Here is a 56579-nt window from a genome sequence, read left to right as displayed (position 1 = left end):
GGCCCCCGCAAAGAGCGGCGCGGCAAGCGATCAGACGGCAGCGAGCCAGGCTGCGGCCAAGACAGGTTCTGCCGATCTTTCGACCGCCGGCGAATGGCAGACCTCGATGACACTGGCCGAGCCGTCGAAATACCCGCCGGATTTCAAGCACTATGACTACGTCAACCCGGATGCGCCGAAGGGCGGCACGCTGGATCAGGTCGCGATCGGCTCCTATGACAGCTTCAACCCCTTCGTCGTGCGCGGCACGCCGGCGGCGGGGCTCGCCAATTTCGGCGGCGGCCTCCTCTACGACACGCTGATGGAGCAATCGACGGACGAGCCGTCGGTGACCTACGCGATGATCGCGGAGGCCGTGCGCTTTCCCGAAGACGACTCCTTCGTCACTTTCCGGCTCAACCCGAATGCGCGCTTCCACGACGGCGAGCCGATCACTGTCGAGGACGTGATCTGGAGCTTCAAGACGCTGAAATCCCTGCATCCGCAGTGGGCGACCTACTACAAGAACGTGGTCAAGGCCGAGAAGACCGGCGAGCGCGAGGTGACCTTCACCTTCGACCAGACCGGCAACCGCGAATTGCCGCACATCATGGGCGATCTCACAGTCCTGCCGAAGCACTGGTGGGAAGGCACGGGCCCCGACGGCAAGAAGCGGGACATCTCGCAGCCGACCATGGAGCCGCCGCTCGGCTCCGGCCCCTACGAGATCGGCAAATTCGTCACCGGCCAGTCGATCGAATGGGACCGGGTGAAGGACTATTGGGCCGCCGACATCGCGCCTCACAAGGGCCGCTACAACTACGACAGAATCGACTACACCTATCTGCGCGACACCAATGCCGCCTGGGAGGCCTTCAAGAAAGGCGGCCTCGACGACTACCGGATCGAGAACAGCTCGCGCCGCTGGGCGCAGGAATACAACTTCCCCGCCTTCGAGAAGGGCGAAGTCAAGAAGGCGACGATCCCCGACCATCAGGTCGAGTCGATGCAGGCCTATGTCCTCAACAACCGGTTGCCGAAATTCCAGGACCGCCGGGTGCGCGAGGCGCTGACGCTGGCCTACAATTTCGAGGACATGAACAAGTCGCTGTTCTTCGGCCTTTACGAGCGCATGTCGAGCTATTTCGACAACAGCGAGCTTGCCTCGCGCGGCCTGCCGAGCGAGCGGGAGCTGAAGTTCCTCGAGCCGCTGAAGAATGAGATCCCGCCGGAGGTCTTCACCCAGGAATTCAAGCTGCCGGTCTATACCGACAACCGTTCGGTCCGCGACAATCTGAGAAAGGCGCTCGATCTGTTCAAGCAGGCAGGCTACGAACTGAAGGGCACGAAGCTCGTCGACGCCAAGTCCGGCCGGCAGTTCTCGATCGAGATGCTCGGCAACGATCCCACCGACGCCCGCACGCTCCAGCCCTATGCCGACAGTCTGAAACGCCTCGGCATCGATGCGACCATCCGGATCGTCGACACGAACCAGTATATCGAGCGGCTGACGAATTTCGACTTCGAGTTGGTCGGCATGAAATACTATCCGCAGTCGATGTCGCCCGGCAACGAACAGCGGGACTTCTGGTCGAGTGGGGCAGCCGATTCGCCCGGCAGCCGCAACTATGCCGGCATCAAGAACCCGGCGATCGACGCGCTGATCAACGACATCGTCTACGCCAAAGACCGCGACGATCTCGTCGCCGCGACGCGGGCGCTCGATCGGGTGATGCTGTGGGAGTATTACGTCGTCCCGCAATGGTACAAGCCGGAAATGTGGCTGGCCTATTGGGACAAGTTCGGCATGAGCGGCAAGCGCCCGGGCTACTCGACCATCGACCCCTTCGCCTGGTGGGTGAAGTCTGCCGAGACCACCCCGCAGAAGGACGCGGCGAACTGATGGGGACGACGTTCCGCTTCACCCGTCGCGGTTTCGGCCAGCTGACGCTCGGGGCGGTTGCGGCCGCCGCCCTGCCCCGTCGAGGCTTCGCCACGGTTGCCACCGAAACGCCGCTGCATGGCCTGTCGGCCTTCGGTGACCTGAAATACCCCACGGATTACAGCCATTTCGACTATGCAAGCCCGCAGGCACCGGCCGGTGGCCAATTCAACATGGCCGTCTCGTCCTGGATGCTGAATCAATCCCCGTTCACCTTCGACACGCTGAACACCTTCGTCCTGCGCGGCAACGCCCCGCCCCGGATCGAGAGCCTCTACGATGCGCTGGTGACGTCGTCTCTCGACGAGCCCGACTCGATCTACTGTGCGCTCGCCGAAACCGTCACCGTGTCCAGCGACAAGCGCAGCTTCACTTTCCGGCTTCGGCCGGAGGCGCGGTTTTCGACCGGCGCGCCGGTGACGGCCGAGGACGTCGCCTTCACCTATGAGGCGATCAAGGCCGACGGGCATCCAAGCCTGCAGGTGACGCTTCGCGAACTCGACGAAATCGTCACCGTCGATCCGGCGACCGTGCGCCTGACATTCTCCGAGCGGCAAAGCTATCAGGACGCGCTCTCGGCGCTCGGCATGCCGATCCTTCCAAAAGCCTTTTTCGGCGACAGGAAACTCACCGACGTCAGCAACGAGGTGATCCCGGGCAGCGGCGGGTTCCGCATCGGCCGCTTCGACTACGGCCGCTTCATCGAATACGAAAAGCGCGAGGACTACTGGGCGAAAGACATGCCCTTCAATCGGGGCCTCGACCATTTCCAGACGCTCAGGATCGACTTCTTCCGCGATCGCCAGCCGGCGCTGGAAGCCTTCAAGAAGGGCCTGATCACCTTTCGCGAGGAGTTCACCACCAAGGACTGGGCGACCGAATACGACTTTCCGGCGGTCCAGCGCGGCGCCGTGGTCAAGCACGAATTCCCGGACGAGAAGCTACCGAGCTTCCAGTGCTGGGCGCTCAACCAGCGGCGTGAGCAATTCACCGACAGCCGGGTTCGCCATGCCATCAACATGTGCTTCGATTTCGAATGGGCGAACGCCAATCTCCTGTTCGGATTGCGCATCCATTCCAATTCGCCGTTCCAGGGGTCGGAATTCGTTGCGACCGGAGCGCCATCGGATGCGGAACTTCAGCTTCTTAAGCCCCTGAAAGGCGCCATTCCCGACCAGGTGTTCGGCGAGGTCTGGACCCAGCCCGTGAGCGATGCGTCGGGTCTCGACCGCAAGATCCTGCGCGAGGCGACCCGCCTCTTCGGCGAGGCCGGCTGGAAGCAGAGCGGCGGCAAAATGACCAATGCCGACGGCGAGGTCTTCAGGATCGAGTACCTGACCACCGGCCAGGAGCAGGTCCGTGTCTATTCGCGGTTCTTCGATACCTTGCGCAAGATCGGCCTTAACGCCTCCATCCGCCTCGTCGACGCGGCGCAATATCAGGAACGGGTCAACCGCTTCGACTACGACATGATCCTCGCCGCCTTCTCGCTCGGCGCGACGCCGACGAAGGAGAGCCTGGCCTTGTTCTTCGGCTCGAACTCCAGGGACAGGCCGGGAAGCTACAACTTTCCGGGCATGGCCAGCGAAGCCGTCGATACACTGATCGACAAGGCTGGCGCGGCACAGAGCCGTGCTGACCTTGTCACGGCGATGCGCGCTCTCGATCGGGTTCTGCGCTGGCGGCTCGACTGGCTGCCCAACATCAACACCGACGTTCGCCGCGCCGCCTATTGGAACATGTTCGGCTTCAAGGAGCCAAAACCCGACTATGGCTGGCCGGTCGAACGGCTGTGGTGGTTCGAAGAGGCCAAGGCGAAAGCGATCGGCAAGGCCTGAGCAAGGCTCTCTCGAAAGGGTGTGCCGCAGACGGCCGCCGCAAGTCGTGGCCGCCCTGACGAAAGCCCTTTTGCGCCCCGCCGCGCTTTTGGTTAACAACGGCAAAGACTGGCGAATTTTGCGTCGCGGCCCTCGAAGGGCCGAACGACGCCAACCGGAGACGCAAAACCCCATATGGGCGCCTACATCATCCGCCGGCTGCTCCTGATGATCCCGACGATCCTCGGGATCATGGCCATCTCCTTCCTCGTCGTGCAGTTTGCGCCCGGCGGCCCGGTCGAACAGGTCGTCGCCGGCCTGCGCGGCGAAGCCGGCGGTGCCGCCGACCGCGTCTCCGGGACGAGCTCGGATTTCGGCTCTTCGTCCGGCGCCGAGGATTCCGGCTATCGCGGCGCTCAAGGCCTCGATCCGGAATTCATCAAGAAGCTCGAAAAACAGTTCGGCTTCGACAAGCCGCCGCTCGAACGCTTCGGCCTGATGATCTGGAACTATGCCCGCTTCGACTTCGGCGAGAGCTATTTCCGCTCGATCAGCGTCTGGGATCTGATCCTCGAAAAGATGCCGGTGTCGATCTCGCTCGGCCTGTGGATCACGCTGATCTCCTACGCCATCTCGATCCCGCTCGGCATCCGCAAGGCGCTGAAGGACGGCTCGACCTTCGATGTCTGGACCTCGGGCATCGTCATCGTCGCCTATGCGATCCCCGGCTTCATCTTCGCCATCCTTTTGATGGTGCTGTTTGCCGGCGGCTCGTTCCTCGACTGGTTCCCGCTGCGCGGCCTCCTGTCCGACGGCATCAGCGGCGCCTGGTGCGCGCCCTGGTCGGACAACTTCGCGCCGGCCGCCTGCGTCACGCGCACGATCCCGGACTATTTCTGGCACCTCACCCTGCCGCTCACGGCGCTCGTCCTCTCGGCCTTCGCCACGACGACGCTTTTGACCAAGAACTCCTTCCTCGACGAGATCGGCAAGCAATATGTGACCACCGCCCGGGCCAAGGGTCTGAACGAGCGGCAGGTGCTCTACGGCCATGTCTTCCGCAATGCGATGCTGATCATCATCGCCGGCTTTCCCGGCGCCTTCATCTCCGCCTTCTTCACCGGCTCGCTCCTGATCGAGACGATCTTCTCCCTCGACGGGCTCGGCTATCTCGGCTTCGATTCCATCTACAAGCGCGACTATCCCGTGGTCTTCGCCACCCTCTACATCTTCTCGCTGATCGGCCTCGTCACGACGCTGATCTCGGACCTCATGTACACCTGGGTCGATCCGCGCATCGACTTCGAAAAGCGGGAGGTGTGACGATGAGAGTTCACGGTCCCGACGGCTTTTCGTTTTCCGTCCGCAACCCGCGCTGCCACCGATCGGATTGGGCGCTCCCGGCCTTTCTCGATTGGCATTCGGGCGGCGCAGGACGATCCGCAAACGCCAAAACGGCGTCATTCTCGGGCCGCGTCCCGAGAATCCAGGGCAGCGTCCCGACGGTTGAAACCGGCCTTTCTCTGTCCACCGACCGCTCCTCGCTTCGACGCCGCAACTGGATCCTCGGGACGGAGCCCGAGGATGACGCCGCGCCGGTGCGTGGCGCCCCTCTTTCAGAGCGGCAAGGCCCCTCTGAGCCCTCCATGACGGGAGGCCGATGACCATGGACGACGCCCTGAGAGACCGGACGAAGGAACAGCGCGAGGGCGAACTGCCGGACGACCGCGCCGCCGACATCGCCCGCGAGCAGACGGCGGGCATCGCCCAGTCGGCCCCGGAGAGCGAGTTCACCAAACGGCCGAAGATCTCACCGATCAACCAGCGCCGCTGGCAGAACTTCAAGGCCAACAAGCGTGGCTACTGGTCGCTGTGGATCTTCGGCATCCTCTTCGTGATCACCCTGTTCGCCGAATTCGTCGCCAACGACCGGCCGATCCTCGTCGAATACAAGGGCGAGTTCTACTATCCGATCTTCGTCGACTATCCCGAAGAGGTGTTCGGCGGTTTCCTGCCGACGACCGACTATCGCGACCCGGTGAACCAGGAAGAGATCAACGCCCATGGCTGGATGATCTGGCCGCCAATCCGCTATTCCTACGACACCAAGAACCTCGAACCGCCGACGCCGGCCCCCTCGCCGCCTTTCTGGACGCTGACGAAAGAAGAGCGCTGCCAAGGTTATCCTCAGGGCGTCGACGATCCGGGTTGCACGATCGGCAACATGAACTGGCTCGGCACCGACGATCAGGTGCGCGACGTTCTCGCCCGAGTGATCTATGGTTTCAGAATATCGGTGCTGTTCGGCCTGATCCTGACGATCGGCTCGGCGCTCATCGGCGTCAGCGCCGGCGCGATTCAGGGCTATTTCGGCGGCTGGGTGGATCTGTTCTTCCAGCGCTTCATCGAGATCTGGTCGTCGATCCCGGTGCTGTATCTCCTGCTGATCATCGCGGCCATCCTGCCACCGGGCTTCTGGGTGCTGCTCGGAATCATGATGCTGTTCTCCTGGGTCGCCTTCGTCGGCGTGGTCCGGGCCGAGTTCCTGCGCGCCCGCAACTTCGAATATGTCAATGCGGCCAGGGCACTCGGCGTCGGCGACTGGACGATCATGCGCCGCCACCTCCTGCCCAACGCCATGGTCGCGACGCTGACCTTCTTGCCCTTTATCCTGTCCGGCTCGATCACCACCTTGACAGCGCTCGACTTTCTCGGTCTCGGCCTGCCTCCCGGCTCGCCGTCGCTCGGCGAACTGCTCGCCCAGGGCAAGAACAACCTGCAGGCGCCCTGGCTCGGATTTTCCGGCTTCCTCGTCCTCGCCCTGATGCTATCCTTGCTCGTGTTCATCGGCGAAGCGGTGCGCGACGCCTTCGACCCGAGGAAGAGCTTCGGGTGAGAGGAAGAAAGTTCAATGGGCAAGATCGATCGGACAGTCGAGCACTATCCCGCCAGCCGCCTGCCTGCCGACTTGAGGGGGAACACCAAGCCGGACGCGCTCGTCACGGTGACGCTCGTCGAGGAACCCGTCGATGCCGAGCCGGCCGAAGCCTTGCCCAAATATCTGCGCTATTGGGGCATCGCGGCGCACAAGGATACCGGCGTAGCTGAAGCCGTCACCCGCATACGCAAGCTGCGGGACGAATGGGACTTATGACGCGGCCGGCGATCTATCTGGACACCAACGTCGTCATCCGACTGATGGAATACCGCGATGACGAAGTCCGGTCGTTGCTGGCCGATCTGCATGAGCGACAAGGCGTCGTGGTCACAAGCGAACTTACTTTGGCTGAAGCACTCGTCTTCCCAATTAAGGATGACGATCAATCGATGATCTCGCACTACGAGTCGTTTTTGACCACAAGTGACGGCGTCGTCGTCGTTCCGGTCACACGTGCAATCTTGCGAAAGAGCGCGGAGATTCGTGCGGACTTCGGGAGCCGAACGCCCGACTCGATCCATGTCGCGACCGCGCTGGAGGCGGAATGCCATTTCTTCCTCACGTCCGATCGACGCATCCGGACGCCCGAACCGTTGACGATACTGGAAATCGGCCAGAGCTCGGATTGGACCGGACTCGAATGATTGCGCATCACCGCCACAAGCATCGCCAGATCTTGTCGGCTCAAATCGTGAGCCGGATGATCTCGATGCAGAACAGCCGAAGGATGACAACCTCTTGAGCAAACATAAGGCCGCCTCTGCCGCATTGTCGTCCTCGCCCCTCCTCTCCGTCGAAAATCTCTCCGTCGCCTTTCAGCAAGGCGGCAAGACGACGCTCGCCGTCGACGGCGTCTCCTTCTCGATCGCCAAGGGCGAGACGCTGGCTCTCGTCGGCGAATCCGGCTCGGGCAAGTCGGTCTCGGCCTTGTCGATCCTGAAGCTCTTGCCCTATCCGGCGGCGAGCCATCCGGGCGGCGCGGTCTATTTCGACGGCGAGAACCTCATCGACGACGACCAGCGAGACCTGCGCAAGGTGCGCGGCAACCGCATCTCGATGATCTTCCAGGAGCCGATGTCCTCCCTCAATCCGCTCCATACCATCGAGAAGCAGGTGGGCGAGGTTCTGAAGCTGCATCGCGGCTTCTCCGACAAGGCAGCCCGAGCGCGCACCCTCGAACTCCTGGCCAAGGTCGGCATCCGCAACGCCGAGGAGCGGCTCGGCGCCTATCCGCACCAGCTTTCGGGCGGCCAGCGCCAGCGCGTGATGATCGCCATGGCGCTCGCCAACGATCCCGACCTCCTGATCGCCGACGAACCGACGACCGCTCTCGACGTCACGGTCCAGGCGCAGATCCTCGAGCTCCTGAAGGCGCTGCAGGCCGAGCGCGGCATGGCGATGCTGTTCATCACCCATGATCTCGGCATCGTCCGGCGCATCGCCGATCGGGTCTGCGTGATGTATCGGGGCAAGATCGTCGAGGAAGGGCCGACCGGCCGGATCTTCGAGACCCCCCAGCACGACTATACGAAACACCTTTTGGCGGCCGAACCGAAGGGCAGGCCACCCGCCGCCAACGCCAATTCGCCCGTCGTCATGGAAGCCAAGGACATCAAGGTCTGGTTCCCGATCAAGACCGGCCTGATGCGCCGAACGACCGGCCACGTGAAGGCCGTCGACGGCATCGACCTGACGCTGCGCGCCGGCCAGACCGTCGGCGTCGTCGGAGAATCGGGTTCCGGCAAGACCACCCTCGGCCTGGCGCTCTCGCGGATGATCTCCTCCAGAGGCGAGATTTGCTTCGACGGCGAGCGGATCGACAATCGTTCCTTCAAGGCGATGCGGCCACTGCGCGAGAAGATGCAGGTCGTCTTTCAGGACCCCTATGGCTCGCTCTCACCGCGCATGTCGATCGCCGACATCATCGCCGAGGGGCTGTTGATCCACGAAAAACGGCTTTCCGCCGCCGAGCGCGACGAGCGGGTCGTCGGCGTCCTGCGCGAGGTCGGGCTCGATCCGGCCGCCCGCTTCCGGTTTCCGCACGAATTTTCCGGCGGTCAGCGCCAGCGCGTCGCCATCGCCCGGGCCATGGTGCTCAATCCGCGCTTCGTCATGCTGGACGAGCCCACCTCGGCGCTCGACATGAGCGTTCAGGCGCAGGTCGTCGACCTCCTGCGCGACCTCCAGAAGCGCCACGACCTCGCCTATCTGTTCATTTCCCACGATCTCAAGGTCGTGCGGGCTCTGGCCAACGAGGTGATCGTCATGCGAAACGGTCAGGTGGTCGAGCGGGGGCCTGCCGAGGACATCTTCGATCGGCCGCAGACCGACTACACCAAGGCACTGATGGCGGCGGCCTTCGACATTTCGGCCGCACCGACAGGAGTGGTTTCCGAATGAGCGGACATTACCGCGACCAGCTGCACGATCAGCCGCTCGGCTTCGAGATCGTTCAGGACAGCCTGATCCATCAAGGCTTCCGCGATCTCAGGAAGCTGACGATCGAGCATGAATCCCTCGATGGCAGCGGCCGCATCGGGCCGATGGAGCGCGAATATCTCGCCACCGGTCCCGTCGCCGTGATCGTTCCCTATGATCCCGCGCGCGACGCCATCGTCGTGATCCGGCAGTTCCGGCTGGCAGCGGCCCTCGACACGGCGAACGCCGCGGCGGTGGAGCTTCCCGCCGGCATGGTCGATCCGGGCGAGAACATCGCCGAGGCCGCAGCCCGGGAACTGGAGGAAGAGACCGGCCTTCCGGCCCTCGCCATCGAGCGCTGCTTCGCGATGCTGCCCTCTCCGGGCCTTTCCGACGAACACGCCCACATCTTCCTCGCCATCGTCGATGCCGGACAGCTCGGACAGAGCGCCGGCAAGGACGAGGAAGACGAGGACATTCGGCCGATCCTCGCCCCGGTCGACGAGCTGATCGCCGCGGTCGACGATGGCCGCGTCCAGAACGGCTATCTCATCACCTGCACCCATTGGTTCGCCCGCAAGGGACGCGCCCGTGCCAAGGCCCTTCAGGGCACATTGTTCGACAGTGAAGACAACGCATGACCATTCTCCTCTCCGTCACCGGATTCGATCCCTCGCGCTGGTGGCAGGCCCTGCATGACGCCGCGCCCGAGCGGCGGATCGTCCTCGATCCGGCCGATGCCGGCGACGAGGCGATCGACTACGCCGTCGTCTGGAAACAGCCGCCGGGGCTGCTGGCCACCCTGCCCCATCTCAAGGCGATCTTCTCCATCGGCGCCGGTGTCGACCACATCCTCGCCGATCGCCAGCTGCCCGACGTTCCGATCGCGCGGATCGTCGCCGACGACCTCAAGGAGCGGATGAGCGAATACGTCCTTTGGCGCGTGCTGGATCACTTCCGCCGTGGCAGCTCCTATCGCAAGCAGCAGGCGCAGAGGATCTGGCACGAGCGCATGCAGCCCGGCGCCCGCGAGATCACGGTCGGAATCATGGGCCTCGGCGCTCTCGGCATCGACGCGGCGAAAAAGCTTCGCGTCATGGGTTTCGACGTCGCCGGTTGGAGCCGGAGCGTCAAGACCGTCTCAGGTGTGAAGACCTATGCTGGCGCCGATGGCCTCGGCGATTTCCTCGCCGTGAGCGACATCATCGTCGTGCTCCTGCCGCTGACGGACGACACCCGCGGCATCATCGGAAGAGACCTGCTCGCCCGGCTGAAGCGCGACACCCCGCTCGGCGGTCCGGTGCTGATCAATGCCGGGCGCGGCGCCCTTCAGGACGAAGCCGCAATCCTCGCGGCCCTCGACGACGGGCGGCTGATGGAAGCCTCGCTCGACGTCTTCACGGTCGAGCCGCTGCCAGCCGAATCACGCCTGTGGTCGCATCCGAAGGTCTTCGTCACCCCGCACGCCGCGGCGCTCTCCGATCCGGACGCCCTGGCTCCGATCATCATCCGTCAGATCGGGGCCCATGAACGCGGCGAGACCTTGCAGAACGTCGTCGATCGGCAGGCGGGCTACTGAAAGCCATCGGCCCGTTCGCCGGAAACCTTCGCACTCCGCGTTCGTTAAGAGGATGATCGGGAAAGCTGAAAACCGGTTTTCCCGACGAGACCCTGCGAAGACGAAGAGCTGGAGCCGGTTGCGATCGAACATGATCTCATGCTGCTCTGGCGCGAACACAGAGACGACGAGGTGTGCCATGGCCGACGACAAACAGCGGGAAATCGAAAGAGACGAGAAACACCAGGACCAGGCCGAGATCGACCGGACGCGCCACGAGGAAGCTGAACTCGACGAGGCACTCGACGAGAGCTTTCCAGCGTCCGACCCAATCACGCCCTCGCGGATCGACGGGCCGAACAACTGACGCCGCAACGCCCGGTGCGCCTCGCGTTCAATCGATCACTTCCGGCTCTGCCGTCATATGGACCGCCAGAGCGGCGAGGTCGTCACGCAACCGGTGATGCGCATCCGGATCGAGCCCCGTTCGACAGAGGACGGCGTGCTGCGCTTTGCTGGCCGCCGCTTCCAGCGCACTGCCTTGCTCGGTCAGGGCAATATGGACGACCCGGCGGTCCCTGCGATCGCGGAGCCGCCTGATGAAACCCGCGTCTTCCAGGCGGTCTAGCAGCGGGCTGACGGCATTGGCCGAAAGCTGCAGCCGCTCTGCGATCGAGCGCGATGTCGACCGCCTGTCCTGCCACAGCACCATCATGACGAGATATTGCGGATAGGTGAGTTGGATCTCGGCAAGCAAGGGCCGATATGCGCGCGTCACCGCGTTGGTAGCGGCATAAAGAGCAAAACAGATTTGCTCATCGAGCCGCAGAGTCTTCTCGTAGGCCATCTCGTGCGTCCCTTCACGCGCGATCAATCTACAAACCGCGATATCATCACGTCATAGCGCTTCTGCCAAACGGGCAAAACAGCGCATATGACGTCCCTGGCACGATCATTCGTACAGCAACAGTCATGGAAACGGCAAACCCCCGGCAGGCCTGCGAGCCAGCCGGGGGTTACTCAAAAAAACATTGCGCCGTACGTCGTCATGGACGCACGCGCCGTCAAAGATCTCGACGACCTCGACCAGCCTGGTCAGGCGGCCTTGCGGCTCTTCTCGAAGCGCTTTCTCTCATGCGGATCGAGATAGAGCTTGCGCAGACGGATGGTCTTCGGCGTCACCTCGACGAGTTCGTCGTCCTGGATCCAGGACAGCGCCCGGTCGAGCGTCATGCGGATCGGCGGGGTCAGCTTGACTGCTTCGTCCTTGCCGGACGCGCGCATGTTGGTCAGCTTCTTGCCCTTCAGAACGTTGACCTCGAGATCGTTCTCGCGGGTGTGGATGCCGATGATCATGCCGGCATAGACCTTGACGCCGGCATCGATGACCATCGGGCCGCGATCTTCCAGGTTGAACATCGCATAGGCGACGCTCTCGCCGTCTTCCGAGGAGATGAGAACGCCGTTGTTGCGGCCCGCCAGCTCGCCCTTGAAGGGCTGATAGGAATGGAACAGGCGGTTCATGATCGCCGTGCCACGGGTGTCGGTCAAAAGCTCCGACTGATAGCCGATGAGGCCGCGGGTCGGCGCATGGAAGACGAGGCGCTGGCGATCGCCGCCGGAGGGGCGCAGCTCCTTCATCTCGGCCTTGCGCTCGGACATCTTCTGCACGACGACGCCGGCATGCTCCTCGTCGACGTCGATCACGACCTCTTCGATCGGCTCGAGCGTCTCGCCGTTCTCGCCTTCCTGCATGACGACGCGCGGGCGCGAAATGCCGAGCTCGAAGCCCTCGCGGCGCATGGTCTCGATGAGGACGGCGAGCTGCAACTCACCCCGGCCCGAAACGTAGAAGCTGTCCTTGTCGGCGGCTTCCTCGATCTTCAGGGCGACGTTGCCCTCGGCCTCCTTGAGGAGACGATCGCGGATGACGCGGCTCGTCACCTTGTCGCCCTCGGTGCCGGCGAGCGGCGAATCGTTGACGATGAAGGACATCGTCACCGTCGGCGGATCGATCGGCTGGGCGTGCAGCGGCTCGGACACCTGCGGGTCGCAGAAGGTGTCGGCGACGGTGCCCTTGGAAAGCCCGGCAATGGCGACGATGTCACCGGCTTCGGCATAGTCGAGCGGCACGCGTTCGAGACCGCGGAAGGCGAGAATCTTGGAGATGCGGCCCGATTCCAGCTGCTTGCCTTCTCGGTCGAGAACCTTGACCGCCTGGTTCGGCTTGATCGAGCCGGCCTGGATGCGCCCGGTGATCAGCCGGCCGAGGAACGGATTGGCCTCGAGGATGGTGCCGATCATCTTGAACGGCTCGTCCTTGCCGGCGGTGTCCGGCTCCGGCACGTGATCGAGGATGAGGTCGAACAGCGGGGTGAGGCCCTGATCCTGCGGGCCATCGGGCTCGGATGCCATCCAGCCGCCACGGCCCGAGCCGTAGAGAACCGGGAAGTCGAGCTGCTCTTCGGTCGCGTCGAGGGCGACGAAGAGATCGAAGATCTCGTCGAGCACTTCCAGATGGCGCTCGTCGTGGCGGTCGATCTTGTTGATCGCGACGATCGGCTTCAGTCCGACCTTCAGCGCCTTGCCGAGGACGAACTTGGTCTGCGGCATCGGACCTTCCGATGCATCGACGAGGATGACCGCGCCATCGACCATGTTGAGGATACGCTCCACCTCGCCGCCGAAATCGGCGTGGCCGGGCGTATCGACGATGTTGATGCGGGTGTCGTTCCACTCCACCGACGTCGCCTTGGCGAGAATGGTGATCCCGCGCTCTTTTTCGAGGTCGTTGGAATCCATCGCCCGTTCTTCCTGGCGCTGGTTGTCGCGGAAGGTGCCGGACTGGGCGAGCAGCTTATCGACGAGGGTGGTCTTGCCGTGGTCGACGTGGGCGATGATCGCAATGTTGCGAAGCTTCATGGGTCTATCCGGTTCAGGCGCGCCAAAAGCCCCCACCGGACGGGAGGGGGCGCGCAATTCGTAGCGATCGAGGTTGTAGCGATCGGGGCTCGCGCCAGTCATTACACGATTTTTCGCATCTGCGAAAGGTCACCCGCAATGACAGGGCGCGACGCGCTTACGCATGCGCGCAATTCAATCAATTGCGGAGGTTTTGCGGCCCGCAAAGATTATTTCTTGTTCATTTGCGCGAGTTTCAGCAGCGGCATAGCTTCCACCTCGAAGCCGGGAAACGCCGGCAGCACCCGCCAGACGGGGCTGCGACACGACGTGACCTGACGGCTTCTATCCGCCGGAACGGCGCGGTTTACTCTCCGCGCGTCCGCCATGACGAGGATGCGCAGATGCGTAGTCTCACCCTTCCCCTCACCCTCGCCACCAGCCTGCTGATCGGCACATCGGCTTTCGCCGCGTCGCCGACCATGTCGGGCAGCTCCACGGCGAACGACGCGATGTCGACGAGCGCAACGTCTCATAAAATGGCGACGAAACACGCCACGGTCGCCAAGACCCATGTGGCGTCGGGCAAGATCCGGTCGATCGATGCGAAGGCCAACACGCTGACGCTGACAAACGGCAAGAAGTTTCTGCTTCCCGCCGACTTCACGAAGTCTTCGGTCAAGACGGGCGAGCATGTGCGCATCAGCTATATGATGGCCGGCAAGCACATGTCGGCGACGGCCGTCAAAGCCGTCGACTGAAACCCTTCTGTCCGCGGCGGCTCGTGAGGGCAGCGGACAGGAAACGCGAAGCGGCAAGTCTCTCCTGCTTGCCGTCTTTTCGCCCCGCCGCGCAAGGATCTCCCCTCGCTCCTGCAGTGGCACACCGGACCGGAGCATCCAGCTCCGGTCCGTTTCTATCGTCTTCTATCGTCTCCCCGTCCTCAGCCGTTGCGAACCGGGTCGAGAGTCGTTTTCCAGAGCTCCCGGTCGTCGGTATCCATCAGCCGGACCGTCAGCTGTTCGGTGTCCCCATCGATGTCGACGAGGCCGAAGAACTGCAGCCCTGCCGACGGCGCCAGATTCGACTCTCCGTTTTCCGGAGCCTTCATGAAGCGGACTTCCGGACCGAAGGTCATATCGAGATCGTTGGGCCCGAAGGTTCCAGCATGGATCGGGCCGGAAACGAACTCCCAGAACGGCTCGAAATCCTGGAAAGCGGCCCGGTCGGGCGAGTAGTGGTGAGCCGCGGTGTAATGAACGTCGGCCGTCAGCCAGACCGTGTTGGTGATCTTGGCCGATTTGATGAAACGCAAGACCTCGGCGAATTCGATCTCGCGACCCTTCGGCACGCCGTTGTCACCGTTGGCGACCGCTTCCCACTTATCGCCATCCGGCACGAGGAGGCCGATCGGCATGTCGGAGGCAATCACCTTCCAAGTCGCATCGGAATCGGCCAAGGCCCGCTTAAGCCAGGCGATCTGCGCGGAGCCCATCATCTGCGCGCCCTCGGACATTTCCGTCTGGAGGTTGTCGCCGTTCGGGCCGCGGTAGCTTCTGAGATCGAGGAAGAAGATATCGAGCATCGGCCCGTAAGAGATCTTCCGATAGATCCGGCCCGGCTCTTCCGGCACGTAGCGGATCGGCGTCATCTCGTGGAATGCGCGGGCGGCCCGGGCGGCCAGAATGTGGATGTTCTTCTCGCTGTAGCGATCGTCGGCCGAAAGATCCTTCGAAGCCGACCAGTTGTTGACGACCTCGTGGTCGTCCCACTGATAGAAGGTCGGCACATTGGCGTAGAGCTCGCGCACATTCCTGTCGAGCATGTTGTATTTCCACTGACCGCGATATTCGTCCAGCGTCTCGGCGACCTTGGTCTTTTCGGGAATGACGAGGTTCTTCCAGACGGTGCCGTCGGGCAGATCGACGGTCTCCTTCAGCGGTCCGTCGGCGTAGATGGTGTCGCCCGAATGCAGGAAGAAGTCCGGCTGATGCTTCGCCATGGTGCCATAGGCCTTCATGCCGCCGCGGTCCTCGTCGATGCCCCACCCCTGGCCGACGGTGTCGCCCGACCAGGCGAACTTGACCGAACGGCGCGAGCCGGGAGCCGTGCGGAAATGGCCGACGATCGGATCGGACACGCCGTTGACGTCGGCAAGGTCGGTCGCCGTGGCGCGCCAGAAGATTTCCTGATCGGACGGCAGACCGTCGATCAGGCGCTTGACGGTGAAGTCCGAGGCGGGTGACGTCGTCAATGCGTGCAGTTTGCGAGCGTTCTTGAAGCTGTCGGTCGTCGCCCACTCGAAGTCGATGCGGGCCGGGCGATCGACCCGGGTCCAGACCATACCAGAGGATGCATCGACGTCGCCGGTCTGGACGCCATGGGTGAATTCGGGACGTGTCGCGGCACGGCTGATATGCGGCATGCCGAGGGACGAGCCGGCGGCCAGGGCGGCCACGCCGCTCTGCGCCAGGAAGCGGCGGCGGGTGAGGGAGAGTAGCATTTTTGAACCTTTCGAATCCGGTATGGACCGGGCGCACATTCGTAAGGTTCGGTGTCAGTCTGTTTTCCGCCGAGTGAAACTTTCAAGACGGCGCACAGGCCTGCGATCCAAGCGGAAATGCGGCTTCCGGGAACGCCCTTAGCAGCCGGTCGCCGCACCGCTCTTGGCGGGCGTGCAGCTTTCCACACAATCTGCGCGGTTTTCAGCGCCCTTGCAGCGGACGCCTTCCAAGCTCCTGCGCGACATTCTCTGAGGCTGCGGAAAGCTGTGCGTCGCGCGATCGGCCTCCCGGCTTCATGTTCGCCGGATCTGCTGGTGCTTCCGAGGCCGATGCAGCAAGGGAAGGCAGCGGGTCAGCGCTGTCGCCTCACTGGCAGCGGCCGCGAACCGGCACTTCCTCTTTCTTGTCGCCCCAGAAAATGGTCATCTTGCCGGAATATTCGGTGTGATCGTCGAGCTGATGCTTGCCGGAAAGGATCAGACCGACGCTGATCCGCGGCTCGCCAGCCGCCCGCCAGTTGGTGACCACCGTGCCTTGCTTGCCAGCCGAGGTCTTGCCTTTTTCCAGCTCACGCACGAGCCCGTTGGCCATGACATAGCCGCGCTCCAGCGGCTGACCGCCGCTTGAATCGTCAGCCACCATGGTCACGAAGACGAACCTGCCATAACCCTCTCTGGCTGCGTCCGGCTGGCCGGGAGCCGGCAGAACTTCGGCCTTTTCACCACCGGCCGCATCGGATCTAACGAAGGTACAGCGGCTGGCGATCGGAGCCCAGTCGAGCTCGCCGAGCGTCAGGCCGCGGGGGGTGAGGCCGGAGGGCGAATCCTGGCTCTGGCCCGGCTTGGCGGCAGCAAAGGGCGACGAATCGAGATTGATGCCGCCCGTACTCGCCTCCTGCGCGCCGGAATGCCCCGCGGCGAGCAGCGCGGCTGCGGCCACGATCGGCGCCCAACGAAATTCTGTTGTTCTCACCATCCTCGATGTCCCTCGAAAACATCGCCCCAACGCCTTTGCATGTCTCACAGAAAGCTCTGTGGGTCCATGTCGATTTGTAACTGGACGGAGCCGCGGGGGCGAGGAGCCTTCGCCAGCGTCTCGCGCAGATAGGCCTGGATGGGCGCGCGCCGGCTCGCCTCGACGAGCAGCCGGAACCGGTGTCGCCCCCTGACGACGGCGAGCGGCGCTTCCGCCGGGCCGAGCATTTCGATCTCCGGCGTCTCGGGCGCCGCGTTGCGGATCTCGCGGGCGTGGCTTTCGGCATCCTTGCGCGTATCCGCCGAGACGATGATCGCGGCAAGCCGGCCGAAGGGCGGCAGGGCGCTGCGTCTCCGCTCGTCGATCTCGCTGTCGTAGAAGCTCTCCGGGTCACTCGCCACCAGCGCCTGCATCACGGGATGCTGCGGCTGGAAGGTCTGGATCAGCCCGCGGCTGGCAAGCCCCGTCCGGCCGGCGCGGCCCGTCACCTGATGCAGCAGCTGGAACGTTCGCTCGGCGGCGCGCGGGTCGCCATTGGCAAGGCCGAGATCGGCGTCGATTGCCCCCACCAGCGTCATCTTGGGAAAGTGATGGCCCTTGGCCACCAGCTGCGTGCCGATGACGATGTCGGCCTCGCCGTCAGCGACGGCTTCGAGTTCCCGCCGCAGTCTTCGCGGCCCGCCGGCAATGTCGGAGGAGAGGACAATGGTGCGCGCCTCAGGAAAATCCTCGACGATCTCCTCGGCGATCCGTTCCACCCCGGGCCCGCAGGCGACGAGATGATCGAGCGTTCCGCATTCCGGACAGGCTTCCGGGCGCGGCGTCGAGAAGCCACAATGGTGACACTGGAGGATGCCGCGCAGCCGGTGATCCACCAGCCAGGTCGAGCAGTTGTGGCACTGGAACCGGTGGCCGCAGACCCGGCAGAGCGTCAGCGGCGCGTAGCCCCGTCGGTTGAGGAAGAGCAGCGCCTGTTCGCCCTTTGCCAGCGTCTTTTTGATCTCGGTCTGAAGCACCGGTGAGACGAAGCGGCCGCGTTGCGGCGGATGCCGGCGCATGTCGACGAGCGAGAGTTCGGGCAGCGCCGCATCGCCGTGCCGCGCCTTCAGCCGGACATGGCTGTAGCGACCGGTGACGGCGTTGACGCGGCTTTCGATCGAGGGCGTCGCCGAGGCGAGGATGACCGGAAAGCCGCCGAGCGACGCCCGGACCACCGCCATGTCGCGGGCATGGTAGAAGGTGCGATCCTCCTGCTTGTAGGCCGGGTCGTGCTCTTCGTCGACGATGACGAGGCCGAGCTCCTTGAAGGGCAGGAACAGCGAGGAACGCGCGCCGGCGACGATCCGCACCCTTCCCTCGGCCACCTGACGCCAGATCGCCTCGCGCTTCTTTGGTGGGACATCCGAATGCCACTCGGCCGGCGGCGCGCCGAAGCGGGCGTGAAACCGGTCGAGGAAGCTCTGGGTGAGCGCGATTTCGGGAAGCAGGATGAGCACCTGCTTGCCGGCGTCGAGCGCTGCCGCGACCGCCTCGAAATAAACCTCCGTCTTGCCGGAGCCGGTCGCCCCTTCGAGGAGCAGCGGCTGGAAGCCCCCCTTCCCGACGGCGGCGACGAGATCGCCCGCCGCTCGGGCCTGATCCTCGCTGAGTGTCGCCCGGCCATAGCTCGTATCGGGCTCCGCGACAGCCGGCGGCGGCGGAAAGCGCACGGTGCGAAACACGCCCTGCTTCAACAGCCCATCGACCACCGAGGTGCTGACACCAGCCGCGTGGGCAAGACCGCTCTTCGACCAGGCCGGCGCGTCCTCAGCGGTGGCGATCACCCGTGCCCTCGCCGAGGTGACGCGGTCCGGCTCCTCCCCCGTCGCCTCGATGCCCTCGATCCAGGCTTGCGGATCGAAGGCGGCCGGCGCGCGCAGCGCCATGCGCACCACGAGCCCCGGCGGCGACAGCGTATAGTCCGCCACCCAGTCGATGAAACGCCGCATCGTCTCGTCCAGCGGCGGGCAGTCGAAGACGTGGGTGATCGGCCGCAGCTTCTTCGCGTCGACGAGGTCCGTCGGCCCGTCCCACACGACGCCCGCGACCTGACGCGGCCCGAGCGGCACCTGGACGATCGCCCCCGGCCGCACGGCCATGCCGTCCGGCACCGTATATGAGTACGGCCTGTCGCTCGGCAGCGGCACGAGCACCGGCACGACGGTCTCGGGAAAGAGCTGGTCGGTGAGGTTCAACGGAACTCCGGCGAAAGCCATTTTCGTCTGCCGGCGACGCGAATCGCCAGCCCATCTTGCCTCAGCCTAACAGCCTGCGAGCGGTCGGGCGCCTTCGTCAGCTCTCTTCGGCCGCTTCCTGCCAGTCGAAGGCGAGCGGCGCCTCCCTGAAGGCGAAGCGATCGAGATGGCGCGAAACGACGCCCTTCAACTGCTCGAGCTGCTGCTCGGCGCCGGCCGTAATGGTGCAATCCAGATGATCGGCATGGGCCGTCAGAAAAAGATGCCCGTCGGCCGGCCAGTCAGCGCCTCTGGCGTCGCGCGGGAAGGTCACGGTCCCCTTTTCGGGCGAGAATTCGACGAAAAGATTGTGGCTCCAGTGCTTGCAGAGCTGCTGGAGATAGCGACTTCCGTTTTCGGTCGGAACGGTCGCGATGGTTCGAAAGGTCATGGCGAAAACACTGCCTTGCCGGGCACCCGCTGAAAGACACAGGGCCAGCCGTAACGACTTCATAGGGGGCGTAGATAAGCAGATGGTGCCGTCGTGCCAACCACCGCGAGGGCGCCAGAGCCGGCCATGCGTCACCGGATCGGCGTGTCCGCCTGCCGAACGCGGCGCAATGTCCTATATGTATGTCAGAACGACCATGCCGGCGACTCGATCCCCGCGATGCCTGTGGCGCCGGCCGCCGCGTTCCTGCTAAGGACGCGGCGAACGCAAACTTGAAGAGCGCGAAGGGAAACTCCCATGAAATTCTTCGTCGACACCGCCGACGTTTCCGAAATCCGCGAGTTGGCGAATGCCGGCCTCCTCGACGGCGTCACCACCAACCCATCGCTGATCAAGAAGGCCGATCGGCCGATGAAGGACATCATCGCCGAGATCTGCGACATCGTCGACGGACCGGTTTCGGCCGAGGTGACGGCCACCGAGGCGAGCGAGATGATCCGCGAGGGCAAGATCCTCGCCGACATCGCCGACAATGTCTGCATCAAGCTGCCCCTGACGATGGACGGCCTCAAGGCCTGCAACGAGCTGACCGGCGAAGGCTTCCTCGTCAACGTCACGCTCTGCTTCTCGGCGGTCCAGGCGCTGCTCGCGGCGAAAGCCGGCGCGACCTTCATCTCGCCCTTCATCGGCCGCCTCGATGACATCAATATCGACGGCATGGAGCTGATCGCCGACATCCGGCGGATCTACGACAATTACGGCTTCGACACCGAGATCCTCGCCGCCTCGATCCGCACGATGAACCACGTCCGTGAAGCCGCCCTCATCGGCGCCGACGTCGCCACCGTGCCGCCCGCGACCCTGAAGGGCCTCGTCAAGCATCCGCTGACCGACAAGGGCCTCGAGCAGTTCCTTGCCGACTGGAAGGCGACCGGCCAGACGATCGCCTGAGCTGGCGCCAAGCGTTCTACGAGAAAGCGCGCGGCGGCTCCACGCCCTCACTTTGAGCTGCTCAACCGGCCGGAATCTGGTTGAGCGTCGAAGGGCGGGGGTATGGCGCAAGACAATGCGGCCGCGCCCGTCCGCAGAACCCCCTCGCCCTTCGAGGCTCGCTCCGCGAGCACCTCAGGATGAGGGGCTTCTGCTTCGCCACCATTGCATCGGCTCATCGCTTATGCGGGCGCAACGCCTGCGTGCCCTCATCCTGAGGTGTTTCTGCTCGGCCACTATCGCATAGGCTTATCGCTCAATTCGGGCGCAACGCCCGAGTGCCCTCATCCTGAGGTGCTCGGCCGGCCAAAGGCCGGTCGAGCCTCGAAGGGCGAGGGCATGGCGCAACCCCAGACGCTCGGCATGGGGGTCCGCGCTTGCGTCGGCCTTCGTTGCGTCGGCACCCCCCTCTGCCTGCCGGCATCTCCCCCACACGGGGGGAGATCTAACCGTCACCCGCACCGCGCCATTCTTCAATACCGTTGAGCAGCTGAAACGTTGACGGAAAGGCGCCGAACCCCAACACCACCGATCTCCCCCTTGTGGGGGAGATGTCCGGCAGGACAGAGGGGGGTGCCTCGACACAGACGCGAACCGGCGGGCACCGATCACACCGCCTCCCCTCAGCCCTTTGAACTCGCCGTCTCACCAGAGGCTGCCGCCGCCACCTCCTCACGCGACGGATCGCCCTCCTCCGGCCGGACGACGCGTTTCACCAGCGTCTCCAGCGTCAGGCCCTGGACGAGCACCGAGAAGATCACCACCGCATAGGTCCCGGTCACGATCAGGTCGCGCTGCGGCCCTTCGGGCAAGGACAGCGCCAGCGCCACCGAGATGCCGCCGCGCACGCCGCCCCAGGTGAGCACCGCGACGATGCCGCGCGAGAAGCGCTCGCGCAGGCGCACGATCTGGAAGGGCAGATAGACGGCGAAGAACCGCGCAGTCAGCACCAGCGGGATCGCCAGCGCCGCAAGTGCTGCCGTCTGCCAGGTGAAATCGACGACGAGGAGTTCGAGCCCGATCAGCATGAACAGGACGGCGTTGAGGATGTCGTCGATCAGCGTCCAGAAGCCGTGCAGATAGCGCTGGGTGAGATCGCTCATCGCATAGGCGACGCCGCGATCGCCGATCAGGAGGCCGGCCACGACGACGGCGATCGGCCCGGACAGGCCCATCTGATGGGCGGCCGCATAGGTGCCCATGACGAGGGCGAGCGAGATCAGGACCTCGACCGGATAATCGTCGATCTTCAGCATCATGCGATAGGCGAGATAGCCGGTGATGCCGCCGAAGATCGCCCCGCCGAAAGCCTCGACGACGAAATGCTGGACCGCGAGGGACACCGTCAGATGCTCGCCCGACGAGCCCGTCGCCACGCCGACGAGGATGGTGAAGACGACGACGCCGACACCGTCGTTGAAGAGCGACTCGCCCGCCATGTCGATCTCGAGCCGCTTCGGCACGCCGGAGATCGTCTTCAGCGTCGCCAGAACGGCGACCGGATCGGTCGGCGAGATCAGCGCGCCGAAGACCAGCGCCCAGGCAAAGTCGACGGGCGCGCCGACTGAGGCCGCGAGGTAGTAGAAGCCGGTGCCGCAGATCGCCGTCGAGATCAGGACCCCGAAGGTCGCCATCAGCCCGACCGAAAGGGCGCGCGATTTCAACGCTTCCCAGTCGACATGCAGGGCGCCGGCAAACAGCAGGAAGCCGAGCATCCCCTCCATCAGCGTTTCGTTGAAGTCGATCCCGGCGACCGTGTCGCGGATCGTCGTCGGAAAGCCGAGGCCCGGAAACGCCCAGGAAAGAGCCATAAGAACGAGCGAGGAGATCAGCGCCAGGATCAACAGCCCGGCATTGCTCGGCAGGCCGAGATGCCGCTTGTTGAAATAGCCGAACAGCGCGGCCAGAACGAGCAGCAGGGCGGCCAGGTCGAACAGGGTCAGCAAGGGCGGCTCCGGTCGGATGATCGTTGGGAGAGAGGGCGCAACGAAAAGGGCGACGCCGCGCGCCGCCCCCGTTGAACATCATGAAATTGCCGGGAAGGCCAGACCGAGTCGGGCCTTCCTTGCACCCTCAGGCCTGAAAATGGCTCTCGAGGAAGTAGATCGACTTGTCGAGACCGCGGCCGACCTCGGTCAGAAGATCCTCGGTCAGGTCGTCGCCGGCCTCGCCGGCTTCCTCGATGCCCTCCTTCACGGCCTTGCTCCAGGTCGCGTAGGAATCGCAGAGCCGCTTCAGATGATCCTCGGACTTGACGAGATCGAGCGGATAGGGATCGAGCACCGAGTTGTCGACCGCCGCCTGCACGGTGCCGTGCGCCTGGCCGCCGAGAGCCGTCAGCCGCTCGGCGATGTCGTCGACATAGCCTTCGACCACTTCGTGCAGATCGTCGAACAGCTCGTGCACGGCAATGAAGTTCATCCCCTTGACGTTCCAATGCGCCTGCTTGGTCTGGTAGGTGATGTCCACCGATGTCGCCAGATGGGTCTGCAGCAGCTCGACCATCGATCCGCGGATGTTTTCGGAAATCGGGTTCTTGGTCGGATGCAGCTTGGTCTTGCCGGACTTGTTGGCCTTGGCCATGAAATACTCCCTTCGAACAATGAGATTGTGTCGAGTGGCCGCGATATGCGGTGCCTCGCGTTTCTGGCCGATAAACCAGCGGATCGATCCGAGGTTCCGAAACGCAGTGTCACCGCAAGGATGCGCCTCGAACCACGCTGGATGATCCCGCAGATGGTTGCGGGCCGGCCCGTCAGCACCAGATGGCCCTCCAACCAACACGGGAGAGACCCATGAAAACCCTGCTCATCACCGGGGCGTCGAGCGGCATCGGAGCTGCCAGCGCCAAACGCGCCGTCGAAGCCGGATACCGCGTCGGGCTCGCCGCGCGGCGCAAGGACAAGCTCGACGGGCTCGTCGCCGAACTCGGCGAGGACAAGGCGCTCGCCGTATCCTGCGACGTCACCGACTATGCCTCGCAGCGGGCGGCCGTGAAGGCGGTCACCGAGCGTTTCGGCGGGCTCGACGCCGTCTTCGCCAATGCCGGCATCGGCACGAAGGGTTCGGGCACGTCCGGCGGCGATCCCGAGCAGTGGCGGCAGATGGTGCTGACCAACGTTCTCGGCGTCATGTACACGGTGAAGGCCGCCCATGAGGCGATCATCGCGGCCAAGGGCCATATCCTAATCACCAGCTCGGGCGCCGGGCGAAAGGTTCTTTCCGGCTCGGTCTACGGCGCGACGAAATGGGCGATGTCCGGATACGGCGCCAATCTGCGCGAGGAAATGCGCGAAAAGGGCGTCAAGGTGACGCTGATCGAGCCGGGCATGGTCGAAACGCCATTCTTCGACGAACCGAAGCCTGGTGCGCTGGAGGCCGACGACATCGCGCGGGCCGTCGTCTACGCGCTGTCACAGCCGGCAAACGTCCTCGCTGGCGAGATCTGGGTGGAGCCGCTGCAGCGCTGAGCGGATCGACCTGCTCTCATTCAAACCTGCCCCATTTCTCCGGGGCGGCTCGGCGCGTGGGTGGATCAGCCCATATGGTCCTTGATGCCCATATAAGCCTTGTCGCCCCAGACGCTTTCGACGCGCGCATTGCGCCCGCAGCCGGTGCGATAGTAGCGATATTTCAGCGGGTTCTTCTTGTAATAGTCCTGGTGATAGCCTTCGGCGGGCCAGAATTTCGGCGCCATGGTGACTTCGGTCGTCACGGTGCCGAGATCCTTCTTCACCGCAGCCTCGGAGGCTTCGGCCTCCTTCAGCTGCTCCTTCGAGGTCGCGTAGATCGCCGTCGTGTAGGCATGGCCCCGGTCACAGAACTGGCCGCCGCCATCGGTCGGGTCGACGGAATGCCAGTAGACGTCGAGCAGCTTGTCGTAGCTGACCTTCGAAGGGTCGAAGGTGATGCGAACCGCCTCGCGAAACCCCTCGTGATCGTAATAGGTCGGGTTCTCTGCCTTGCCGCCGATATAGCCGGACGTCGTGTCGAGGACGCCGCTGACATGGTCGAAATCGCTCTCGACGCACCAGAAGCAGCCGCCGGCGAAGATCGCCGTCTCGGTCTTCTGAGCGCCCGCCGGGGCGGCAAAACCGGCAGTGCCGAGCGCCAGCGTCACAGCTGCGAGCGCGCCCGCCGGTGCGAAAAGAGATCTGCGCTTCATTCCCGTCTCCTCGATCAATGGCATCCGGCGGCACCGCGCGCTCCGACCGGCGGATTGCGCGAGGACCGGCGACCCCGCCGGCGACACTGAGGAGCGCTGAACACGCTCCGGCCGCCTGTCGCGAAAGATTTCGCACGAAACGGCGCAATTGTTTCAGGCGCACGCCATCAATTCGCGCGTGATCGCGGCCCGGGGGCAAATTTGCCGCCGTTTCGGCGGCGATCAGCCGCCGTCGGCCGCAAATCCCGCCGCCTCGATCCCCTTGATCGCAGCTGCCTCGTCATTGTCGGAGGTATCGCCGGTCACGCCGACGGCGCCGAGGATCGCGCCGCCCTCGCCCTTGATCAGCACGCCGCCCGGCACCGGCACCAGGACGCCCTTGGCCAGTGCGTTCATCGCCTGAACGAAATAGGCCTGCTGCTCAGCCCGCTTGCCGATCGCGCGCGAGCCCATGCCGAGGCCGATCGCGCCATTCGCCTTGCCGATGGCGATGTCCGGCCGCATGCGAGACGCGCCGTCGGAGCGTTCGAGAGCGATAAGCGCGCCGCCCTGATCGAGCACGGCGATGGTGAGCGGCTTCAGGCCCTGGGCGATGCCCGCCTTCAGGGTTTCGGCGATGATGATGCGGGCCTTGTCGAGCGTCAGCATGGTGTCTCCTTTTGTTGGAAGTCAGGAGATAGGCGATGAGGCGCGGCTGTCACCGTCCAGCCCTACTCAGCCGCCCGAACAGGCAGCCTGCGGCTCCCCATTCCTCATATCCTCATAGAGCCAGACCATGCGATCGCAGAACCAAAGCTTGCCGACCATGGTGAGCACGAGGCCGAAGAGCGTCGGCCAGACCTCAAGAACAGCCAGCCCGACGGCGAGAGGCAGGAGGCCTGCCACGGCGATCGCCGTGAGGATCAAGGCCGCGCGTTCGTGGTGACGTGGGACGGGGCGGTCTTTCCGGGCGAGAAACAGCCGCTCGCCATAGGTCGCGCGTGCCGCCCAGCTGTCGCGGCGCGTCGGCGGCGGAAACAGCCTTGGATTGACGCCAATGAAGATGGCGAGTGCGGCGATGGGCACAAGGCACCACCAGCCGAGCCAGAGCCGGCTCCAGACGGAAATGACGAGAAGCGGGAGCACCGCCACCCGGCTCCAGACGCTGAGCGGGTTGGCGTGGCGCTCCCACGCGTCGTCATCCATGCGCATCGACCGTTCGGCAAGGGCGAAGACGTCCATCTTTCGCATCCCTGCCGAAGGCGGGTCGTCAGGCGTCGCCGTCGAGGCCGTCGAACAGCGCCGTCGAGAGATAGCGCTCGGCGAAGGATGGAATGATGATGACGATGGTCTTGCCGGCCATCTCCTCGCGCTGACCCACCTTCACGCCCGCGAGAACCGCCGCGCCCGAAGAAATCCCGATCGGGATGCCCTCGAGCCGCGCCACCATGCGGGCATATTGGAAGGTTTCCTCGTTCGAGACCTGAATGACCTCGTCATAAACCTCGCGATCGAGGATGGCCGGAGCGAACCCGGCACCGATGCCCTGGATCTTGTGCGGCCCCGGATTGCCGCCGGACAGGACCGGCGAGGCCTCTGGCTCGACGGCGACGATCCGGATCGCCGGGTTGCGCTCCTTCAGCACCTGGCCGACGCCGGTGATCGTGCCCCCGGTGCCAATGCCGGCGACGAGGGCGTCGATCTCGCCGGCCGTGTCGTTCCAGATCTCCTCGGCGGTCGTGACACGATGGATCTGGGGATTTGCCGGGTTCTCGAACTGCTGCGGCATCACCGCGCCCTCAATCTGCGAGATCAGTTCCTCGGCCTTGGCAATCGCACCCTTCATGCCCTTGGCGCCCTCGGTGAGCACCAGATCGGCGCCCAGAAGTCGCAGCATCTTGCGGCGCTCAACCGACATCGTCTCGGGCATGGTCAACACCAGCTTGTAGCCCTTGGCGGCGGCGGCGAAGGCAAGGCCGATGCCGGTATTGCCCGAGGTCGGCTCGACCAGCGTCGTCTTGCCCGGCTCGATCTTGCCGTCAGCCTCGAGCTTTTCGATCATCGCGACGCCGATCCGATCCTTGACGCTGGCGATCGGATTGAAGAATTCGAGCTTGGCGAGGAGATTGGCCTTCACACCATATTCCTTCGCCACCTTGTCGAGACGCACCAGCGGCGTATCGCCGATCGTGTCGGCGATGGAATCGTAAATGCGCCCCCGGCCCTTCGTGCGCGGCTGCGTCTTGTTGACGGGCTTGTCCATGATATCCTCCGTGTTATCGCCCGGCTTCTGGCCGGTTCATGTGAAACGGGTGCCTCACCCGTTGAATGGTCTCGACCGCAGGGCGTCGCCATCGACGCCCGTCTCCCTGAGAGTCTCAGACCGGAAAGACGCCGGTTTGTCGCCAGCCAGGGCCGGTCCCGTCCGTTCTGCGTCGAAACGTCGCTTGGGATGAACATAGGTCTGAAAGGGTGCGCCTTGGAGACCGGTTTGTCCCAAAGGCCAGGGAATTGGCGGAAAAGCTTTGCGCCGAGCAGCTCTACCAGGGCACGACGTCGCTACAGTTTGAAGCAATTTTCCCTGTCACTGCACAGTCTTTCTTTAAATATTTCTCCGCAATATCATCGCAAGTTCAGATCTGTTGCAAGAACAGTAATTATGCGGGATCAATTGATGAACCAATCATCAGAACGTACAAGAACTGTTTGCGGAGAATTTATCCTCCTTACCATCATCGTGACCCTGGCTTCGACGGCATTGGCCCTCTGGTTCTTCAGGTCCTACGGCGAAGCGGTGATGATGCCGGCCGTCGGCTTCACATTGGCGATCTCCGCGGTCGGCGCTCTGCCATATCTCGCTTATCTCGCCTTCCGCGTCTCATCGCTTTACGCCGACAATGACGGCCTGATGCGTGCCGCGATGACCGATCGGCTGACCGGCGTTCTCAACCGGCAGGGCTTCGACCAGAAATTTCGCCGCCATCTGCGGGGCCTCGTCGGACAGACCGACAGGGGGCTGATGCTGCTGATCATCGACGCCGATCATTTCAAGCGCATCAACGACCGACTCGGCCATCCGGTGGGCGACATCGCGCTGAAGAAGATCGCCGGCACGGTGAAGAAACTCGTGCGTGACGGCGACGCCGTCGGCCGGCTCGGCGGCGAGGAATTCGTCGTCTCGCTGCCCTGCGGCACCTGCGAACAGGGGGAGATGGTCGCCGAGCGCCTGCGAACGGCAATCAACCGGCTCTATGTCGGCTCCGGCACCAAAGGCACCCAGCTCTCGGTGTCGATCGGCGGCGTCTTCATGCGCACGCCGCAGCCCTTCGAGCGGGTCTACGAGGCGGCCGACGCCAATCTCTACAGATCCAAGGAAGGCGGGCGAAACCGCTGCACCATCACCCCGGTGGCTGCCCAGGGCCGTGGCCGCCTGCGCGGTCTGGCCGATCAGCCCGCCCGAAGCGTGGTTGCGCCGGTCCCGCGCTGAGCATCTGCCATGGTCGTCGATGCGGGCAACGCCCCGCATTGACAGCCTTCTTGCCGCCGGTCGCTCTGCGCCGGCTCAATCGCGGCCGGTCGAGCCAAAGCCTCCCTCGCCGCGCTGCGTTCCCGACAGCGTATCGACAAAGACGAACGCTGCCTTCGTCACCGGTGCAATCACCGCCTGGGCGATGCGCTCGCCGGACGAGATCGTCACGGACTCGCTTCCCAGATTGATCAACAGCACCTTCACCTCGCCGCGATAGTCGCTGTCGATGGTGCCGGGACTGTTGAGGACGGTGACGCCGTGCTTGGCGGCAAGCCCCGATCGTGGGCGGATCTGCATCTCGTAGCCGGCCGGCAGTTCCACGGCGAGACCGGTCGGCACCAGCGCCCGCGCGCCGGGCGTCAGTACGAGCGGCTCATGAAGAGCCGCGCGCAGATCCGCTCCGGCCGCCCCGTCGCTGGCATAAGCGGGCAGCGCAGCGTCGCCCGCCTCGGCAAGCTGCTTGACCCGGACCCTCACGCTCTCTTCCATCGCCTGTCCCGTCATGTCCCTGCCCGGCCAGCAAGCTTTGCCGCGATCCAGGCCGTGAGCCTCTTTGCGGCGGCCTCCTTGGCAAGCTTCGGCCAGTCCTCGACGCCGTCTGCGGTGACGAGGCGAATGGTGTTTTCAGCCCCGCCCATAACGCCGCCGGACGGCGACACGTCATTGGCGAGGATCGCATCGGCGCCCTTGTTTGCCAGTTTCTTTCGGGCGTTCGCCAGAAGATCGTCGGTCTCGGCGGCAAATCCGACGACGAGGCCGGGGCGCTGGTCGTGGTGGCCGATGGTGGCGAGGATGTCCGGATTTTCGGCAAGGGCGAGCGGCGGCGGTCCGTCGCCGGTCTTCTTGATCTTGCGGTCGCTCTCTGCCGCAACGCGCCAGTCCGCGACGGCGGCGACGAAGACGGCGATGTCGGCCGGCAGCGCCGCCTCGACCGCCGCCAGCATGTCGGCGGCCGTCTCCACATGAACGACGAGGACGCCCTTCGGATCGGGCAGAGACACCGGGCCTGAAACCAGCGTCACCAACGCACCAGCTTCGGCGAGCGCCGCGGCGATCGCATGGCCCTGACGGCCGGAGGAGCGATTGGCGATGTAACGGACGGGATCGATCGGCTCATGGGTCGGGCCGGAGGTGACGATCGCCGTCAGCCCCTCGAGCGGCCGGCCGGAGGGCGCGAGAATGGCTTCGGCTTTCGCGACGATTTCTAAGGGCTCGGCCATGCGGCCCGTGCCCGCCTCGCCTTTTTCCGCCATCTCGCCCTTGGCCGGCCCGACGAAGTGCACGCCGTCCTCGATGAGCCGCAAGTGATTGCGCCGGGTGGCGGGATGATCCCACATGGCGGGGTTCATCGCGGGTGCCATCAGGATCGGGGTGCGCGCCGCGAGCAGGATCGCGCCCGCCAGATCGTCAGCGAGGCCGCCGGCAAGCCGCGCCATGCGATCGGCCGTCGCCGGCGCGACGATGATCAGATCGTGCTCGCGCGCCAGCCGGATGTGGCCGACATCCTGCTCGTCCTCGCGGTCGAAGAGATCGCAGAAGACCTTCGTCGCCGCGAGCGCGCCGACGGAAAGCGGCGTCACGAATTCGGCGGCGGCCCTCGTCATCACCGGTGTGACACTTGCGCCTCGCTCGCGCAACCGGCGGATCAGATCGAGGCACTTGTAGGCCGCGATCCCGCCGCCAATGATCAGGAGCAGCCGCTTTCCGGCAAGAGCGCTCATGGTAGAAGCGCCGCCGTCACGTCGGTTGCCGCGAAATCGTCGCCCTTGAACAGCAAAGGCGCGTCGAGCGAGCGGGCAAGCGCGTAGGAAAAGCAGTCGCCGAAATTCAGTTTCGCCGAACTGCCAGAGCCACGGCCATAGCGCCGCCAGGCCTCGGCGGCGATGTCGGACTGTCCTTCGGTGAAATCCATGATCCCGACGTTCGCGGCGCTCATGAATGCGTCGAGTTTCGCCTTGGCGGATGCGCCAATTCGTGCCCCTAGCACGATGCGGGATTCGAGGAGCGTTGGTGCCGATATCACCGAAACCTCACTCACCGAAAGAGCTCCCTTTATTTGTTCGGCATCGTCCTCTGAAAGAATGACTGAGACGACCGCCGACGTGTCGAGGACCATCACTCGACAAAACTCCACAGCTCGTCGGTGAAAGCCTTCTGGTCGAATGGCTCTCCTGAATGTTCCACGCTCAGGGCGGACAAGGCCTCATAGACGCGCTTCTGTTCGGTGGGTGTGCGCACAGGCAGCCCCACCAAGGCCGGCTCGCCTAAAGCTGTCCCGAGGTCCGAGATACCCTCGCCGGATTCGATCCTTTCGATCGCTCGCTTCAGTTTCACTTTTTTCTCGTCCGACATGACGGGTCGTGTAGGGGGCATCACGCGAGGTGCACGATCTGAAATCAGCGCCCGCGCCTCTTCCTCCGGCGAACGCCCGTGCTCGGCCGCGCGCGCTTCCAGTTGGCGCATCACGTCGTCGTCCAGATTTTCGATGGTGAGGCTCGCCATTGCTTCCTCCGCCGGGCTCGACCGTCTCTCGCCTTATGTAGCCGCAGCCACGCGGCCGGGCAACGCGGGCAGGCCCGCAGCCATTACCCGAAGACCAGCGCGCAGGCGATCGTCACCAGCGCCCCGGCGATGACCCAGCGTTCGACATGGCCGAGAATGATGCTCGCCTTGCCGTCCTGGACGAGGTCGTAGAGCGTGTCGTCGTTCAGCCGGATGCCGTTCTCGATCAGCTCGGGCAGTTCGCGGCTGAGAACTTCGAGGCCGATGGCGAGCTCCGGCGCCTTGCGCAGCAGCTTCAGCCCCGCCTCGATGCCTTCGCGCGCCTCCTCGAATTTCGCGGCCGGTCCGAGCTCGGCCATGATGTAGCCCGAAACGACCGGCTCGGCAGCGACCCACATGTTGAACTTCGGGTCGAAGGTCCGCGCGACCCCCTCGACGACGACCATGGTCTTCTGGAGGAGGACGAGTTCGGGCCGCGTCTGCATCTCGAACAGCTGGGTGACCTCGAAAAGCAGCGACAGGAGATGCCCCATCGAGATCGTCTCGGCCGGCTGGCCGTAGATCGGCTCGCCGATCGCCCGCAGCGCCTGGGCAAAGCTCGCCACGTCCTGGTTGCGCGGCACGTAGCCCGCTTCGAAATGCACCTCCGCCACCCGGAGGTAGTCGCGTTTGATGAAGCCGTAGAGAATTTCGGCCAGAAAGCGCTTTGAATCGCGGCTGAGCCGCCCGACGATGCCGAGATCGACGGCGACGATGGCGCCGTCCGGCGCGATGAACAGGTTTCCCTGATGCATGTCGGCGTGGAAGAAGCCGTCGCGCATCGCATGTTGCAGGAAGGACTGGACGACGGTGACGCCGATCTTCTTGATGTCGTGGCCCGCGGCGATCACCGCCGAGACGTCGGAGAGCTTGATCCCGTCGATCCACTCCATGGTGATGACGTCGCGGCCGGTGCGCTCCCAGTCGATCGACGGCACGCGGAAGCCTTTGTCGCGGGCGACGTTCTCGGCCATTTCCGAGGACGCGGCCGCCTCGAGCCGCAGATCCATCTCGATGCGGGTGGACTGGGCCAGCGTTTCGACGACGGCGACCGGCCGCAAGCGTCGCGAGGACGCGACGAAACGCTCCAGAAACTCGGCGATGAAGGCGAAGGTGGACAGTTCGCGGTTGAACCGCCCGCGGATGCCCGGCCGGATGACCTTGACGGCCGCCACCCGCTCGCTGCCGTCGGCGTTGCGGATGCGCGCCTTGTAGACCTGCGCGATCGATGCGGCGCCGACCACTTCGCCGAGATCGAGGAAAAGATCGTCGATCGGCCGGCCAAGGGTCGCTTCGATCTCCGCGACCGCCTGTTCGCGGGGAAAGGGTGGCACCTTGTCCTGCAGCGCACCGAGTTCGCTGGCGATGTCGGCGCCGACGATGTCGGGACGCGTTGCCAGGAACTGGCCGAGTTTCACATAGGACGGACCGAGCCGATGGAGCGCCTGTGACAGCCGGTCACGCCGCGCCCGGTCCTTGGCCGAGCGGCGTTCCATGAGCCGCGCCAGGCGATGCAGCATGAGCGCTGCCGGCGGCATGCCTTCGGTGGGAAACGCCCCGACAACGCCTTCGCGTGCCAACACGAAGGCAGCCCTCAACAGCGCAAAAGTCCCGGTTACTGGATTTGTCACGGATTTCTTTGCTCGGCCCGGAGGACGTGCGCTGCGTCCGCGACGTGTCGCGAGGCACCGCCCCTCCTGTTTTTATCGCATGATCGCATCGGGATAGCCGCTGCCGTGTTCCCGATCATGCCCTCAAAGCTTCCATCCCGAATGAATGGCCGCAATTCCACCTGACAGGTTGCGGTAATCGACCCGCTCGAAGCCAGCCTGCCGGATCGTTGCGGCAAAGTTCGCCTGGTTGGGGAAGCGGCGGATCGATTCGACCAGATACTCGTAGGACTCGCGATCCTTCGCCACGATTTCCCCGATTCGCGGAATGGCGCGGAACGACCACGCATCGTAGACCTTGTCGAGCCCCGGAATCTCGACCTCGGAAAATTCGAGGCACAGGAACCGCCCGCCGGGCTTGAGGACGCGCAACGCCTCCTCGAGCGCCTTGCCGATTCGCGGCACGTTGCGGATGCCGAATGCAATCGTGTAGGCGTCGAAGTGATTGTCGGGCAAAGGCAACGCCTCGGCATTACCCTCCAGAAATGTGAGGTTCTCGCCGAGCTTCCGCTTGATCGCCCGTTCGGCTCCAACGCCCAGCATGGACGCGTTGATATCGACGACGGTGCCTTGCGCGCGCTGCCGTGTGGCCTCGACGATCCGGAAGGCGACATCGCCGGTGCCGCCGGCAACGTCGACGAAGCGATATTCGAACCGGTGGGGCGGGCTCAGCCAGGCGACCATCGCCGCCTTCCACGCGCGGTGCATTCCGCCCGACATCAGATCGTTCATGACGTCGTAACGCTCGGCCACACGATGAAAAACGGCGTTCACCCGCTCCTGCTTCTCGGGCCCGCCTTCTACGGTCGAAAAGCCGTAGGCGGTCTCCATGGCTTCGGCTGCGGTGACGCGCGACTGCGACATGACTTCTGACCTTACATTGAAACGCACCGGTTCGATGCGGATATTGCGAAATGCCCCGTCATTCGACATCGACGAGCGAGGAATGCGGGAGGCCCGGCGGCTTCGACGCCCCGCGCAAGGCGGAACGGGCGAGTGTCGCCACTCGAGCGAAGGACTTAAGCGAAAATGCCGGAATTACCAGAGGTGGAGACCGTGAGACGCGGCCTCGAACCCGTCATGACGGGCGCACGCGTCGAGCGGCTGGTCGCCGCCCGGCCGGACCTTCGCTTCCCGCTGCCGGAAAATTTCGCCGAGCGCCTCGCCGGCCGCCGCATCGAGGGCCTCGGGCGGCGGGCGAAATATCTCATCGCCGACATCGAGGGCGGCACGCTTCTCGCCATGCATCTCGGCATGTCCGGATCGTTCCGGATCGAAAGCGAGAGCGGCGAGAGTACGCCGGGCGTCTTCGTCCATGCCCGCTCGACAGCCCGGCTGCACGATCATGTCCGCTTCGATCTCACGGCCGCCTCGGGGGCGCCGGTCTCGGTGATCTTCAACGATCCCAGACGCTTTGGCTATATGAGCCTGATCGAGCGGAGCGAATTCGAGACCCACCCGCATTTTCGCGGCCTCGGCATCGAACCGACCGGCAACGCCTTGTCGGCGGACGCGCTGGCGCCTCTCTTTGCCGGCCGTGCCGCGCCGCTGAAGGCTGTTCTCCTCGACCAGAAGATCATCGCGGGCCTCGGCAACATCTATGTCTGCGAGGCACTCTGGCGGGCGAAGCTCTCGCCGCGCCGGGCGGCCGGGACGCTGGTGACGGCGAAGGGCACACCGACGCGCCGCCTCGTCGACCTTGCTCATCACATCCGCGAGACCATCGCCGACGCCATTGCCGCCGGCGGCTCGTCGCTCAGGGATTACCGCCAGGCCGATGGCTCGCTTGGCTATTTCCAGCATTCCTTCTCCGTCTACGACCGGGAAGACGCGCCCTGCCCGCGTCCGAACTGCCGCGGGATCGTCAAGCGGCTCGTCCAGTCCGGACGTTCGACCTTCTTCTGCCCGGTCTGCCAGCGATAGGCGCGCGCGATGCGCCTCCTGGTCATATTGCGTTCATGGGTCCGATCGTCCAAGCATGACGAAAACCACGTCGGACACCCGACGTCGAACGATCCGGTGGAGCGCCCATGTCCTACGATACCATCAAGGTTGAAACCCGCGGCCGCGTCGGGCTCGTGACCTTCAACCGGCCCAAGGCGATGAACGCCTTGAACCAGCAGATGATGCGCGAGATCGTCGAGGCGCTGAAGGCCTTCCAGGCCGATGCCAAGATCGGCGCCGTGGTCCTGACCGGCTCGGAAAAGGCGTTCGCCGCCGGCGCCGACATCAAGGACATGCAGAGCATGGACTATCCCGCCGCGCTGATGGTGGATCTGTGGGGCGAATGGGAGGATCTCGGCAACTTCCGCAAACCGACGATCGCCGCCGTCGCCGGCTACGCGCTCGGCGGCGGATGCGAGGTCGCACTGATGTGCGATATCGTGATCGCCGCGGACAATGCGAAATTCGGCCAGCCCGAAATCACTCTCGGCGTCATTCCCGGCATGGGCGGCACACAGCGGCTCGCCCGGTCGATCGGCAAGGCCAAGACGATGGACCTCGTCCTCACCGGCCGGCTGATGGATGTTCAGGAGGCCGAGCGCTGCGGGCTCGTGGCAAGGATCGTGCCGGCGACCGATCTGCTCGAGGAGGCGCTGCGCACCGCCGACAAGATCGCCGAATTCTCCCTGCCGGCCGTGATGCTGGCCAAGGAGGCGGTGGGCCGTGCCTTCGAGGTCCCGCTGGCGGAAGGGCTGCGGTTCGAGCGCCGGGTGTTTCACTCCCTGTTTGCCACCGAGGATCAGAGCGAGGGAATGGAAGCCTTCGTCCAGAAACGCTCGCCGCAGTTCAAGAACCGCTGATTCTTTGGTGAGGCTCGCATTCTGCGACCGCGCCCAGATGCCCGGTGTCGCGTGCCGCCTGCGACTGCGCCTTGATGTGGACGCCTGAAAGCCGTGCCGATCATGACCACCGGATGTTGACGCCGCAGCCACCTCTGCTTATAAGTCGCGCCACTTGGCGGCGTCTTCGGGGCGCCGCCTGTTGTTTTGCGCTGCCGCAATCCTGTTGCGAAAGCCGGCGCGGCGTTGTCCGACTAGGAAAGAGAGACGAAAATGGCCAACACTCCTTCGGCCAAGAAGGCGACGCGCAAGATCGCTCGCCGCACGGCCATCAACGGTGCCCGCCGCTCGCGGGTTCGCACCTTCCTGCGAAAGGTCGAGGAAGCGATCGCCGTCGGCGACAAGGAAGCCGCGACCGCAGCCTTCCGCGTTGCAGAGCCGGAAATGCGTCGCGCAGCCTCCAAGGGCGTCTTCCACCGCAACACGGTCTCGCGGAAGATCTCGCGCCTCTCCCATCGCCTGAAGGCGATCGGCGAAGCCTGATTCCGGGTCTTCAAGACGCCTGAATTCGAGTCTCGCATTCTACATGTGGAAAGCCCGGCCATGCGCCGGGCTTTTTGCTTTTGTGACGGAAAATTACGATTCGATGCCAAAAGGCGGCAGATCGTCACAATTTCGCTCGACACTGGAAACCGCCACAGAAAATTTTGTAAAATCAGCATCTTACAAGAGGTCACTGAACTTGTTGAGATTGCCGGCTAACCAAATTCCCTCAAGTCATTGAGTCAAGTAGGCTGTCACAAAATTTGCAAAATTTATTCTTTTGCGACTGCGTCAGAATGATTGCTTTGGCGCAAACCGCACGACTCCAAGGGGTTGCGGAGAACTCGTCCGGTGCCGGTGATGACGGAGTCGCAACATTGCGCCAGGCTGACCTCGCGAATCCGTTCAACGCGGCTTGCTCCGACCGCCGCGGTTTCGTAACTTCTGGTCATGACAAGAGCGGAGACGGACGAAGTGCGGGGACAAGTGGACTTATCCAAAGCTTATGATCAAGCTTCGAGATGTCCGCGAGTCTCTTGCGCAGCGACAGTCTTCTAGAATCTGCGTCTCAATCAAAAAATAGAGACAGAGTGAGTGCCGGCTTCTTAGGCAGCCGGCTCGATACTTCTGTGTTATTGACTGTGGGGAAGTTCAATGGCCCAAGGCTATGAAGGCGACGTGACCGTCCGACAATGCTGGGCGAACCTGTCTGACGACCCTGCCGCAGTCCTCATCGACGTCAGAACGATCGCGGAGTGGACCTATGTCGGTCTCCCCGATCTCTCGCCCATCGGAAAGGCACCGATACTCGCCGAATGGCAGACATTTCCTTCGATGACCGTCGATCCGGGCTTTGCCGAGCGCGTGACGAAGGCCGTGACCGAGGCAAGCGGTGACCGCGCCAGTCCGCTCTTCCTGCTCTGCCGGTCGGGCGTCCGCTCGATCGCCGCGGCGAAAGCTTTGACGGCGGCGGGCTTCGAGCACTGCTTCAACGTCGTGGACGGATTTGAGGGCTCACCCGACGAAAATGGCCATCGGGGCCGTATTGCAGGGTGGAAAGCAGAGGACCTTCCATGGATCCAGAGATGATTCGAGCGAGTTTTCCGGCAAAAGACATGATGCGGACGACAAGAAGCGGCGCCATGAGGGCGCCGGGCGGGAATTGCGGCGAACACGGGGCTGACATGACAGGTGGCGACGGCAATTCGGCTGAGGTGATCGAGCGCGTGAAATCGCGTCTCAAGGCTCAGCTTGGCCAGGATATCTATATGAGCTGGTTTCAGCGCATGAAGCTGGACAGCCTCGGCAAGGGGGTCTGTCAGGTATCCGTGCCGACCGCCTTTCTGCGTTCCTGGATCCAGTCGCACTATCAAGAGCTCCTGACCGAGATCTTCGCCGCCGAAGTTCCCGGCAATCTGCGCGTCGACATCGCCGTCCGCTCGGCCGTACGCGGTGGCGGCGTCACCATCCGTTCGAGCCGAATCGGCGGGCGGGCGGAAAATGCCGCCGCCCTTTCCACCAATGAGGCGCGGATCGTCGAAAAGGCCGCCGCCGCGCAGTCCGATCCCGCGGACGCGCCGCTGGCCGTCTCCGGCTCGCCGGATTTCGGCTCGCCGCTCGATCCGCGCTACGTCTTCGACAGCTTCGTCGAAGGCTCGTCGAACCGGGTGGCGCTGGCCGCCGCCAAGGCGATCGCGGAGAACGGGCCCGGCTCGGTTCGCTTCAACCCGCTCTTCGTCCATGCCTCCGTCGGCCTCGGCAAGACTCACCTCCTCCAGGCGATTGCCAACGCCGCGGTGCGCCGCGCCGACCAGCCACGGGTCGTTTATCTGACGGCGGAATATTTCATGTGGCGCTTCGCCGCCGCCATCCGCGACAACCGGGCGCTCGATCTGAAGGAGACCCTGCGCGGCATCGACATCCTCATCATCGACGACACCCAGTTCCTGCAGGGCAAGTCGATCCAGCAGGAATTCTGCCACCTCCTCAATGCCCTGATCGATTCGGCCAAGCAGGTGATCTGCGCCGCCGACCGGCCGGCGACGGATCTGGAATCCCTCGATCCGAGGGTGCGCTCGCGCCTCGCCAACGGCATCACGCTGGAAATCGGCGTGCCGGATTATCCGATGCGCAAGCAGATCCTCGAAAGCCGGGCGGATGCGATGCGCGCCGAGGATCAGAGCTTCTCGATGCCAGATCACATGATCGACACCATCGCGCGGCGGGTTGCCGGTTCCGGCCGCGATCTCGAGGGGGCCTTCAACCAGATCGCCTTTCGCCATTCGCTCGGACAGCCGCTTTCGGACGAGCATCTTGAGGATCTCCTCAATCAGCTGACCCGTGCCAATGTCGAGCGGCGGGTGCGGATCGAAGACATCCTCAAGTTCGTCTCCCGCCACTATAACGTGACGCGGACCGACCTCCTGTCGGCACGGCGGACCAAGACGATCGTGCGGCCGAGGCAGATCGCCATGTATCTCGCCAAGACCATGACGCCCCGCTCCCTGCCGGAGATCGGCAGGCGGTTCGGCGGTCGTGATCACACGACGGTGCTGCACGCCGTGCGCAAGATCGAGGGCGAGCGATCCAAGGACGAGAACTTCTCCAACGAGCTCGACCTGATCCGCCGCATGATCGAGGAATAAGGGTCCGGCCGAAGAGCGGCCTGACCCCGACTGGCGCAAGGCGGCCGGCGCGATGCTCGACTTCGGGCCGCGTTCCGGCCGCTCCGGTCTTTTCAAGTCGGCAGCTTGCCTCTAAGAACGTTGGTCCCGGCCATGCCGTCAGTTGGCGCCGGGACCCTATGGAACGGCAGACCTCATGCGTATCATCATCGAGCGTTCGAATCTCCTGAAGTCGCTGTCGCACGTCCACCGCGTGGTCGAGCGGCGCAACACGATTCCGATCCTGTCCAACGTCCTGGTGCGAACCGAGGACCAGGGCATGCGGCTGAAGGCGACCGATCTCGACATCGAGATCACCGAAAACGTCGCGGCCATGGGTGAAGAGGCCGGCGCGACGACGGTCCCCGCCCATCTCCTCTACGACATCGTCCGGAAGCTTCCCGAGGGTTCGGAAGTCAAGCTTTCGACGAATGGCGAGGGGACTCAGATGACGGTCTCCTCCGGCCGTTCCAACTTCCGGCTGCAGTGCCTTCCCGAAGCCGATTTTCCCGACATCACCGCCGGCAGCCTCAGCCACAGCTTCTCGCTGACGGCCGCCGACCTTCTGCGGTTGATCGAGCGCACCCAGTTCGCGATCTCGACCGAGGAGACCCGCTATTATCTGAACGGCATCTACCTCCACACGATGGATGCCGATGGCGACCTGGCGCTGCGGGCCGTCGCCACCGACGGCCACCGTCTCGCCCGCGCCGAGGTGAAGGCGCCGGCCGGCTCTGAGGGCATGCCGGGCATCATCGTCCCGCGCAAGACCGTCGGCGAAGTCCAGAAGCTCCTCGGTGACTGCGACGACGACGCGACGATCGCGGTGGAGCTGTCGGATTCGAAGATCCGCTTCACCATCGGCGAGGTCGTGATGACCTCCAAGCTGATCGACGGGACCTTCCCGGACTACCAGCGCGTCATCCCGCAGAACAACGACAAGGCCCTGACGCTCGACCGGCAGACCTTTTCCAACGCCGTCGACCGCGTCTCGACCATTTCCTCCGAGCGCGGCCGGGCCGTGAAGCTGTCGCTGTCGCCCGACCAGTTGACGCTGACCGTCAATTCGCCGGACAGCGGAACCGCGACGGAGGAACTGGCCGTCGAATACGGGTCCGACGACATCGAGATCGGCTTCAACGCCCGTTATCTCCTCGACATCACCAGCCAGCTCTCCGGCGAAAGCGCGGTCTTCATGCTGGCCGACCCTGGCTCGCCGACCTTGATCAGGGACGGAGGCGACGAGACCACGCTCTACGTCCTGATGCCGATGCGTGTGTGAGCGAGCCGGCGAAGCTGCCCGCGACCCTGGAGCCGCCACGAGACGCGCATGCGCCGGGATCGCTGCCATCGTCTCGGGTGGAGACGCTTCGCGTCGGTGACTTCCGCAATTATTCCGTCTTGGACCTCGCCTTCGAAAGCGGCTTCGTCGTGTTTCACGGCAATAACGGCGCCGGCAAGACGAACCTTCTCGAGGCCCTGTCTCTCCTCTCGCCCGGCCGCGGCATTCGCCGCGCGACCTATGGCGAGATGGCACGGCAGGGCGGCAGCGGCGGCTTTCTCGTGCGGGCGGGCATCGTCTCCAACGAAACCGCGACACTGGTCGAATCGCGGCTGCCGCCACCGGGCGGCGCCCCGGCCTCACGGCACCTGCGGATCGACAAAACCGTCGCCAGAACCGCCGACGAATTACTGGAGGTCTGCCGTGTCCTCTGGCTGACGCCGGCCATGGATGGCCTCTTCACGGGTCCGGCCGGTGACCGCCGCCGCTTTCTCGACCGAATGGTGCTGGCCGTCGATCCCGCCCATGGCCGCCGCGCCAGCGACTATGAGCGGGCGATGCGCTCGCGCAACCGCCTTCTGTCAGAGGATCGCATGGACGATGTCTGGCTGTCCGGTCTCGAGGCACAGATGGCCGAACTCGGCGTCGCCATGGCGATCGCGCGGCGCGAACTCACCCGCATGCTGACGGCGAAGATCGCGGAGGCCGCCAGCGCCAGTCCTTTTCCTGCCGCTCGGCTCGAGCTCTCGTCGGGCTACGAGCTCGCCGATTTCTCGACCGCCGCCGTCGAGACCGAAGAGGAGGTGCGCCTTGCCCTTCGACGCTCGCGCGGCATCGACCGTGCGGCGGGGCGGACACGCGAAGGCGCCCATCGCGCCGATCTCGCGGTCTATTTCGCGGCAAAGAACATGCCGGCCGCGCTCGCATCGACGGGAGAACAGAAGGCGCTTCTGATCGGGCTCGTCCTCGCCCATGCCCAGCTCGTCGCCCAGCTCTCCGGTTTCCGGCCGATTCTTCTTCTCGACGAGGTGGCGGCCCATCTCGACCCCGGCCGGCGGGCGGCACTGTTCGATCTGGTCGCCTTACTCGGCGTTCAGGCCTTCATGACCGGGACGGACGCCGCGCTCTTCGAAGCGCTGGCCGGACGAGCGGACATGATCAGCGTCGCCTCGACAAGCGAAAGATGACGCCATGAGCGACACGACACTCTCACCGTCGGAGATCGAGCGCTATGCCCGCCACATCGTCCTGCCCGAAGTCGGCGGCGCCGGCCAGCAGGCCCTGAAGCGCGCGCGCGTCCTCGTCATCGGCGCCGGAGGCCTTGGTTCGCCGGTTGCCCTCTATCTCGCGGCTGCCGGCGTTGGAACGATCGGCATGGCGGACGACGACGTGGTGTCGCTGTCCAATCTGCAGCGACAGCTGCTTCATGGAACGCCCGATGTCGGCCGCCCGAAACTTGCGAGTGCCAGGAAGAGCGTTGCCGCCATCAACCCCCATGTCGAATTCGTCGAACACCCGGTTCGGCTTGGCGCGGAGAACGGCAAGGCGATCGTCGCGCCCTATGATCTCGTCATCGACGGCTCGGACAATTTCGCGACGCGCTACCTGATGGCGGATCTGTGCGAAGCGGCGGAAATTCCGCTCGTCACCGCTGCCGTGCAGCGCTTTTCCGGTTCCCTCACCGTCCTTGCGCCGCACGGGCGCGACGCGGACGGACGCGAAAACCCGCGCTACCGGGACCTGTTTCCAGAGGCCCCTCCCCCCGGCGTCGTGCCCAGTTGCGCCGAGGCCGGCATCCTCGGCACGACCACGGGCGTTCTCGGCACGCTCGCGGCCAATGAGGCGATCAAGCTGATCTGCGGCATCGGAGACACGTTGATCGGCAAGCTCCTGATGGTCGATCTCCTCACCATGCGGTTCGAGACGATCCGCTACCGGCGGCCGAAGACCCGCTGACGGGCTGTTGCCCGTCCACTGACCTCATGCCCCCAGGAATCCCAACGACGAACGGCGCACCCGCTCACGCCGCCGGCACCGCGCCTTCGCTCGATGAGCCGGCGGGGGCAGGATGTTCGGCCTTTTCGGGGATGAGAAGCGTCAGCAGGATCGCGGACAGGCCCGACAGGGTGATCGGCGTCGCGAAGACCTGACGCACAAAGTCCGGCAACTGCTGCGTTGCGTCCGGCACGAGGGTCACGCCGAGGCCGAGGCCGAAGGAGACCGCCATGATATAGGCCTTGCGCCGGTCGATCTCCTCGGTGGCGAGAATGCGGATCCCCGCAACGGCGATGGTGCCGAAGAGAACCAGCGTCGCGCCGCCGAGAACGGGCTTGGGCAGGAGCAGGAACGTGCTGCCGATGATCGGCAGGAAGCCCAGAACGACGAGAAAGCCGGCAATGTAGTAGCCGACGTGGCGGCTGGCGACGCCGGTCATCTGGATGACGCCGTTGTTCTGGGAAAACGTCGTGTTCGGGAAGGTGTTGAACAGCGCTGCCAGCCCCGAATTGATGCCGTCGGCGAGGACGCCGCCCTTGATGCGCGAGAGATAGAGATCCCCCTTCACCGGCTCGCCGGCAATGACCGAATTGGCGGTCAGGTCGCCCGTCGTCTCGATCGCGGTAATCAGATAGATGAAGGCGATCGGCAGGAACAGCGCGAGGTCGAAGTCGAAGCCGTAGCGCGCGGGCATCGGCAGGGCGAAGACCGGACCCGATCCGAAATTCGAAAAATCCACCTTGCCGAGTACGAGCGCCAGGACAAAACCAGCGACCAGCCCGAGCATGATCGCAGAGATCCGGATCATCGGATTTCCGTGGAACGACAGAACGAGAATGACCGCGACGACGAAAAAGCCGAGCAGGAGATTGATCGGATCCCCGAGGCTTTCGCCGGCCGTCGCGCCGCCGGCAAAGTCGGTGAAGCCGACCTTCACCAGCGACAGGCCGATGATGGTGATGACGATGCCCGTGACCGTCGGGGTGATGATTCGCCCGAGCTTGCCGATGAATTGCGACAGGACGATCTCGACGAGACAGCCGACGAGGCAGAGGCCGAAGATCATCGCAAGAATATCCTGCGGCGTTCCGCCCCGGCCCTTCACCGCGAAACCGGCCGCGAGAACGGCGCCGAGAAAGGCAAAGCTCGTGCCCTGGAGGCTGAGGAGACCCGACCCCACAGGTCCGATGCGGCGGCACTGGATGAAGGTGGCGACGCCCGAAACGAAAAGCGACATGGCGATGAGATAAGGCACCTCGGAGCCGAGGCCGAGAACGCCGCCGATGATCAGCGTCGGCGTGACGATGCCGACGATCGCCGCCAGAATGTGCTGGAAAGCGGCGAGAGCGCTCGGCCCGGGCGGTGGCACATCTTCCAGCGAATAGATCAAGGTGCCCACCGGCGTTGCCGTCTTTTCGCTCATCTCGCCTCTCTTTTTCTCAGTTTGCTGCGGCCGGCTTCCATGACATCGAGTGACGTCTATCCTGCCGCATGCGCGACGGACATGCGAACTCTTTGGATCGACGCATCGGATCTCCGCCGATCAAGACCGGGCTTCGGGTCGATACTGACGCGCTTTTCGCCGCCTTCCGATATGGAAAGCAGGAAGCGTACCAGTTGCAGCGCTCCGCCGGGCAGGACGCTTCGAGAGGTCGGCAGGCATTGCCCAAAACAAAAACGCCCCCGGAAAACCGGGGGCGTCGTATCGATCGCCAAGCAGCCTGCCGCGCTGCGGCACGCCAATGTTCGAGGCAAGGGCCTCAGGCCCTGGCCGAGCCCTCAGGCCGCGGCGGCCTCGATCTGCTTCTCGTTGCCGTTGCCGGCAGCCGTCGCGATTTCGATCTTGCGCGGCTTCATCGCCTCGGGGATCACCCGGACGAGATCGATGTGCAGGAGGCCGTTCTTGAGGCTCGCGCCCTTCACCTCGACATGCTCGGCGAGCTGAAAGCGGCGCTCGAACGCACGGCCGGCAATGCCCCGATAGAGGGTCTCGGACGACCCGTCTTCCTTCTCGGCCTTTTCACCCGTCACGGTCAGCGTGTTCTCACGCGACTCGATCGAAAGTTCGGTCTCGTCGAAGCCGGCGACGGCCATGGTGATGCGATAGTCGTTCTCGCCAGTCCGCTCGATGTTGTAGGGCGGATAGGTCTGGCCGCTGTCGGGCTGCGACAGGCCATCGAGCATGGACACCAGCCGATCGAAGCCGACGGTGGAACGGTAGAGGGGGGCAAAGTCAACATGACGCATGATGTTCTCCATTGGAAGCAACAGTTTCGCGTATGACCGATCAAGCAACCCGATTGGCGTTGCTTCGGCCGTTGCGGCCCTTTCCAGCGGCCGCGCTCCCGATTTGGTGGCGCCTTTTCGCCCGTTCAAGAGGACCAATTGTCGGCGGAAGAAAAAATTTGATGGTTGCTGGTGGACGGCCATTGGCGGCAAGCGCGCCCGCCCGGAGACGCACAGGACGGCTTTCGCTCTGCAAACTGCGAGACGCTGCGTCCTTAAAACCAGGAGATTGGAGCGTTCAAAAAGCGTATCGGCGAAAGTCGCGGCCACGGCCCGATATTCGACTTCGTTTCAGGCCGCCGAAAGGTCGCCGAAACGAACTCTCTCGTGGAACAACAGTATGAACGGAAAATGAATGCGGGCTTCCGGCGACGTTCAGCCGTCACTTGCGATTGTGATCGTCATGGAACGGATCGAGCGACCCAAGCGGTGCTCGTCCTCTCCGCCGCCAGCCGTCTTAGATTTTGCATATGGCGGTTCTGAAACGGTCGCAGTGTCCCGTCCCTTCCACTGTGGCCGCTCGACCGGGGGTCTTAAGACGGGGCTCCCGGTCTTTTTTTTCGGCAGCGGGTCCAGCGCCGCTCATATCTTGAGCCACTCACGTTTCAAGCCACTCACGTTCAGCTGCTCGACCCGTGGATGACTGCCAACTGACTGGACCGGAACAAGCGGTCGACAAACGGCTCTCACCAAGGCTGCATATGGCGCCGGCAGCGGCGATCAGGCGGCTCGTGCGGCCGGAACCATCGCTCGCGACGAGGCACCACTGGCCGACGCGGCGCGATCCTCCTCGAGCATGCGGATGCGCTCGTCCTTCTTGTCGGACTCACGCTGCAACCGCTCGATCTCGTGCTTGCGCTTGTAGGACGCACGGCGATGGTGGGCCTGGGTGAGGAACGTGCCGATCCCCCCGAGCACGACACCGAAGATGACCGCGCACATCAAAAGGATCGACAGTCTCGCATCGAAGGTCAGCTGAGGGATGGTGCCGAACGGATCGAGACTGACGGCGACGTCTCCGCGGTTCACGACCATGAACACGACGAGCACGATCGCGATCGGCACGAGGATGATGGCGGAAACGATTTTGGCGATCATTATGGCTTCGTCCAGGGTCGTCTCTATCGGCCGCTCGCGGCCTATCAAACCCCGGGGATCATCGCCCGGAGCAAACTCTCGAACCTGAATTTCAGGTCTGCGCCATTAGATGGCAGAAGCCGGCCCGGCGTCAACGCCGCCAACAGGATCGGCTCCGGCAAATTGCTCGCGGCGCGCGGATTGACGAGCGGCCTATTTGGCGTTGAGCCGTTCGCGAAGTTCCTTGCCGGCCTTGAAGAACGGCACCCACTTCTCCTCGACCGACACGGCCTCCCCGGTGCGCGGGTTGCGGCCGGAACGCGGCGGGCGATTCTTCACCGAAAAGGCGCCAAAGCCGCGCAGCTCGACCCGATTGGAGTCGGAAAGCGCTTCAGTGATCTCGTCGAAAATGGCGTTGACGATCGTTTCCACGTCCCGCTGGTAGAGATGCGGGTTGCGGTTGGCGATCGCCTGAACGAGCTCGGACTTGATCATGTGCGATATCCCTTAATTCAAAACGACCCAGGCGAGCGAAGTCTGAGCTTGTCGCGACGTTCGCACCCAATTCGCAAAATCCTCATCAATTTCCGAGGCTTCACTGAACATTTGCACGGCTACTGAAAGGCTGCCAGAGCGACACGAGCCCGTCAAGACGGCCCGTCTTCATCAGGAGCGCCGATTCAAGGGATTCGGCCCTCGGATCGAGACCAACCACCGAGTAGGCGAGCGAACGGGCCGATGCGAGCAGCGAAAAGGACGAGCTCTCCTCCGGCTTGCGATCGACGAATTTCAGCCCGGCCGGAATCTTCCGGTCCTGTTCGAGCCAGCGCCGAACGGCCTTCTCGCCGCCGATCTCGTCGACGAGCTTGAGATCGATGCCCTGGTGACCGGTATAGATCGATCCGTCCGCAAGCCGCCTTGCCTCGGCGAGCGGGATCTTGCGGCGCTCGGCGACGAGACCGACGAACCAGTCATAGGTGTCCATCACCAGCCGCCGGATCATGTCCTCGGCACCCGGCGGCGGCGGGCCGAACGGCGAAGGCTCGGCTTTCAGCGGCGACGACTTGATCGCGTTCACCTCGACGCCGACCGTATCGAGCAGCTTTTCGGCGTTGACGTACTGGAACAGCACACCGATCGACCCGACGATCGACGTTCGCCGGGCGACGATGTGATCGGAACCTGCGGCGATCATGTATCCGGCGGATGCGGCGAGCGTGCCGACTTCGGCGACGACCGGCTTTTTCTCGGCGATCGCACGGACGGCCTCGTAGATCGATTCACCGCCGGCTGTGGTGCCCCCCGGCGAATCGATCCGCAGGACGACGGCCTTGACGTTGGCCTCGTTCCTGAGCGCGCCGAGCATGTCGAGAAGCTTCTGGTCCTCCAGGATCATGCCCTCGATCGACACGCGGGCAATCTGGTCCGAATGCTGGGTGCTTAGCGCTTGCGGATAGCCGAGCAGGAACGGTGCTGCGATGAGCGCAACAACCGCGATCGTGACCGCGACGATCCGCCAAAAGCTCAGCCTGCGCCTCAGCCGCCGACGGTCGATCAGATCTGCGGCCACATTGACCATTGCGCGCTCCGTGCTAAGACCTCGGATTGTCGCCTAACGAAATCGGCAGCGGCTGTGAAGCCGAAACCGCAATCGAACGTAAAGCACAACGACGATCATGGTGCGACGATCTGCCCTGCTCGGGCTATAGACTGTCGTCAATGACGGTCGTCGATGCTATGAGACGCAACCCTTCCGAGTTTCGCGACCGGCTCAGCGAGCGGTTCGGATCTTCGCTCGGGCCTGTGCGATGAGAGGTTTTCTTGACATTACAGACGGTTGATCTCGACCTGCGACGGCTAGGCGACAGCGGCACGTCGGTCAATTCGGCCGATCGTCGCGCCGAGTTCGCGCGCGCCGACCGTCACACGAAAATCGTCCGGGTCCTCAAGATCGCCCTGCCGGCTCTGGCTGCGATCATCATGATCGGCGGTTTCGCGCTCATCTGGCTGGCGCGCAGCGTAACCGACAACGTTTCCGTGACCAGCGCGTCGATCGATGACGGAAGCGTCGTCATGCAGGATCCGCGGATGTCCGGCGTCGACAGCAAGAACCGGCCCTATCAGCTGATCGCAACGCGCGCGGTGCAGTCTCTCGACGGTGGCGGCATCTCGCTCGATGCCATCCAGGCGAAAGTCGCGATCAGCGACGACGCGACAGCCGATATCCGCGCCGATGCCGGCTATTACGACGCGACGTCGGGCATGCTGCAACTCACGAAGGGCATTTCCGTCAAGACGACCAACGGCGTTTCGGTCCAGCTTGCCGGAGCAGACATCGATCTGACCTCCGGGACGATGAACGGCCAGGGGCCGGTTGTGATCAAATCCGGCACCCAGACCATCGAGTCCCAGAGTTTGAAGGTCTCTGACAGCGGCAAGCTTCTGTCCTTCGGCGGCCGCGTGAAAATGCTGATCAATCCCGCCTCGCTGAAGAGCGAGACTTCCGCCTTCCAGTCGAAAGAGTGACGGAGCATGACTTCTCAGATTTTTCGTAATGCCGCCTTTTGCCTCGGCATGCTGACCGTCACCAGTTCTGCGGCTCTCGCCCAGACAGGCGGCGGAGCCACCCAGACCTTCACCGGGCTCCAGCTTCGTGCCGACAAGCCGATCGCCATCGAAGCCAACCAGCTCGATGTCGACGATCGCAACTCGGTCGCAACCTTCACCGGCAACGTCTCGGTCAAGCAGGGCAACGTCCAGCTGAATTCCGGCAAGCTGATCGTCTACTACAAGCGCAATGGCAAAGGCTCCGGCGGCCAGTCCGGCAACGCGTCATCCGCCCAGTCGGCTCCCGGATCGCTGCCGGGCGGCTCCAGCCAGATCGAGCGGCTGGAAGCGACCAACAACGTCTATGTGAAGTCGGCCGATCAGGTCGCGACCGCCAATGCGGCGAATTTCGAGATGGCGAGAAAGCTCGTCACCATGACCGGCAACGTCGTTCTCACCCAGGGTGACAACGTCGCCGAAGGGTGCCGGCTGACCATCTCGATGGATACCGGCGTTGCCAAGCTCGACAGCTCGTCTTGCGGCAAGGGCGCCGGCTCGGGCCGAGTCAAACTGATGCTGACGCCCGGACAAAGCGGCGGCGGCCAATCGCAGTAGTTGCGATCTTCCCGGCCCATGTCCGGCACGACCTCGAGCGGATCTCGTGCCGAGCCTTCCATCGTGGCGGCGCGATACGTGCAAAACCCGAACCGATCGCGCAATGCGCGCTTGGATCACGGCACTCGCGCCGTTAGATGTGCGATACGACGCTCATCCAAGAGGCCGCCGGCCGTTCGGGACCATGCGAAAATGAGGTTCGAGGCGTGAATGTTATCTCGAAGCCCGACGAGGTTGCGACACGATCCGCGCGGGTCGACGGAACCCTCGTTGCCGAGGGGCTGACCAAGACCTATCGTGGCCGGCGCGTCGTCGATGACGTCGGAATGGAGGTGAACCGTGGCGAGGCCGTCGGCCTGCTCGGACCGAACGGCGCCGGCAAGACCACCTGCTTCTACATGATCACGGGCCTTGTCCCGGTCGATTCCGGGCGCATCTCCCTCGACGGTCACGACATCACCAAGGTGCCGATGTACCGGCGCGCGCGCCTCGGCATCGGCTATCTCCCCCAGGAGGCCTCGATCTTTCGCGGCCTGTCGGTCGAAGACAATATCCGCGCGGTTCTCGAGGTCGCCCAGCCCGACAGGAAAGCCCGAGAGGCCGAGCTCGACGAACTCCTCGAGGAGTTTCACATCTCGCATCTTCGCAAACAGGCCTCGACCTCGCTGTCGGGCGGCGAGCGGCGGCGCTGCGAAATCGCCAGGGCACTGGCCTCCAAACCGACTTTCATGCTGCTCGACGAGCCCTTCGCCGGCGTCGATCCGATCGCGGTCGCCGACATTCAGGGTCTCGTTCGCCATCTTACCGCCCGCGGCATCGGCGTCCTCATTACCGATCACAACGTGCGCGAAACGCTCGGCCTGATCGACCGCGCCTACATCATGCACGCGGGACGGGTTCTGACCCAGGGGAGCCCGCAGGCGATCGTCGAAAACCGCGACGTCCGCCGCCTGTATCTGGGCGACCAGTTCAGCTTCTGAACCAAAGCCTGATACCGCCGCGTCAGCCTGCCGTGACATCTGCGATTGACAACATATCGTCTGACTCGCTTTGATGACGCCATGCGGGCCGGGAGGGAGCCACGCGGCTTGCTCTCCGAAGCCCGGCTCATCTGTGTCAGGTGACGCGGGTATGACGTCCACGAGATACAAGTCCAGAGCGAGTTCGATCGACTTAGATGGCACTTTCCGCAAAGCTGCAGGTCCGACAATCACAGTCGCTGGTGATGACACCCCAGCTTCTTCAGTCGATCCGTCTTCTGCAGTACAGCAACACGGAATTGCAGGCTTTCGTGGACATGCAGATGGAGCGCAATCCGCTGCTGTCCCCGAGCGCCAGCGCTTCGGCGGAGACACCATCGCAAACGCCGGTCCTGAACGGCGCGCCTGTGGGCGGCGAGAACCGCAATCCGCCAGCCGCGGCGCAAAGCCAGGCCCCGCGCCGTCCCGCGACATCGTCCCCGCGCAGAGGGTCGGAGCGAGCCTCCCCGGGGGACGGCGACTTTCGCATCGAGGATCTCGCCGATCGCCGCGTCTCGCTGCTTGGCCACGCGATGAAGGAAGTCTCGGACATCCTCGGTGACGAGCCCTCCCGCAGGATCGGCGCATTCCTGGTCGAGCACATGGACGAGAGCGGCTATCTGCGGGTTTCGGCAGACGAGGCCGCCGCCAGCCTGACCGAATGCCCTGAGATCGTCGACGCCGTGATCCGCAGATTGCAGAACGATGCGGCACCAGCCGGTCTCTTTGCCCGCGACCTGTCCGAATGCCTCGCCATTCAGCTCAAGCGCCGCGATCGCTACGACCCCGTCATCGCCGCCGTCCTGGAAAATCTCGACCTTCTTGCGCGGCGCGATTTTCCGGCCCTTCGCCGCATCACCGGCGAGGACGAGCCAGGGCTCATGGATATCCTCGCGGAAATCCGGGGACTTGATCCCAAGCCTGGCCATGCCTTCGATCACGATGGCTCTGAGGCTATCGTGCCGGACGTCTTCGTCGTGGAGGCGCCCGACGGCGGCTGGCAGTTGGAGCTCAATCCAGACGCCCTGCCCCGTGTCATCGTCGACAATACCTATCTCGCCGCCGTCCGCGACGGCGCGCTCAGCGATGGCGACCTCGCCTTTCTCGGCGAATGTCAGCAATCGGCGAACTGGCTGGTGCGCTCACTCGATCAGCGCGCCAAGACCATCCTCAAGGTCGCGACGGAGATCGTCCGGCGCCAAGATGGTTTCCTCAGCCACGGGGTCGGCGGATTGCGGCCGATGACGCTGATGTCGGTCGCCGAAGCGATCGGCATGCACGAATCGACGGTCAGCCGCGTCACCTCGACGAAATACATCGCCACCCCGCGCGGAACGTTCGAGATGCGCTTCTTCTTCACCGTTGCGATCGCCTCGGCCAATGGCGGCGACGCGCATTCGGCCGAGAGCGTCAAGCATCGGATCAAGATCCTGATCGACGCCGAGAGCGCCGGCAGCGTCATGTCCGACGACGACATCGCCGGCGTTCTCAAGAAGGAAGGCATCGATCTCGCCCGGCGAACCGTCGCGAAATACCGCGAAGCCCTCGGGATCGCCTCGTCGATCCAGCGTCGGCGGGAAATGAACGCACGCCAGCTCGCGTCCTGACGGCCTGGGTCTTTGGCGGCGGCCAGCCCGTTCATCTTTCTATGACGAACTTGGCATCCGCTTTCCTTGCGGGCCGGGTCCCATATCTAATTTCCTGTTGGGTGCGCGCGTTGACAGGTTCGTATGACGTTCCTAGAAGGCGCCACTCCCGAATGCGTCTTCCAGCGGGCCGAAGCAAGAGCGGCTGCGGGGAAGGACGTGAGATGGGAATACGCCGCGACCCGCGGTCGGCTGCAGGGCGGTCGGTCCGTCGACGGCGAGGAACAGGAGAATACAAATGGCCTTGCGCGTATCGGGAAAGCACATGGACATGGGCGAAGCCTTCCGCGTGCGGATCGAGGAGCGACTCGGCGAGGCGGTCGACAAATATTTCGACGGTAATTTCTCCGGTACCGTCGTCGTGTCGAAGGAAGCCAGCCGATTCGCGACCGACTGCGTGGTCCATCTTGATACGGGCGTGGTGTTTCAGGCCGCCGGCGAAGCCCATGATCCGGACGTCAGCTTCAACGAAGCGGCGGAGCGCATCGAAAAGCGTCTTCGCCGTTACAAGCGTCGGCTGAAGGACCACCAGAACAACAGCCATCGGGAAATGGCCTATCAGGTGATGGCCGCGATCCCGGAAGAGGCCGAGGAAATCCCCGCCGACTACGCTCCCGCGATCATCGCCGAGACGACGCTCAAGGTCGGCACCCACTCGGTCGCCGGCGCGGTGATGGAGCTCGACCGGCAGGACAGCCCCTTCGTCCTGTTCAGAAATGCCCATTCGGGCGACCTCAACATCGTCTTTCGCCGCCCCGACGGCAATTACGGCTGGGTCGATCCCTCGAATTATTCGCGAGAATCGTAACGACGCGATAAGCTGCGCCGAGTAGGATGACGTGCCCGCAATGAGAAGGCAGGCCTTCTATGGATGTCGATACCCTGGTTGAACCCGGTGCGATCCTGCCCGACCTCAGGGCGAATTCGAAAAAGCAGGTGTTGCAGGAGCTGGCCGGCAAGGCAGCCGAGCTCACCGGCATTTCGGAACGCGAGATTTTCGAGACGATCCTCGGCCGCGAGAAACTCGGCTCGACGGGGGTCGGCAACGGCATTGCCATTCCCCATGGCAAGCTTGCCGATCTCGACCGGATCGTCGGGCTGTTCGCCCGCCTGAGCCGTCCGGTCGACTTCGATGCTCTCGACGACCAGCCCGTCGACATCGTTTTCCTGCTGCTTGCCCCTCAGGGCTCGGGCGCCGATCATCTGAAGGCGCTCTCCAAGGTTGCGCGGCTTCTGCGCAACCGCACCATTGTCGACGAGATCCGCGCCACGAGAGACGCGAGCGCCATCTACGCGCTGATGACCAACGCCATGGCGCAGAACGCGGCCTGACGGGCAAGCCCCGGCCGCGTACCGAGACACCGGCAATTTGCACCGAAATCCGGTTTGACGCTTACCCGCCGCGAAGGCTCGGCGGCTCGTTTGCCGCGACGTGATACACTCGCATAACGAGATTTTTCTTCGATAATTCACATACAGGTTGTTGACGCCGCGCTTCCTTTGCTAGGCTGCGATGGTCGAGCATATCGGCCCGTCGGGCTCGACCGAGCGGCATGGTCGCCGCGTTCGGTATCGGGACGACAGTTCGAAAGCACGGGGGACGGCACAGGTCGATGAGCGGATCGCTGCTGCAACGAACGCGCATCGGTGAATTGACGACACCGTTCGGCGAGGATGTCCTGGTGCTCCACCGGCTGACCGGGACCGAAGCGATCAGCGAAAATTTCGAACTGCGCGTCGATGCCCTGTCGAAGCAACCCGACCTCGATTTCGCCTCGGCAATCGGTGAGCATTGCACCGTCAGACTGAATACGATCCGCGACGGGGTGCGCTATTTCGATGGTCTTCTCACCGCCGCCGAATGGCTGGGCGCCGAGGAAGGCGCCTATCGCTATCAGCTGACCCTCAGACCCTGGTTCGAACTCCTCGCGCATCGTGTGAACCGGCTCATCTTCCACGAGATGACCGCCCCCGAGATCGTCGCGAAGGTGTTTTCCGAGCATGGCGGACTGGCCCGCTTCGAGCAGCGTCTCACCCGTTCCTATCCGACGCTCGAATACACTGTGCAGTTCGAAGAGAGCGACTTCGATTTCTGCCAGAGATTGATGCAGGCCTATGGGATCGCCTACTACTTCCGCCATGGCCGCGGCGAGCACACGCTCGTCATGGCAGACGGCATCTCCGGCTATGACCCGGTGCCGGGCGCAGTCAGACGATACTATCCGCTTAACCGTCAGTATCGACGCGACGAGGAACATATCTCGCGCGTCGTCGCCAGCCGCCGGTTCACCCACGGCCGCTCGAGCATCGGCGACTACGACTTCAAGAAGCCGAGCGCCGACCTCAAGGCGGAAAGGCGCGGCGACACCGACCACGCTCATGGCGATCTCGAGGTCTATCGCTTTCCCGGCCGCTACACCGAACGCGGCGACGGCGAGGAGATCTCGCGCAGACGGATGGAGGCGACGCGCGGCCTCGACCGGCAGCTTACCGCAGAAGGCGACTGCATGAGCCTCTCGCCGGGCCATCTCGTCGAGCTCGACAATCATCCGACGGGTTCGCTCAACCGCGAATATCTGACGCTTTCGGCAAGCCATCACTACCGGGCGGAGGACTATATCAGCGGGGCGTCCGGCGACGAGGATTCCTATGAGGGGATCCATACGCTCCTGCCCTCGAACATTCCCTTCGTGCCCTTAGCGACGATCCCGAGGCCGCGAGCGCCCGGCCCGCAGACGGCGATCGTCGTCGGCGAGGGCGAGATCGACTGCGACGAGCACGGCCGTGTCCTCGTGCGCTTTCACTGGGACCGCAAGCGCGATCAGTCGATGCGGTGCCGCGTCACCCAGGTCTGGGCCGGCAAGGGCTTTGGCGGCATCTTCATTCCCCGCGTCGGCATGGAAGTGATCGTCGACTTCCTCGACGGCGATCCCGATCGCCCGGTGGTCACCGGCTGCGTCTACAATGGCGAGAACAAGCCGCCCTATCCGCTCGGCGACCAGAAGAACATCGCCGGTTGGAAATCCAGTTCGACCCTCGGGGGTGGTGGCTACAACGAACTCGCCGTCGATGACACCAAGGGCAACGAGCTGGTTCGGCTGCACGCCCAGTACGACCTCGAGGCCAAGGTGCTCCACGACGAACGGCGCCGCGTGCTGAACGACCGGGAGACATCCATCGGCCGGGACGACACGCTCGATATCGGTCGTGATCTGACCGTGACGGCTGGCCGGCAGATCACGCTGAGGGTCGGCGCGAGTTCGATCGTCATCGACGGCCAGTCGATCACCATCCAGTCCCCGAACGTCGCGATCAAGGCTTCGCAGGATTTCTCATCGGATGCCGGCATGACGTCCGAACACAAGGCCGGCGTCGTGATGGATATCAGGGGCAACCTGGTGAAGATCAACACATGAGCGCGCCGGCCGAACCCATCGCGTCACAGCCGGCGGAGATCGATCGGCCGGTGGCACGGGAGAAGATGGTGCTGCCCGTGCTTGCCCGCGAAGTCTTCTCCGCCATCCCGGAAATCGGCGACGACATGTGCGCCCGACCGACGGCCGAGAGCTGCCCGGATTTCCTGGCAGGCCTGCTGTCATCTGCGACGCCGGAAGAGGCGATCACGTTCTGCGCCTACGTCCTGCCGCCCTCCGCGTCGGTCGCATGGGGGCATCGATGCCTTCAAGCACGGCCAAGCGGGCAAACGGCCATCGATCAGACCCTCGAAAGCCTCATCGGCGACTGGGTTGCGCAAGGCGGGCAAGACGGAAGCAGAGAGATCCTGCGCCGCGAGATTCTGGAGATCGCCGAGCCCATCCGCCCGCGCAGCCCGGCGGTGTGGATCGCGCTCGCTCTCGGCTGGAGCTCCGGCAGCATATCGGCGCCCGACCTTCCCCCGCTTCTTGCCCCTTCCTTCGCCACGCCGAGAGCGGTCAATGCCGGAGTGCTGGGGCTCCTGGCGAGGTGCGATCTTGCCGAGCGGTCGGACACGCTCGGCGAATTCGTCCGTCTCGGCCGACGCATCGCCGCCGCGATCGCCGCCGGCCGCGAGATCTGAAAGACGTCAGGAGCCCGTCATGCGCATCGACCTCGTCCTCGAAAATCTCGACCGGCTCGACAATGGCGGGCCGGTGAGCTTCAGCGCCACCGACCGAACGTTCGAGATCGGACGCGAGCCGCCGCGAGACTGGGTGTTGCCCGATCCGGACCGGTTCGTCTCCAGCCGCCATTGCGAGATCCGCTTCGAGGACGGCGGTTTCGTCCTGATCGACCATTCGACAAACGGCACCTTCGTGAACGGCTCCGACAACCGCCTGCCGGGCCCAAGGCGCCTCGAAAGCGGCGACCGGCTTCTCATCGGACAATATCATGTGACGGTCCAGATCAGCGCTACCGTCGGTGGATGGGAAGATGACGAGCCGCGCCTCGCCACGGCCGGCAACGCATGGAGAGAGCCGCCTCGTCCGGCGGCGGCGATCGCGGATGCGTCGGACCCCTGGTCGATCGACGGCCCGGTCCCGCCACCGATCGAACTCCGGCCGGCACCGCAGCCGAACCCGCCGGCATTCGGGCAGGAGCCGATCGACTTCGTGCTGCAAGGCCCCGGAGCGAGCCCGGCGGACGCCTTCAGGCCGGCTCCAACGGACTGGTCGGATGATGCCGAGGCTAGAGGCAGCCATGGCGAACCGCGCGCATTCGAAGAGTATGACCAAAGGTTCGGCAGTGGCGGCACCGAGCCTTCGCAGCCCTTCGACGAAGAGGACGATCCGTTCGAAATCAATGCGTCCCCTGCCCGCGCCGAGCCGGTGCGCCCGGCGCCGTCGGTTGCCGCTCGACGCCGACGGGATGAGTGGTCCGAACGCGAGCCGAGGGCTGCCGAACAGAGCACCGGTGCGGTGCGCGATGTCGCGCATCGTCCTGCGTCGATGGAAGCCGACTTCACAGCGCAAGTCACGGAGCCATCATCGCCGCGAGAGGCCGAGCGGCTCCTCTCCGCGATGGCACAGGCTGCGGGCCTCGATCCCACGATCTTTTCCGGTCGGCCGCCCGAGGAGGTCGCGAGAGAGATCGGCACCCTTCTGTCTCTCGTCACCGGCGGCGTCGGTGAACTGCTGCGGATGCGGGCGAAGGCCAAGACCGTCACCCGCAGCGGCGACCGCACGACGATCGAGGCGATGGGGAACAACGCCTTGAAGTTCTCGCCGAACCCGCAAGGCGCACTCGCCAAGATGTTCGGCGCCGACGGCCCCGGCTATCTCGCCCCTTCCGAGAGTTTCGAGGAAGCGTTTAACGACCTCTCGCAGCATGAGCTGATCACCTTCGCCGCCATGCAGAAGGCTCTGAAGCGCCTCATCGACGACCTCTCACCCGAAGCGATCACGGCGCGGCTGCCCTCTTCGGTGATGCCCTTTTCGAGGAAGGCCCAGGCCTGGGACCTGTTCGTCAACCGCTGGGATGCCAAGACCGAGCCCTTTGAACACGGCATGCTCGACGTGTTCCTCCAGTATTTTCGCGAGATCTACGACGAAAACGCGCGTTCCCGTCGGCGGTGAC

54 protein-coding genes (1 of these 54 cut by a window edge) are annotated in these 56579 nt (G+C 64.2%); 31 read left to right on the top strand and 23 right to left on the bottom strand.

All coding sequences use genetic code 11. The features are described 5' to 3' along the window. From J6595_RS10390 to J6595_RS10345, 10 genes are all read left to right on the top strand, one after another. Positions 1–1882: the 3' portion of an extracellular solute-binding protein gene (locus J6595_RS10390; RefSeq protein WP_245197997.1), read on the top strand. It extends 161 nt beyond the left edge of the window; the window shows 1882 of its 2043 coding nt (coding positions 162–2043); its start codon lies off the left edge, out of view; the stop codon is at positions 1880–1882. After that, positions 1882–3759: an extracellular solute-binding protein gene (locus J6595_RS10385; protein WP_209594398.1), complete on the top strand. Its 1878-nt coding sequence runs from the start codon at positions 1882–1884 to the stop codon at positions 3757–3759. Before J6595_RS10390 ends, J6595_RS10385 begins: the two co-directional genes overlap by 1 nt. Positions 3760–3933: 174 nt before the next feature. Further along, positions 3934–5061, top strand: a complete 1128-nt coding sequence (locus J6595_RS10380) for a microcin C ABC transporter permease YejB (protein ID WP_209594396.1) — start codon at positions 3934–3936, stop codon at positions 5059–5061. Between the two features lie 343 nt (positions 5062–5404). Beyond that, positions 5405–6634 (top strand): ABC transporter permease, encoded by a 1230-nt coding sequence (locus tag J6595_RS10375; protein WP_209594531.1) that lies wholly within the window; start codon positions 5405–5407, stop codon positions 6632–6634. 15 nt (positions 6635–6649) lie between these two features. Then, positions 6650–6892 carry a hypothetical protein gene (locus tag J6595_RS10370; RefSeq protein WP_209594394.1) on the top strand — a complete coding sequence of 81 codons (243 nt, stop codon included), beginning with the start codon at positions 6650–6652 and terminating at the stop codon, positions 6890–6892. Further along, on the top strand, positions 6889–7320 hold the full coding sequence (locus J6595_RS10365; RefSeq protein ID WP_209594393.1) for a type II toxin-antitoxin system VapC family toxin: 432 nt from the start codon (positions 6889–6891) through the stop codon (positions 7318–7320). The genes J6595_RS10370 and J6595_RS10365 overlap by 4 nt, the downstream gene beginning before the upstream one ends. 124 nt (positions 7321–7444) lie before the next feature. Then, positions 7445–9076 carry an ABC transporter ATP-binding protein gene (locus J6595_RS10360; protein ID WP_209594529.1) on the top strand — a complete coding sequence of 544 codons (1632 nt, stop codon included), beginning with the start codon at positions 7445–7447 and terminating at the stop codon, positions 9074–9076. Beyond that, a complete protein-coding gene (locus tag J6595_RS10355; protein WP_209594392.1) occupies positions 9073–9735 on the top strand; it encodes an NUDIX domain-containing protein in 663 nt (220 codons plus the stop codon). Before J6595_RS10360 ends, J6595_RS10355 begins: the two co-directional genes overlap by 4 nt. Next, positions 9732–10673 carry a 2-hydroxyacid dehydrogenase gene (locus J6595_RS10350; RefSeq protein ID WP_209594391.1) on the top strand — a complete coding sequence of 314 codons (942 nt, stop codon included), beginning with the start codon at positions 9732–9734 and terminating at the stop codon, positions 10671–10673. The genes J6595_RS10355 and J6595_RS10350 overlap by 4 nt, the downstream gene beginning before the upstream one ends. Positions 10674–10851: 178 nt before the next feature. Continuing rightward, positions 10852–11019, top strand: a complete 168-nt coding sequence (locus J6595_RS10345) for a hypothetical protein (RefSeq protein WP_209594390.1) — start codon at positions 10852–10854, stop codon at positions 11017–11019. Between the two features lie 27 nt (positions 11020–11046). Here the strand turns inward: J6595_RS10345 and J6595_RS10340 are convergent, their stop codons facing one another. Then, the gene (locus J6595_RS10340; RefSeq protein ID WP_209594389.1) at positions 11047–11499 is read right to left on the bottom strand and encodes a MarR family winged helix-turn-helix transcriptional regulator; all 453 of its coding nucleotides are present in this window, start codon (positions 11497–11499) and stop codon (positions 11047–11049) included. Between the two features lie 248 nt (positions 11500–11747). Then, complete coding sequence (gene typA, locus J6595_RS10335) at positions 11748–13574, bottom strand: translational GTPase TypA (protein ID WP_209594388.1); 1827 nt, start codon at positions 13572–13574, stop codon at positions 11748–11750. Between the two features lie 224 nt (positions 13575–13798). Between typA and J6595_RS10330 the strand changes: the two genes are divergently transcribed. Continuing rightward, complete coding sequence (locus J6595_RS10330; RefSeq protein WP_209594387.1) at positions 13799–14314, top strand: DUF1344 domain-containing protein; 516 nt, start codon at positions 13799–13801, stop codon at positions 14312–14314. A 182-nt stretch (positions 14315–14496) separates the two neighbouring features. On the opposite strand, the gene J6595_RS10325 is transcribed toward J6595_RS10330, so the two are convergent. The 4 genes from J6595_RS10325 to J6595_RS10310 all read right to left on the bottom strand — a co-directional run bounded on the left by J6595_RS10325 (position 14497) and on the right by J6595_RS10310 (position 19696). Further along, the gene (locus tag J6595_RS10325) at positions 14497–16056 is read right to left on the bottom strand and encodes an alkaline phosphatase D family protein (protein ID WP_209594386.1); all 1560 of its coding nucleotides are present in this window, start codon (positions 16054–16056) and stop codon (positions 14497–14499) included. Between the two features lie 367 nt (positions 16057–16423). After that, a complete protein-coding gene (locus tag J6595_RS10320; protein ID WP_209594385.1) occupies positions 16424–17032 on the bottom strand; it encodes a hypothetical protein in 609 nt (202 codons plus the stop codon). Between the two features lie 44 nt (positions 17033–17076). Continuing rightward, entirely contained in the window at positions 17077–19287 is a 2211-nt protein-coding gene (locus tag J6595_RS10315) for a primosomal protein N' (protein ID WP_209594384.1), read from the bottom strand. Positions 19288–19363: 76 nt separating this feature from the next. Continuing rightward, positions 19364–19696: a DUF2218 domain-containing protein gene (locus J6595_RS10310; protein WP_209594383.1), complete on the bottom strand. Its 333-nt coding sequence runs from the start codon at positions 19694–19696 to the stop codon at positions 19364–19366. 297 nt (positions 19697–19993) lie between these two features. Here J6595_RS10310 and fsa point away from each other — a divergent pair, with 297 nt between their 5' ends. Continuing rightward, entirely contained in the window at positions 19994–20647 is a 654-nt protein-coding gene (gene fsa / locus J6595_RS10305) for a fructose-6-phosphate aldolase (RefSeq protein WP_209594382.1), read from the top strand. Between the two features lie 662 nt (positions 20648–21309). On the opposite strand, the gene J6595_RS10300 is transcribed toward fsa, so the two are convergent. Then, positions 21310–22632 carry a cation:proton antiporter gene (locus J6595_RS10300; protein WP_245197995.1) on the bottom strand — a complete coding sequence of 441 codons (1323 nt, stop codon included), beginning with the start codon at positions 22630–22632 and terminating at the stop codon, positions 21310–21312. 127 nt (positions 22633–22759) lie between these two features. Further along, on the bottom strand, positions 22760–23269 hold the full coding sequence (gene dps / locus J6595_RS10295; RefSeq protein WP_209594381.1) for a DNA starvation/stationary phase protection protein Dps: 510 nt from the start codon (positions 23267–23269) through the stop codon (positions 22760–22762). Between the two features lie 212 nt (positions 23270–23481). Between dps and J6595_RS10290 the strand changes: the two genes are divergently transcribed. Beyond that, positions 23482–24156 (top strand): SDR family oxidoreductase, encoded by a 675-nt coding sequence (locus J6595_RS10290; protein WP_245197992.1) that lies wholly within the window; start codon positions 23482–23484, stop codon positions 24154–24156. A gap of 65 nt (positions 24157–24221) precedes the next feature. Here J6595_RS10290 and msrA read toward each other — a convergent pair whose 3' ends face one another. From msrA to cysK, 4 genes are all read right to left on the bottom strand, one after another. Further along, the gene (gene msrA / locus J6595_RS10285; RefSeq protein WP_209594379.1) at positions 24222–24851 is read right to left on the bottom strand and encodes a peptide-methionine (S)-S-oxide reductase MsrA; all 630 of its coding nucleotides are present in this window, start codon (positions 24849–24851) and stop codon (positions 24222–24224) included. 222 nt (positions 24852–25073) lie between these two features. Beyond that, positions 25074–25499, bottom strand: coding sequence for a GlcG/HbpS family heme-binding protein (locus J6595_RS10280; protein ID WP_209594378.1), 426 nt, complete (start codon positions 25497–25499; stop codon positions 25074–25076). Positions 25500–25565: 66 nt separating this feature from the next. Further along, positions 25566–26072 carry a DUF6653 family protein gene (locus tag J6595_RS10275; protein ID WP_209594377.1) on the bottom strand — a complete coding sequence of 169 codons (507 nt, stop codon included), beginning with the start codon at positions 26070–26072 and terminating at the stop codon, positions 25566–25568. Positions 26073–26100: 28 nt separating this feature from the next. Beyond that, the gene (gene cysK, locus J6595_RS10270; RefSeq protein WP_209594376.1) at positions 26101–27093 is read right to left on the bottom strand and encodes a cysteine synthase A; all 993 of its coding nucleotides are present in this window, start codon (positions 27091–27093) and stop codon (positions 26101–26103) included. A 495-nt stretch (positions 27094–27588) separates the two neighbouring features. Here cysK and J6595_RS10265 point away from each other — a divergent pair, with 495 nt between their 5' ends. Continuing rightward, on the top strand, positions 27589–28317 hold the full coding sequence (locus J6595_RS10265; protein WP_209594375.1) for a GGDEF domain-containing protein: 729 nt from the start codon (positions 27589–27591) through the stop codon (positions 28315–28317). A gap of 75 nt (positions 28318–28392) precedes the next feature. On the opposite strand, the gene dut is transcribed toward J6595_RS10265, so the two are convergent. The 6 genes from dut to ubiE form a co-directional block, all read right to left on the bottom strand. After that, positions 28393–28848: a dUTP diphosphatase gene (gene dut / locus J6595_RS10260; RefSeq protein ID WP_209594374.1), complete on the bottom strand. Its 456-nt coding sequence runs from the start codon at positions 28846–28848 to the stop codon at positions 28393–28395. 11 nt (positions 28849–28859) lie between these two features. Continuing rightward, entirely contained in the window at positions 28860–30080 is a 1221-nt protein-coding gene (gene coaBC / locus J6595_RS10255; RefSeq protein WP_209594373.1) for a bifunctional phosphopantothenoylcysteine decarboxylase/phosphopantothenate--cysteine ligase CoaBC, read from the bottom strand. Then, on the bottom strand, positions 30077–30475 hold the full coding sequence (locus J6595_RS10250) for a type II toxin-antitoxin system VapC family toxin (protein ID WP_209594372.1): 399 nt from the start codon (positions 30473–30475) through the stop codon (positions 30077–30079). Before J6595_RS10250 ends, coaBC begins: the two co-directional genes overlap by 4 nt. After that, on the bottom strand, positions 30475–30861 hold the full coding sequence (locus tag J6595_RS10245) for a FitA-like ribbon-helix-helix domain-containing protein (RefSeq protein ID WP_209594371.1): 387 nt from the start codon (positions 30859–30861) through the stop codon (positions 30475–30477). The genes J6595_RS10250 and J6595_RS10245 overlap by 1 nt, the downstream gene beginning before the upstream one ends. Before the next feature lie 83 nt (positions 30862–30944). Continuing rightward, on the bottom strand, positions 30945–32531 hold the full coding sequence (ubiB, locus tag J6595_RS10240) for a 2-polyprenylphenol 6-hydroxylase (RefSeq protein WP_209594370.1): 1587 nt from the start codon (positions 32529–32531) through the stop codon (positions 30945–30947). A 123-nt stretch (positions 32532–32654) separates the two neighbouring features. Beyond that, positions 32655–33434 (bottom strand): bifunctional demethylmenaquinone methyltransferase/2-methoxy-6-polyprenyl-1,4-benzoquinol methylase UbiE, encoded by a 780-nt coding sequence (gene ubiE, locus J6595_RS10235; RefSeq protein ID WP_209594369.1) that lies wholly within the window; start codon positions 33432–33434, stop codon positions 32655–32657. A 165-nt stretch (positions 33435–33599) separates the two neighbouring features. Between ubiE and mutM the strand changes: the two genes are divergently transcribed. The 8 genes from mutM to J6595_RS10195 all read left to right on the top strand — a co-directional run bounded on the left by mutM (position 33600) and on the right by J6595_RS10195 (position 41797). Beyond that, on the top strand, positions 33600–34493 hold the full coding sequence (gene mutM, locus J6595_RS10230) for a bifunctional DNA-formamidopyrimidine glycosylase/DNA-(apurinic or apyrimidinic site) lyase (protein ID WP_209594368.1): 894 nt from the start codon (positions 33600–33602) through the stop codon (positions 34491–34493). Between the two features lie 107 nt (positions 34494–34600). After that, on the top strand, positions 34601–35374 hold the full coding sequence (locus J6595_RS10225) for an enoyl-CoA hydratase (RefSeq protein ID WP_209594367.1): 774 nt from the start codon (positions 34601–34603) through the stop codon (positions 35372–35374). 252 nt (positions 35375–35626) lie between these two features. Further along, a complete protein-coding gene (rpsT, locus tag J6595_RS10220) occupies positions 35627–35896 on the top strand; it encodes a 30S ribosomal protein S20 (RefSeq protein WP_209594366.1) in 270 nt (89 codons plus the stop codon). A 654-nt stretch (positions 35897–36550) separates the two neighbouring features. Further along, the gene (locus tag J6595_RS10215) at positions 36551–36985 is read left to right on the top strand and encodes a rhodanese-like domain-containing protein (RefSeq protein WP_209594365.1); all 435 of its coding nucleotides are present in this window, start codon (positions 36551–36553) and stop codon (positions 36983–36985) included. Between the two features lie 95 nt (positions 36986–37080). Next, a complete protein-coding gene (gene dnaA, locus J6595_RS10210; protein ID WP_245197990.1) occupies positions 37081–38541 on the top strand; it encodes a chromosomal replication initiator protein DnaA in 1461 nt (486 codons plus the stop codon). 175 nt (positions 38542–38716) lie between these two features. Beyond that, positions 38717–39841: a DNA polymerase III subunit beta gene (gene dnaN / locus J6595_RS10205; RefSeq protein WP_209594363.1), complete on the top strand. Its 1125-nt coding sequence runs from the start codon at positions 38717–38719 to the stop codon at positions 39839–39841. 26 nt (positions 39842–39867) lie between these two features. Continuing rightward, on the top strand, positions 39868–41028 hold the full coding sequence (gene recF / locus J6595_RS10200; RefSeq protein ID WP_425342140.1) for a DNA replication/repair protein RecF: 1161 nt from the start codon (positions 39868–39870) through the stop codon (positions 41026–41028). Positions 41029–41032: 4 nt separating this feature from the next. Beyond that, positions 41033–41797, top strand: coding sequence for a HesA/MoeB/ThiF family protein (locus tag J6595_RS10195; protein ID WP_209594362.1), 765 nt, complete (start codon positions 41033–41035; stop codon positions 41795–41797). Positions 41798–41861: 64 nt separating this feature from the next. Here J6595_RS10195 and J6595_RS10190 read toward each other — a convergent pair whose 3' ends face one another. From J6595_RS10190 to sppA, 5 genes are all read right to left on the bottom strand, one after another. Continuing rightward, positions 41862–43259, bottom strand: a complete 1398-nt coding sequence (locus J6595_RS10190; RefSeq protein ID WP_209594361.1) for a uracil-xanthine permease family protein — start codon at positions 43257–43259, stop codon at positions 41862–41864. Positions 43260–43615: 356 nt separating this feature from the next. Beyond that, positions 43616–44083, bottom strand: coding sequence for an Hsp20 family protein (locus J6595_RS10185; protein ID WP_209594360.1), 468 nt, complete (start codon positions 44081–44083; stop codon positions 43616–43618). Between the two features lie 759 nt (positions 44084–44842). Beyond that, positions 44843–45220 (bottom strand): LapA family protein, encoded by a 378-nt coding sequence (locus J6595_RS10180; protein WP_209594359.1) that lies wholly within the window; start codon positions 45218–45220, stop codon positions 44843–44845. Between the two features lie 192 nt (positions 45221–45412). Next, on the bottom strand, positions 45413–45694 hold the full coding sequence (locus J6595_RS10175) for an integration host factor subunit beta (protein ID WP_209594358.1): 282 nt from the start codon (positions 45692–45694) through the stop codon (positions 45413–45415). A gap of 100 nt (positions 45695–45794) precedes the next feature. Further along, positions 45795–46778 (bottom strand): signal peptide peptidase SppA, encoded by a 984-nt coding sequence (sppA, locus tag J6595_RS10170; RefSeq protein WP_209594357.1) that lies wholly within the window; start codon positions 46776–46778, stop codon positions 45795–45797. Between the two features lie 242 nt (positions 46779–47020). Between sppA and lptC the strand changes: the two genes are divergently transcribed. From lptC to tagH, 9 genes are all read left to right on the top strand, one after another. Then, positions 47021–47725, top strand: coding sequence for an LPS export ABC transporter periplasmic protein LptC (lptC, locus tag J6595_RS10165; protein ID WP_209594356.1), 705 nt, complete (start codon positions 47021–47023; stop codon positions 47723–47725). Positions 47726–47731: 6 nt separating this feature from the next. Further along, entirely contained in the window at positions 47732–48361 is a 630-nt protein-coding gene (locus tag J6595_RS10160; protein WP_209594355.1) for an LptA/OstA family protein, read from the top strand. A 206-nt stretch (positions 48362–48567) separates the two neighbouring features. Next, positions 48568–49341, top strand: a complete 774-nt coding sequence (gene lptB, locus J6595_RS10155; protein ID WP_342453150.1) for an LPS export ABC transporter ATP-binding protein — start codon at positions 48568–48570, stop codon at positions 49339–49341. 197 nt (positions 49342–49538) lie between these two features. After that, positions 49539–50987, top strand: coding sequence for an RNA polymerase factor sigma-54 (gene rpoN / locus J6595_RS10150; protein WP_209594353.1), 1449 nt, complete (start codon positions 49539–49541; stop codon positions 50985–50987). 277 nt (positions 50988–51264) lie between these two features. After that, positions 51265–51834, top strand: a complete 570-nt coding sequence (hpf, locus tag J6595_RS10145) for a ribosome hibernation-promoting factor, HPF/YfiA family (protein WP_209594352.1) — start codon at positions 51265–51267, stop codon at positions 51832–51834. 59 nt (positions 51835–51893) lie between these two features. After that, positions 51894–52358, top strand: a complete 465-nt coding sequence (ptsN, locus tag J6595_RS10140; RefSeq protein WP_209594351.1) for a PTS IIA-like nitrogen regulatory protein PtsN — start codon at positions 51894–51896, stop codon at positions 52356–52358. 281 nt (positions 52359–52639) lie between these two features. Next, on the top strand, positions 52640–54442 hold the full coding sequence (locus J6595_RS10135) for a type VI secretion system Vgr family protein (RefSeq protein WP_209594350.1): 1803 nt from the start codon (positions 52640–52642) through the stop codon (positions 54440–54442). After that, positions 54439–55083 carry a DUF6931 family protein gene (locus J6595_RS10130; RefSeq protein WP_209594349.1) on the top strand — a complete coding sequence of 215 codons (645 nt, stop codon included), beginning with the start codon at positions 54439–54441 and terminating at the stop codon, positions 55081–55083. Before J6595_RS10135 ends, J6595_RS10130 begins: the two co-directional genes overlap by 4 nt. A gap of 19 nt (positions 55084–55102) precedes the next feature. Next, positions 55103–56578, top strand: a complete 1476-nt coding sequence (gene tagH / locus J6595_RS10125; protein WP_209594348.1) for a type VI secretion system-associated FHA domain protein TagH — start codon at positions 55103–55105, stop codon at positions 56576–56578. Position 56579: the final 1 nt, after the last annotated feature.

This window comes from Jiella mangrovi (assembly GCF_017815135.1).
GTDB lineage: Bacteria > Pseudomonadota > Alphaproteobacteria > Rhizobiales > Rhizobiaceae > Jiella > Jiella mangrovi.
This window is presented reverse-complemented; position numbering and strand designations above follow the sequence as displayed.

Excerpts from the sequence above, each read along its gene's own strand:
- J6595_RS10385 (WP_209594398.1), top strand. The coding sequence starts at position 1,882 with ATGGGGACGACGTTCCGCTTCACCCGTCGCGGTTTCGGCCAGCTGACG.
- J6595_RS10380 (WP_209594396.1), top strand. The coding sequence starts at position 3,934 with ATGGGCGCCTACATCATCCGCCGGCTGCTCCTGATGATCCCGACGATC.
- J6595_RS10375 (WP_209594531.1), top strand. The coding sequence starts at position 5,405 with ATGGACGACGCCCTGAGAGACCGGACGAAGGAACAGCGCGAGGGCGAA.
- J6595_RS10370 (WP_209594394.1), top strand. The coding sequence starts at position 6,650 with ATGGGCAAGATCGATCGGACAGTCGAGCACTATCCCGCCAGCCGCCTG.
- J6595_RS10365 (WP_209594393.1), top strand. The coding sequence starts at position 6,889 with ATGACGCGGCCGGCGATCTATCTGGACACCAACGTCGTCATCCGACTG.
- J6595_RS10355 (WP_209594392.1), top strand. The coding sequence starts at position 9,073 with ATGAGCGGACATTACCGCGACCAGCTGCACGATCAGCCGCTCGGCTTC.
- J6595_RS10350 (WP_209594391.1), top strand. The coding sequence starts at position 9,732 with ATGACCATTCTCCTCTCCGTCACCGGATTCGATCCCTCGCGCTGGTGG.
- J6595_RS10345 (WP_209594390.1), top strand. The coding sequence starts at position 10,852 with ATGGCCGACGACAAACAGCGGGAAATCGAAAGAGACGAGAAACACCAG.
- J6595_RS10340 (WP_209594389.1), bottom strand. The coding sequence starts at position 11,499 with ATGGCCTACGAGAAGACTCTGCGGCTCGATGAGCAAATCTGTTTTGCT.
- typA (WP_209594388.1), bottom strand. The coding sequence starts at position 13,574 with ATGAAGCTTCGCAACATTGCGATCATCGCCCACGTCGACCACGGCAAG.
- J6595_RS10325 (WP_209594386.1), bottom strand. The coding sequence starts at position 16,056 with ATGCTACTCTCCCTCACCCGCCGCCGCTTCCTGGCGCAGAGCGGCGTG.
- J6595_RS10320 (WP_209594385.1), bottom strand. The coding sequence starts at position 17,032 with ATGGTGAGAACAACAGAATTTCGTTGGGCGCCGATCGTGGCCGCAGCC.
- J6595_RS10315 (WP_209594384.1), bottom strand. The coding sequence starts at position 19,287 with ATGGCTTTCGCCGGAGTTCCGTTGAACCTCACCGACCAGCTCTTTCCC.
- J6595_RS10310 (WP_209594383.1), bottom strand. The coding sequence starts at position 19,696 with ATGACCTTTCGAACCATCGCGACCGTTCCGACCGAAAACGGAAGTCGC.
- fsa (WP_209594382.1), top strand. The coding sequence starts at position 19,994 with ATGAAATTCTTCGTCGACACCGCCGACGTTTCCGAAATCCGCGAGTTG.
- dps (WP_209594381.1), bottom strand. The coding sequence starts at position 23,269 with ATGGCCAAGGCCAACAAGTCCGGCAAGACCAAGCTGCATCCGACCAAG.
- J6595_RS10290 (WP_245197992.1), top strand. The coding sequence starts at position 23,482 with ATGAAAACCCTGCTCATCACCGGGGCGTCGAGCGGCATCGGAGCTGCC.
- msrA (WP_209594379.1), bottom strand. The coding sequence starts at position 24,851 with ATGAAGCGCAGATCTCTTTTCGCACCGGCGGGCGCGCTCGCAGCTGTG.
- J6595_RS10280 (WP_209594378.1), bottom strand. The coding sequence starts at position 25,499 with ATGCTGACGCTCGACAAGGCCCGCATCATCATCGCCGAAACCCTGAAG.
- J6595_RS10275 (WP_209594377.1), bottom strand. The coding sequence starts at position 26,072 with ATGGACGTCTTCGCCCTTGCCGAACGGTCGATGCGCATGGATGACGAC.
- cysK (WP_209594376.1), bottom strand. The coding sequence starts at position 27,093 with ATGGACAAGCCCGTCAACAAGACGCAGCCGCGCACGAAGGGCCGGGGG.
- dut (WP_209594374.1), bottom strand. The coding sequence starts at position 28,848 with ATGGAAGAGAGCGTGAGGGTCCGGGTCAAGCAGCTTGCCGAGGCGGGC.
- coaBC (WP_209594373.1), bottom strand. The coding sequence starts at position 30,080 with ATGAGCGCTCTTGCCGGAAAGCGGCTGCTCCTGATCATTGGCGGCGGG.
- J6595_RS10250 (WP_209594372.1), bottom strand. The coding sequence starts at position 30,475 with ATGGTCCTCGACACGTCGGCGGTCGTCTCAGTCATTCTTTCAGAGGAC.
- J6595_RS10245 (WP_209594371.1), bottom strand. The coding sequence starts at position 30,861 with ATGGCGAGCCTCACCATCGAAAATCTGGACGACGACGTGATGCGCCAA.
- ubiE (WP_209594369.1), bottom strand. The coding sequence starts at position 33,434 with ATGTCGCAGTCGCGCGTCACCGCAGCCGAAGCCATGGAGACCGCCTAC.
- mutM (WP_209594368.1), top strand. The coding sequence starts at position 33,600 with ATGCCGGAATTACCAGAGGTGGAGACCGTGAGACGCGGCCTCGAACCC.
- J6595_RS10225 (WP_209594367.1), top strand. The coding sequence starts at position 34,601 with ATGTCCTACGATACCATCAAGGTTGAAACCCGCGGCCGCGTCGGGCTC.
- rpsT (WP_209594366.1), top strand. The coding sequence starts at position 35,627 with ATGGCCAACACTCCTTCGGCCAAGAAGGCGACGCGCAAGATCGCTCGC.
- J6595_RS10215 (WP_209594365.1), top strand. The coding sequence starts at position 36,551 with ATGGCCCAAGGCTATGAAGGCGACGTGACCGTCCGACAATGCTGGGCG.
- dnaA (WP_245197990.1), top strand. The coding sequence starts at position 37,081 with ATGACAGGTGGCGACGGCAATTCGGCTGAGGTGATCGAGCGCGTGAAA.
- dnaN (WP_209594363.1), top strand. The coding sequence starts at position 38,717 with ATGCGTATCATCATCGAGCGTTCGAATCTCCTGAAGTCGCTGTCGCAC.
- J6595_RS10195 (WP_209594362.1), top strand. The coding sequence starts at position 41,033 with ATGAGCGACACGACACTCTCACCGTCGGAGATCGAGCGCTATGCCCGC.
- J6595_RS10190 (WP_209594361.1), bottom strand. The coding sequence starts at position 43,259 with ATGAGCGAAAAGACGGCAACGCCGGTGGGCACCTTGATCTATTCGCTG.
- J6595_RS10185 (WP_209594360.1), bottom strand. The coding sequence starts at position 44,083 with ATGCGTCATGTTGACTTTGCCCCCCTCTACCGTTCCACCGTCGGCTTC.
- J6595_RS10180 (WP_209594359.1), bottom strand. The coding sequence starts at position 45,220 with ATGATCGCCAAAATCGTTTCCGCCATCATCCTCGTGCCGATCGCGATC.
- J6595_RS10175 (WP_209594358.1), bottom strand. The coding sequence starts at position 45,694 with ATGATCAAGTCCGAGCTCGTTCAGGCGATCGCCAACCGCAACCCGCAT.
- sppA (WP_209594357.1), bottom strand. The coding sequence starts at position 46,778 with ATGGTCAATGTGGCCGCAGATCTGATCGACCGTCGGCGGCTGAGGCGC.
- J6595_RS10160 (WP_209594355.1), top strand. The coding sequence starts at position 47,732 with ATGACTTCTCAGATTTTTCGTAATGCCGCCTTTTGCCTCGGCATGCTG.
- rpoN (WP_209594353.1), top strand. The coding sequence starts at position 49,539 with ATGGCACTTTCCGCAAAGCTGCAGGTCCGACAATCACAGTCGCTGGTG.
- hpf (WP_209594352.1), top strand. The coding sequence starts at position 51,265 with ATGGCCTTGCGCGTATCGGGAAAGCACATGGACATGGGCGAAGCCTTC.
- ptsN (WP_209594351.1), top strand. The coding sequence starts at position 51,894 with ATGGATGTCGATACCCTGGTTGAACCCGGTGCGATCCTGCCCGACCTC.
- J6595_RS10135 (WP_209594350.1), top strand. The coding sequence starts at position 52,640 with ATGAGCGGATCGCTGCTGCAACGAACGCGCATCGGTGAATTGACGACA.
- J6595_RS10130 (WP_209594349.1), top strand. The coding sequence starts at position 54,439 with ATGAGCGCGCCGGCCGAACCCATCGCGTCACAGCCGGCGGAGATCGAT.
- tagH (WP_209594348.1), top strand. The coding sequence starts at position 55,103 with ATGCGCATCGACCTCGTCCTCGAAAATCTCGACCGGCTCGACAATGGC.